This window comes from Rossellomorea orangium (genome assembly GCF_019334305.1).
Classification (GTDB): Bacteria; Bacillota; Bacilli; order Bacillales; family Bacillaceae_B; genus Rossellomorea.
Window position 1 is genome coordinate 1 of sequence record NZ_JAHWGH010000001.1, and the last position, 57,671, is coordinate 57,671.

Here is a 57,671-nt window from a genome sequence, read left to right on the forward strand (position 1 = left end):
CCTCTGATTAAAAGTCAGATGCTCTACCAACTGAGCTAATGGCTCATCTTATAAAAAACCAAATGGTGCCGGCAAGAGGACTTGAACCCCCAACCTACTGATTACAAGTCAGTTGCTCTACCAGTTGAGCTACACCGGCAAGGTGAAAAGGATAGATATTTTGCTGATGCAAAACAATGAAGTTTATTTTACTTTCGTAAAAAAACATGGTGGAGGATGACGGGATCGAACCGCCGACCCTCTGCTTGTAAGGCAGATGCTCTCCCAGCTGAGCTAATCCTCCGTGTTTTGGTGACCCATACGGGATTCGAACCCGTGTTACCGCCGTGAAAGGGCGGTGTCTTAACCGCTTGACCAATGGGCCGTTTATTACATTGTCCTCTCGAGGACATTTATTACTATATCAGTTAATTTCGCAGAAGTCAACTTCTATTTAACACTTTTTATTATCGCAAACGAAATACCTCAAACAATATTCATCACAGAATTTAAAGATATCACAGAACCTACTTTCATAGCAATATTTTTTAGATTCTCTAATTCATTAAGTTTTTTTCCTATTAATACAATGAGCACGTGATTAAAACTATCTATGATTGTTCATCATTTTGCCTACCCCTCTTACCTTTTAAGTATATAAAAAACCGAGGAATTAATCCCCGGAATTTAAGATTATTAAAGTGCTTTGTACTTATATAGTAGATGATTAAGCTTGGACGTTGGAGACTGGAATGAAAAATATAGTTCATATCCTGCCTCTAATCTATAGTACATCAGCCAAGAATCGTCGGCTTCACTATAACCTTGAAAGAGGGGGTTGCCAATTCGATCCTTTATTTCAGCAGGGGTTTTACCGATCTTTCCACCATCCATAATGATTGCTCCAATGGGAGAATCTATATTACTATCTCCACCAAAGTAGGTACACCCATTAAAGTCCCTTCCATAACCGCCTTCGTAATATCCCTTCCATTCAGGGTCATACGGATAAAAATTCATGACGTCCCTGGATCGCACATCGTCTACTGAGAATTCACATCCATTTAAATAGCCGTTATTTGCGAGATCCATAAAATGTTTATTTAATATGGAAGCTGAAATGTCCTCTTTTGCACCTATAAGTACCTTGTAAGTATAAGCTTTTTTTCGATCGTTTTCCCCTGGCATTATGGTGATAGTCCCTATTCCGGTTTTTATAGGTACTATAGTCTGTTCGTTTTCAAATCTTAATACATCGTTATCTACTATTACCCTACTTTTTTCATTTGTTAATTTTTTTAGAGAGATGAATTGGAAAGGTTTCAGCACAAAAAGCTTTCCATTATGGTGATTAGATTCTATTTCCCCCTCGATGATATGATAATTTATCTGTACAGGTTTCACGACAGGCATCGTTACTTTGAATTTGCCATTCAGGGCTCTAGCAAGAAAAGCGGAAAATTGTTCCCTTGAAAGCTCTTCCTGTGGCCGAAACGTTCCATCATCATACCCCTGAGTTACTCCTTCAGCCACTATTTTTCCTATCGAAGAAAAGGCATTCATGTTTGGAGAGATATCATAGAAGAGGATATCCTTAGATATTTCTAAGTGAAACGCACGAGCGATAATGATCGCCATCTGCCCCCGAGTTACGATGGCATCCGGTCTAAACGTTCCATCAGGAAACCCCTTTATGACTCCTTTATTCACAGCTTCAGCAATATAACCAGAAGCATAGCTCTCCCTTGAAACATCCGGAAAAGGCACTTCTCTCTCTTCTCCATCGAACTCCAAGGTTCTACCGATCATTGCGGCAGCTGCTGCTCTGGTCACCTTTTCCTGAGGACGAAAGGTACCGTCTTTATACCCTGTGATGATGTCTTTATCTATAAGATAAGTAATTTCCGGATAAAAACGTTGTCCTTCATTAATATCATTGAATGTTGCAGCATAAGTAGCAGGTGTCAGAAGTAAAAGAGTAACAAGTAAAGCAGGCAAACAAGTAATAAATTTTTTCATTTTCGCACCCCCATTATGTAGATATATTGTGAACGGGAAAAGTATATACCTTTTTATTCCATTCTTCATAAAGAACGCCAATACCTCCTTAAACGGAAAACATATATATCTATTAGACTTAAGTGAATGTGAATATTCATCATTATTAGTAGACTTACATTATTTAGTCTTGTTTGACTGAGGAAGTTGTAAAGGTAGAGGTGGGCAGCTTTACCCACTTACATTCCATTTGTGGTTATTAATACCATTGTGACATAACATTAACATTTGTTACAATTTTGTTGTAATTTATTTCAATAGGGAATTAGGGGGAATGACGGTGCATTACATAAGGACTGGATTGGTTATTTTACTTTCATTTCTGTTAGGGGTTGGAGCTTTTTCCAATAATGCCAGCGCAAATGAAAATTCGTTACAAAGCTACTACATTTCTGATATGGATGTCAGCGACTTCGGGTTTGGTGAAGTTAACGACTTTGTTTCAGCAGATATTATTGATGGATTTCTAGATTCTAAGACCGGTGATATGCTTTTTCAACCGAATAAGAATATTACCAGAGCTGAGTTTACTAAAATATTAATAAATGCCATGGGAATTGAAACGAACTCATCTTCCCAAATTTTTAAAGATGTGTCCCCTAATAAGTGGTATTTCGATTATATTAATACTGCTAGTTCACTTGGGATCGTGAACGGGTTTTCGCCAGACCAATTCCAACCAGGAAGTTTCATTACACGTGGGCAAATGGCAGCTATGATTGTCAGAGCTTTTGAAGATACCATCCCGTTTCCAGCTTCAGTAGGGCAAATCTTTCCTGATGTACCCTCTCACGTCAGATTCGCAGATGAAATCAACAAAGCCGCTTCATTAGGTATCATTCAGGGTCATCGTGATAACACGTTCAAACCAGGGACTCTTGCTGATCGTGTGCAGGCCGTAGTCATTATGTACCGCGCGCTTTCAAATGAGACTGAAAGTTCAGTAGAGGAAAATGACGTAGCAAGTTTTGTACAGGAATTTCTAACAAATGAATCCGAAGCATTTTCAAAGAACATTTCAATAGAAGTGTACAATAAATACACAACTGGCTTTTACAATGCTTATGCCACAGATATCGTTAGGCGTAACAACGAATTAATAGATCAGGGGTACGAGGTTACGTTGTCTTCTGATTTAACTAATATGAAAACATCCGTAGAATTTCTGACGAATCGTTTTGCTGAAGTAAAAGTTACGGGAACAACCAATTATGGGAAATACGTTTCTCCTGAGGGTAAGATCAAAGAAATCAATTCTACAATGAATAATGGTTACTACTTCCTCAAAAAGACTGAAAAAGATGGATGGAAGATTTACGATCAGTATCCTGAAGAAAGTAAATAGGTATTTGAGAAATTAACAACAAAAAAACGAGCAAGGAATCTCTTGATTCCTTGCTCGTTTTTTTAATAACGTTTTCTTAAATGCCAATTATCTGAACTAAGGTCGTCATCTGTATCCGTTCACTTTTACTGAAAGTTTCTTATTGTTGTATTTAGGTTATTCACTTTCGTTTCGTGATAACTTACTTTTTTTTGTAACTTCACTTTAATTTTGGAGTCGATACAACTATCAAGTAAGATCTGGTGATAATGTAATCTCACAAAATGCCACTTGTGTTTTATTTTCACAATACGCTTTTTATACATTCTTAACATATCCTCCCTCTGTTTCATAAATCGCAGGAGTCCGTTTTCGGCAGCTGGCAGGCATCGCCCATAAGACATTAGCCCCTTTAGCATTGCGTCACCATTTTTCAATGGATTTGCCCTTGTCGTACGAGTTATGAAAAGAATAAAACCACACGTCATCTATGAATATTTAACCACAAATAATAACATAAAAATGAATCATATTGCCCACTTTTAGAATCTTACCACATAAATCAGAAAGGTGAACGAAATATTCTTAAAAGAATATCTCGGGACGAATGGAACATATCCCTTGATCCTATTGCCATCCCTTCTTCTCAATCACAATAAAACACGTACTATCCGGAAGACATACTGGAATTCCCTCTTCGTCTGTAAGCTCGATTTTGGGTAACAGATGCCCCTCATACCCTTCCTGCAGGTAATGTTCAAATATCAGAATATCCACTTGATCTCCAAGAGTCCTGTGGATGAATTCCCGAAAGGCAGATGGAGTGAAGTAGCCGAATTGCTCCTGCACTTCGTGAGGGTATGCCTCCTCTCCCCATGTATACGTATAGAGGAATTCCATCGCATCGTTTACATTCAATAGGACCGCATCTTCTCCTGCTGAACTATAGGTGATCGCTCTCCCTTTGAAATCTCCGACGTATCTCTTGAAGAAAGCGAGACCATGTGGATCTTTAAAGCGAATGATACGCTTCTGCTCTAAAGGCTCTGTCATGATACCGTCCCGGATGATGATTCTGCCTTTTGGCCTCAGGGCTTTAAGGGCGCTCCTTAAGGTTTGGGCGATGACTTCATGATTGAACTTTTTGCCCTCGTAAGGGATATAGGAAAACATCTCATGAAGGATGGAAGAGAATACAATTGTGTCGGCCCCTTCCTTCCCGATGTAGTCTTCGAGCTTGAGAGCATCTCCCTGCATGACGTCCCATGGGGCATTTTCCCGTTGCTTCTTCCGCTTCAGTTCCTCTACCACATTGACGGCAATGTCGATTCCTATGACTGCGGCCCCCGTATGGTGACGGGTCAACAAATTCAGCATGACTCCACCGCCCGGACCAATATCAATCATGGTCTTCCCAACGGCGTAGTCAGAAATCTTCTTCTTGAAGTCCTGGGAGCTATTCATATCACTCAGGTAGGTTTGCTCATTGTTCAGTCGGTCGTAGGCATCCTTCCTGAAGTTGAATAGGTCATATAATAGAACGATTGCCCGGTCATATAGAGGTGATTTCTCAGCTTCCTGACAGAATTCAATTAACTTCTCCCCTGCCCGTGAAAAAGAAAACCCGACTCCCGCCATCTCTTCATGTCCATGAAGGGGAGCAGCCTTCAGTGAGACATGCTCATTTCCAGGAAGCTTTCCATTGAGGATCTCCCTGATCGTGTACTCGCCAAGATACGATTCTATGATTCTTTTTTTGTAGATATTGACGGTCTTTCGGCCTTTATAATCGTAGTAGAGTTCCTTCATCATTGGCTCAAAGGAGAGTTGTTCCAATGAAGAATACCGCTTCTTTTGTTCAATGAGCAGAAAAATCTTCATACACTCTTCAAACGTAAAATCGGTAAGGGCAGCCTCCACATACCACATATCCATTCGTTGAAAGAACCGGTCCAGAAGGCTTTCCGCCTCGGGGTTAGCCAGTATCCACTCATTATAGACAGCGTCAAAGTCTTCACCTCGTAAAGCAGCTTGGCTTCTGAGCCTTCGCAATCTTTCGGGTAAGGTCTGTTCCCGGTCCATATCCCCGTTACAGATCCAGCGGTTCACCTCTTCCATTTCCTCACGTACCGAATCCCAGACTTCAGGGGATACCCCCGCTACAATACATTGATTCAGTACATATAGGTGTGGAAACATTTCTGGTTTGACGATACGTATCAGGGGCTCCATGGATGAGTACCGGACTTCCCCCCTGATGTATTGCCCCGAGAGTCCGTGAGTCTGGATCAATACGAACAGAAGCTCCTCCCGTTCACGATTCCGTTCTTCTTCAGATCGTTTTTCCATTTCTGCGGCATAAATTTGGGCCGACCCTATGTTGTGAATGGCAAGTTGAAAACCCTTGTCAATCCACTCTTTTCTTTGATGAGGAAGTCCGCACTTAGCCGTTTCACTCCACTTCAGAACTTCTTCCACGCATTCTTTCTGATCATCGGGTAAACTCAATCCATCCAGCACATGAAGGGTTCTTTCCACGTAATCCAATACCGGATTCTTTGCCATCTGTTCAAGTGATTCGACTTGCTCCAGGTTCACATTTTTCTCTTTTGTTAATGAAAGGTATTTTAACCATGTATGTTCCCGCAGGATAAGGGTATTCCCAGATTTCAGCTCTTCTATTGCGCGTAAGGATGAAAGCATCGTCATCGCTCCCTCTTTTGATTTCATTACCATTCCATTTTACCCCACCTCTCTCCCATTCTGGTAAGGAATGTATAAACTCCCCTCGTCATAGACTTAAAGTAGAAAGAAGGGAGCTGGTCTCAATGCTTGAGTGGAGTGCTGCCATAGCAGCCGTCGCATTTACGATCCTCGTTGTATATCTGATTTTGACATTAAGAAGGGTCATGAACACACTGGACGAAACAAAGAAGACCCTCGCTGATACGAGGAGCGCCGTAAATGGCATTACAGAGGAAGCAGAAGAACTGATTCATACGGCCAATCAAATTTCCGTTGATGTGAAAGGGAAAATGAAAGCCGTGGATCCATTGGTGGAATCCGCACATGACGTCGGGGACATGATCCAGAGTGTGACAAGCTCGGTGAAACGGGCAGCTTCGCAAAATCGCACACCTAAAACGATTCATACTCATGAAAGCAAGCCGGTGCAAATTAAATTGAAATAAACGACAAAGAGGCCGGAACTGGGCCTCTTTATTTCTAGTCTACGCCAGTCCCGTCCCGCTGCCGGCGACCTCCCATAACCAATAACCGTGCATCAGGCAAATAACACTATAGGATACTGCTGCGGTGATAGACACAAGAAGTAACGCTTTTGAAGATCGTTTCAGAGGGTTGAGGTGATAAAGAAGGATGAGAAGAAACACGGACAAACCTCCCTTGAAGAGAAGAAACAGCCATGGATTTGTGTGATAAAGGGTATTCATGAGAGGGTTGGATTCGGTTATATGTCCGTAATGCAATCCAACCATGGTCAGGAATGCGTCTAAGAGGTTGAGGAGTAAGATATATAGAAGCAGGTATCTCATAAACTGATTTCTCCCATCCATTATAAACTGCAGGAACGTTCATTATAATGAATTACCCTACTTTCAATTAAGAACAAACCTCTTCTATAAAAAAAATGAGGCTAATCACTTTTAAACAAACGTTTAATGAGTTCTATTATCGTTAGTATGTATAAGAAAGAACAAGCTATTCAAACGTTTGTTTAAATAGCTTCATAAAAAAATCTCAACCTTACGAATAAGGTTGAGATCATATTCGACGGGAGCATCCCGACAAACCGATTAATGCTTCTTTTTATTCTTCTCTTTCTTCCCCTTCTCATCCACTTTAATCACCACAGTGGTCAACGGATCCAGCGTCAATGTACCTTTCGTAAATGAGAAACCGGACTTCTTCGAGACAGGTTTTGTACCCGCTTCATCGTTATCCACGACTACTTTTCCTTTCGAGAAGTCATATTCTCCGATTGACAGAGTACGAGCTTTGTTATCTGCGTTCACAAATACATAGTACTCACCTGTTCCATCGGTGGAAACATTCTTATACGCAAGGAGCAAATCGGTATCACCCATTTCAGGAATATCCATCAGTGATACATTCTGATCCACCAGCTCTTTGTCCCCTAATCGGAACGCATTGGTCGATCTTCTCAGCTTGATCAATCCTTCAGTGTATTCCCTTGTGGTTGTGTTTATCTCGTATTTCTTTTTGTTCGTTGCTTTTTCCCAGTCAAACATGTTGATGGCGTCGGATGAATCGTAGGAATCGTGGATGAAGTAGCCGAATGGGTCTCCATTTTCGTCCTCTAATTCATGGTATTTCTGTTCAGGTACTCCTTCACCGAGCCACTGCTTGGTTCTTCCGTATTCCTGGCCGGCGTGGAGAAAGGCCGTTCCCTGGGATGTCAGGATCATGGAGTTGCCGACTCTGATCCGCTTATGGATTTCCAGGTTGTTCTCCGGAATAGCTGGATCTTTCTTAATCGATTGGGCAATCACATCGTACAGCGGCAGATTATCATGGGCTGCGATGTATTGGACCATGTCGCCCGGGTCGTCGTCAGCCGTGTTGCCCGGCTGGCCTTTGATGTTGTTGAAAATCGTGTTAATGTCGCGCGCCCCTCCTGTCAGGAATCGCGGCTCACCTTCTGAACCAAATCCGGATTTCAGTTCGTTACGGATTTCGTCTGAGAACACGCCCACGTCGTCCGTTTTATCCATCCAATCCTGATCGGCTCCCATCCCTTTTAAGGAAGGATCTGAAAGGTGACCGGCGAATGTTCTCCAGCCTTCCCCTATGAAGAGGGCGTCCGGGTTGATTTCAGCCGCTGCGTCATATGCTTTCTGGACTGCTGGATAGCTAGCGTCCCCCATCATATCAAAGCGCATACCATCGATCTTGTATTCGTCGAACCAGTATTTCACCGAGTCCACCATCAGCTTCTCAGCCATTACATGGTTGGTAGCGAGGTTATTCCCGAAGCCTCCAAGGAAATTCCCCTGCTCATCCTGGAACGCATAATAGTTTGGAACAATGTCATTCAGTGTACTTGTTTTCGCCATATGGGTGTAAACGACGTCGAGGACGACTCCCATACCCTTGTCATGGATGGCATCAATCAAACGCTTTGTTTCTTCAATTCGTAATTGCGGATCAGTAGCATCCTCTGAATACGCACCGTCCGGGGAGAAGTAGCTGTGAGGATCATAGCCCCAGTTGTACTCATTGCCCCCTGCGGAATATTCAAGCTCCCGTTCACCCATCTTCGTTTCATCGCCGTAATACCAGGCCATGATCGGAAGCAGCTGGACGTGGGTCACACCCATTGATTTGATGTAATCAAGCTTCTTGATGAAGGCATCATACGTGCCCCATCGTTCTTTTTTCAAATCCTTCTCAATGGACGGATCAGACGTGAAGTCACGGACATGGATTTCATAGATGACCGCATCCTCCCGTTTTTCATAACCGTCGATGGAGGCATGACTGAATTTCTTAGGGTCCGTCCCTTTCAAATCAACGATCGCCGCTTTTCCAACGTTGTCGCCGTCAGGGCCTGCTTCACCTTCTGTGTTCACGGTGAAGGCGGCCATGGATTTGGCGTACGGATCCAGTACTTTTTTCGTTACGCCGTCATTCGTGACTTCGTATTGATAGTAGTAGCCTTTCAGGTCTTTCACTTTTAAGTCTTTCGCTTTGACCTCTGTCGACCAGACGCCTTTTTCACCAAGCGTCAATTCGATGCTGCCGATTTTCGTCGCCGCATCTTTTTTATCATAGAAGTTTGCGACCACTTTGCTTGCTTTCGGAGCCCATAGTTTTAAGGTTGCATCGCCCTTCTTGTATGTCGCCCCTAGGTCGTCTCCATCATAGGCATACTTATTATCAAGGAGCCTCCATCCAGCTGCTGCTGAAACGGTCCTGCCTGAGTAAGTGATGGAAAGTGGCAGTTTCTTCAGGTCAAAGTCAGCCTTCACTTCCACTGTTTTATCTCCCGTGATCTTGACGCTGTTGACCGTTATGTCCGCTCCGTCCTTGTCCTTGAGTGTTAATCCGGACATGAGCGCTTCCTCTGTCAAACCATCTGTCATCGTAAAATTCAAACGGATTGTGTCATCGGAAATGACTTCAGATGATACAAGTCCCGTTGCCACGTCACCATGTGGGGAAATGAAGACGTTATCTTCGCCGTGCTTCACCCATAGCTGATCATACTTATCGAGAAGGTTGAAGGTTTTGTCTCCTCCGTCTTTCTCACCGGTTTCCTCATTCAATACAAGGAAGCCGATTTGTTTGGCGTCTTCATTCAACTCAACGTCCACATAAGCACCGTATCGATCCTTTTTAGAAAAATCCAGTGCGCCTGTCGGCCAGTTCTCTGTCGGGGATTTCACATCGCCCCACGTCCATAGACCGAAGTTTTCATAATTCCCGTCTTCACGGTCATAGTGGATGCGGACCGTATTCGCAGGCAAATCAACCGGCTCATACGTGTACACTTTGTCCGATCCCTGCTCGATCCAGATTTCATTGACGTCAGGTGATGTGATGGAGAAGGCTTTGTCTCCTCCGTCTTTTCCTGCATCACCTTTTGTCACATCCATGACAAGGAATCCGATGTTTTTCGCTCCTTCTGCAAGTGGAACGTCAATGTATGCACCGTAGCTGTCCGTTTTCTCGAACATCGTGGCGCCTGTCGGCCAGTTGGCAGATGGAGATGCCACATCATTCCATAGCCACGCACCAAAGTTTTCGTAGTTGCCGTCAGTGCGGTTGTAGTGGATACGGATGTTGTTTTCCGGTACGGGTTCCGCTTCTGGATCTTCTCCGCCACCGGAACCTGCCACTGCACCTGTGATGTTTCCACCTTCAACGGTGAGTAGTGCCGTACCGCCGTCTGCTTTCTTCGGCAGGGTCAACGTTACTTCACCCGCACCAGTCGTCGTGTAGGTTTCCCCAGAATAAGCGTTCGTCACGACCGCATCGGGAGAATCCACTGTCAACGTGATCTCTTTCGCTTCGTCAGCCACGTTCAATCCGACGTATACCGAGTCGTCTTTATAATCGCGGGAGAATAAGAGAAACTTATCGCTGTTCGATCCTCCAACAGTATGTCTCTCACCCTTCGCGAACACATCCGAGTGCGCACCCCGGAAGTTCAGGATCTCCGTGTAGTGATCCAGCACATCGTTGTTCTCTACATCTTCCCAATTAAGGTCATAGCGGTTATCATACTGAGGATAATTATTCGCTCCGCTCTGCCCAAGCTCTTCACCGTAGTAGATGACTGGCTGCCCTTTAGAGGTTGCCTGAAGGGATGCCGCAAGCTTCAATTTACCCTCGTCCCCGCCAAGTGAATACAGGAATCCGTCTTCATCATGGCTTCCAAGGAACTGACCGAGTGTGGCCGTGTTATCGATCTTTCCGTTCCGGGCCGTCAATTTATCATTGGCCGCTTTCAGGTTGCCGTTCACAAATTCACGGGCGATGTCCTTGAATCCGAAGTCGAGGAGGGAATCCATCATGCCTGTATCCAGGTAGCCGTAATCATTGTCGGCACTTGCACCCCATGCTTCCCCGATCATTTTGTGCTTTGGCATTTTTTCCGTGATGGCGTTTTTGAAAGCCATCCATGTCGCGTCTTCCACATGCTTCACCGTATCGACACGGAAATAGTCGATGGTATTGCCTTTATCTGTCTTCGCTTTCTCGATCCAGTCGGTCTGCCAGTCGATGATCTGCTGGCGCACTTCAGGATTTTCGGTCATCACGTCAGGAAGTCCGGCTAGTTCACCGACCACTTCGTCTGTTCCGACATTGCCCTGACGAAGGATATCGCTGTACTTATCACGCTCGGCGTCCGTAGGATATCCGGCTGGACGCTGATCCGCAGGCAGCTCGCCGTCGATTTCTTTCAAGCCGTAACCAGTGTGGTTCAACACGACATCCACCATGATCTTGATGCCGCGGTCGTGGGCCTCATCAATCAGATTATGGAAATCGTCCATGCTTCCGAAGTGCGGGTTGAGTTCGCCGAAATTGCTCGCCCAGTAGCCGTGGTAGCCGAAATATGGCTCTCCTGCTTCCCCTTTTCGCACATCATACTTGATATTTTCCACAACCGGACTGATCCAGATTGTGTTTACGCCGAGCTTATCAAGGTAATCAAGCTTTTCCGTGATTCCTTTGAAATCACCGCCTTGATACGTTCCGCGTTTCGACTGGTCGTAATTCAGGTTGTAAGGATCATCGTTCGACGTATCCCCGTTGAAGAATCGGTCTGTCAGCATGAAATAGATGATGGATTCATCCCAGTCAAGGTCGGAATCCCCGACAGACTGCCTTGCTTTCACTTCGATTTCAGTGCTTCCTTTGTAGACGTTCCCGTAAGAGTCCGTAACGGTTAACGGAATCGTTTTCGTCCCTGCCGTAATGTCGTCATCAACGGAAAGGGTCACTTCATTCAGCGAAGGATCGATTTCAAGCTTGTCGGATCCTCCTAATGAAGAAACGTCCGCCGTGATTTTTTGAATGTTCAGGCCGTCTGTCAGACCGTCAATTCCGACACTTAAGACAGCGTTTTTATTATAGTCCACAGCTGCAGGAGCCACGGACCCTGTCACACTTAGGTCGGCTTTTTGAAAATCAAGAACTGATTTTCCATCGACGGTATTGTACGGATCACTCACTTCCGTCGTCACGCCATCTTTTGTGACTAAAAAGCTGTACTCATTTTCCCCGTTAGGAATGTTTTCGTATGGGAGGATGAAGCGCTCATTCTCCGGCTCATACGTCATTTCCTTTGTTTCACCGTTGTATTTCAATTCGACTTTATCAATACTGTCCATTGCATCGTTTTTGAAAAGGTCTTTGTCACGATAGTAGAATGTCGCGTTACCTTGATCGATGACCGGAGCCGAACCATCGGGAACAATGCGGATCTTCTCAACACCGCTTGTTATGTATGCCTTGGTGAGGGTGTCGTTCTTGTTCACCTTGATGAAACGGTCTCCGAATTCCTTCTCCGCCGTATTCCAGTCCTCTGTACTGCGAAGGACGAATCCGAATTGCTCGGTTTCAGGTGCCACGGCGATGTTCGCGGTCGCCACTCCGTTTTCATAGGAGTCGAAGTTGATTTGATCATCCTTCACACCTGTGTTCCATGCCCATATGTTCCAACCATCATACGTTTCGTCTTCACGGTAATACGTGAAGCGAACCGTGCGGTCACCGGAATCCGCTGCTGTCGCCGTTTCATTTCCATCGGCAACGGCAGAAGCCGCCGGAGTAAATGGTGACCACAGACTGATCAGCATCATCAGTGTCATAATCATTGAGATGTGTCGCTTTTTTCCATTTCTCATTCATGTTTTCCCCCTTAATTGGATAAGTAATATAATAGAAGTGCTCGTGGTGATGCTTGTGGAAACGTTTGCACAATTGATTAAAAAAATGTGAGGTTAAATCCGGAGTAGTTATTTCGCACTAATGCAAACGATTGCAATTATCTGTCTTTTCCATTTTACAATAGATGAGATGGGGGTGGCTATATGACTATTGGGGGATTTTTTTCATATTGTACTTGTTCAGTAGAAGCTGGTTTTCTCGTTTCTATCGTTTAGAAATGAAGAATTTGAATACCTCTTACCCATCCATATATAAACCTATATTCACTCGCCCCAACATATAATAAAAGGAGGGATTTCAAGACAGGGGTGAGTTTTATGAAGAAAATGGTTTCACTTACTTACTTATTCGGAGTTGTCTTCATTTTAACCAGTGCACTTTATTTTTTCGCTTCAAACTGGCAAATGTTTTCGAGGCTTGAGAAAGTGGCTTTAGCGGGGATTTTGATTGTATTGTTCTATGGAGCCAGTTTTCTGTTGGACCGTGTTTTGAAGGGAGCCCATTTCCTTTCAAATTGGCTGCTGGTCAGCGGGGTGATCTCCTTCGGACTTTCCGTAGCGTTGCTCGGACAGCTGTACAATTCCCACGCGGACAGCTATTTATTGTTTCTAGTCTGGTCTATTCCCGCCTTGCTGTTCAGTGTTTACACAAGGTATGGCGGATTTTACGCATTGACCCACATCCTCATCCATTTGACGATCTATTTTTATCTGTTCCCTTCCACTCCATTCGGGCACTGGACCTTCGCCCATACGTGGATTGCATTCGGAGTCGGCATAGCGAATATGCTCTTATTTTTGATTATCAGAAAAGGATACATCCATTCAAAACCATTGCTTTACTTGAGTCTTGTCTCTGCCAACCTCCTCCTTATCGTTACGGCTTTCGATAACCCGTATTCCGCTTTGTTTACCCTGTTTTATGTAGGTATCCTTGGATTTGGGGTGTACTGGTATTTTCATAAGGAAACATCCATCTTTATCATTCTATCGATGTTCGGAACAGGCTTTATCATCATCAAAATGTTTGAGCTGATGGCAAGATATGTGTCCAGTTTGTTCTTCTTCGGTCTTTTACTGGCCGCCATTCTGTTATTAGTGGGAAGTGTTTTCATTGTGAACTACTTACGAAAACATTCCGCTTCCCGTCACTGGACAAAGACGATCTTCGTAGCAAGTGTCACGACCATCGCTTCTGTTTTCATCGTGGCGTCTGTATTCGGTCTGCTTTCACTGTTCATGGTGGATGTCTCCATGATCACTCTATTTGTATTGGCGACGGTATTCCTCGTGATTCCCAGTACAGTAACGAACTGGCCGTCTCCGGTAAAATATTCGCTTATGATGACCGGCATCGTGATCGGGATGATAGCAAGTGTGTTTGATGAATTTTCATTTGTGATGTTCTTCGTTTTCGCCTTTGTGTTCTACTTTGAAAAACGGACTTCTGCAAGATTTATCTTTTACCTGCTGTTTCAATTGAATACAGCTATTTTCTTGGGGCAAACGATGGAACTGGGCGCACATGCCCTTCTTGTGGTAATGGTGTGTTTAAACATGATCGCCTACCTTGGGCTGAAGAATAAACAGATCCTTCAATATGGAGCGTTTCTCAGTGGGTTCATAGCCCTTTTCTCGTTAACGACAATCGATTTATCGTTTATTCTTCATATTATCTACTGCACCCTGTTTTTCTTTATAGCAACCTTATGCGTGTATTTTTTCAGAAAGCAGGGGCTTCATCTTTATTGGGTTTCATCCCTTGTATTCTGGTTCATGCTTATCGTCCAGTTGTATTACGATCTTGCCTGGAAGCTCGTTCATAAATCCGTGCTCTTTGCTATGTTGGGCATCGTCTTCCTACTGGTGGCCGGCCACCTGGATAGGAAAAGTGGGCCAGGACGGAAATCGCACTCGATCCTGGCAGAGAAAAAGCTCGGTATCCTCTTCATCATATGCCTTCAAGTCGGGTGGATCGGGTATCAGGTGTATTCAAACGAGACCCTTTTACAAAACGGGGAAACGGTCATTTTAGAACTTGAACCAGTCGATCCAAGATCTCTCCTGCAGGGGGATTATGTGGAATTGAATTATAGTATTTCACAACTGAAGGATATCTCTATAGATGACACCCGCTCCGTCACCATTGTGTTACGTAAAAACACTGAGGGCATCCATGAATATTCAGGGATTTACCGCTTTCACGGAAAATGGAATACACCTTATAAAAAGAAATCCGGTGACGTCCTCCTAAACGGAAAGGTTACAAGCTCGTGGGACAACAATGCCCAGATCTCATATGGAATCGAGCATTTCTTCATCCCAGAAGGAACCGGCCTCAATGTGCAGGAGAAGATGAAGACTGCGGTGGTGAACGTGAGTAATAAAGGGGATGGGATATTGGTGCGTTTAGGTAGATAGAATGTGATAGGAATACTATTAATTTATAGGAGGATGCTGCAGTGGGGATTGTTAAAGCCTCCTATTGAAACTTTTTCAATTGCCACCTATTTTTCATTCATCATTAGAATGTATCTTAGAAATGAAAGTAAATTGAACAGTTTTGAAAGTTGATTAAGAGGCTGGGACAAATGTACTTTAATTATATCCCAGCCTCTTTGCCTTTTCACGATCAGCTTTTCTAGTTTTTCTATCCCAATACTTCATATCTTATGGATCCCGTTTTCTAGTAATGATTTGATATCTTGCTTTTTAAAAAATTGTCATAATTTAGCAAATAATGAAGTGAGTTATCTCTGCTCCTATTCCCTGTTTCATTCAAATTTTACGGCTTCAAGATGGTATTCATTATCTACATTAGGCGGACCAGCATAATGTATTTGGACTTTTTGGCCTGGTTTCAGCTTTTTAACTTGAGGTCGCAAATCTAAACTCACTTGAAATCTCATAATGACGCCCTCTACTTGGAACTCCCAACTATGGAGATTCTCATTTTCCCCTATATACTCTGCTTCTTTAGAGAACCTCTCTATCACAGCAGGTTCTTCGGTCCCTTCATTCCCAAATAGGGATGATGTACACCCGGTCAAACAGATGCACCAACTGACGGCTAAAAATATGGTACTGACTTTTGATACCTTCATGATTCCTCCTTGACAGTGGATTTTTCATGGCTTCCCCTGTCCCACTGGTGATACATTAGACGATGGGGATTGAAATGCGTTACACACAGAGCAAAAGGATCTCAAGAAATCGATCTTTTGAAATGATTTGATGTGTTTTTAGTACGTCTTCCTTGGAACAGACTCTCTGCCCACCCTGATAAAATCCCGTTCATGGAGATCGTGTTCATGAGTCTCAGGAAGAGTCTCGTCTGACATCCCTTCATCAGCTGCTTCTCCATAACCGGCCTCATACACACTCTCCACCCCATTCAGAATCAGATTGATGGATACAATCGTCAATGCAAAGAACGTAATCGGGACCAGTACAATAAAAGGATGAATATATAGCATCTCGAAATAATCCCCGATCAATCCTGACCACTCAAAGGACAACGTCTTAGGTGGATCTTGCATCGGCGAGAAATCAATGACGGTCCCTCCGAAGAACATTTTTAACAGGCCGAGATGGGCAAGTATAATTAATACCTGATTAAGCTGTTGGATAAAGAGGATGACCAGCTTTTGAATCAAGTGTTTTGTTACATGGAAGACAAGTATTCTGAATGTGCTTGCGCCTAGCGTTCTAGAAGCGATGACATATTCCGTTTGAAAAATCTTTTGAGTTTCTTTGCTCACATATAACACCACACTTGGTAATGGGAGCAATATCAATATGACCGCTTCAAAAAGAGCGCGCTTATAAAAAGGTTCTGCAAAGCCATCAATGGGCATGGATAACACATTGATTAAAATAAAATAAGAAATCAATGTGATAGGTATGACAGAAAATGTGCCGAGAAAGTTCTCTAATACGTTAAATGTTCTTTTGAAGTATCCGCTTAAAATGGTTCCAATGAGTGCCCCTAATATGATTTGGACAAACGCTATGCAAATGGAGATACCAATTGTATATTTTGCCCCCTCTACTATGACATGTAGCAAATCGTTTCCATTTGCATCCGTTCCCAGTGGAAATTTGAATGATGGTTTAAATGGAGCTGTTTCAACGATTTGCCCATTTTCATACAAAGCATCCATATCCCTAATATTACCTTGATTGAGAATCGTGTTGGAAATGCTCGCCGACAGTAGCAACGTGATAAAAAGGAATCCAACCAGAAAGCGTTTATTAGTGAACAATGATTTAACCACTCAGACTCCTCCCTTCTTGATGACAGCAGGAACGAATAGTTCGTAACATTGAAAAAGGATGGAAATCGGGTAATAGATAAACAATAGACCGATAAAGAACACTTCTGGATATGGATATTGTAAGATGAAGGACATAATTCCGGGTACATTGAATAGATACTCCACGATTAATAAATTGGTTAAGAAGAATAGAATGATGGTTTTAGAGTAATGAAAGCAGGAATAAATCGTATTCCTCAGGACATGCACGAAGATGACCCTTCTGAAAGTTAGACCTTTAGCAATGGCCAGATTTGCATAGCTTTTAGAGAGTTCATCGAGCATTTGAGAGATGAGTAATTTCGTGATAATCATGGTTGGAGTTATGCTCAACGAAAGGATTGGAAGAATAATAGCCTTCTCTTCCCCATAAGAAGCAAAGTTCAAGAACTGCAGATTTGTTCTCTGATAAAACCAAACGACCAACACTTGAAGTACGATTATGTAAAAAATATCCGGAACTGCTTGTACATAGGTGAAAACTTCTTGAAATACGTCAATGACTTTTTTCTTGAAATTCACGATGATAAAAGCAACGATAAGGGAAATCACTATTGAAAGCATCAATGATCCCCCCATCAGTACCAATGAATCCTTTAATGGAGAAATGATCGTTGGAAAAATTGGTCGGAATACATTTCTTCCTGTACTGAATTCTAAATCCTTTATGGACGTTAAACTCATAAGGACCTTCCCTATGCTTTGAAAATACACGTGGATAGTTGGTTTGAATCCTTCGAACAAATATGGAATACAACTAATGAGGAGTATGGCTGTAAAGGAAGATACCATCTTCCAAATGAAAGACAATAGTGCGTTAACGATAGTCAAATGTCATCCTCTCCCTATAATTTGGCGCTGGTTATATGTTCAAATGCTTAATTTTGCTTTGAAGATGATTGTTAGCGAGGCGTTCACTGTCACTAGCATGTTCTTCATACTCATTTGTCACTCTATTTCCCTGTAATAACTTCATCAGCAACTCTTTGGATAACTCATAATAACCGGCAGCCTTCTTATATTTTAATTGGTGCTTATAATATTCACCCAAGTCATCACAGAATCCTGAAAGAATTAAATACTTATTTTGGCTCAAGAGTTCTGGGATAATGCTTTTCTCCATAGCCCGGTCCAGCTCCTCCATTTCTTCTCTCATCTTTAGATGAAAGTATATGTACTCAGCTTTCAGGGAAGATAATGATGGATTTTCCATTACCTTAGAATAAACATTCCCAAGACATTGCAAGGCTTCGCGTTTCATGTCCACCATTGCATATTCTCTAATGAGGGAGAGGGTAATTCGTGCGCTATGGAAAGAACTAAAGTCAGATAGCTCTTTATATATTTCCTCTAACAATTTTAGCGAATCGTCATGCTGTCCTAATAGGTTATACAGACTGCTAAGGTTGTGTTTAATTGGTGCTATTATTTCCTCATAATCTATTTCCTTCGCAAGGTTCAAGGCAGAATCATAGTGTTTAAGGGAAAGCGTGTACTGAAAGTTCCGTTTCTGGCATATCCCTAAAAGAGTGTGACAATCGACACACCTTTTTAACATATACATCGTTTGAAAGTATGCCAAAGCCTTTTCGGCGTGATGAACAGCGATGTTTGAAAGATGATTATTGGCCGTTATTAAAGAGAATACATAATGAAACTCCGCAAGCTCCAACGTGGTCAGCTCCAGAAATGAAAGAAACGTTTGAGCCTCTTGAATATTCTGTAATGCGCCGTGGAATTGACCGATGGAGTAATAGTAATTTGCACTAAATGTATAGTAATAGAACTTTGTTTTTAACGGCATATCAATCACTTTATCTTTCAATTCCTGTATTTCCGAGGGGATAGATGTCATATTATTATTCCACTGAAGATGATATTGTATCAAAAGGACTCGATACTCAAGATGTATGATCTCATTCGTAAATTCCCTATCTTGAAAGTAGCGATACAATTCATGAGATTCTTCTCTTTTTAATAATAATGTTCTCCACTGCGATAAACGTTCTTGTATTTGAGACAGAGTATTGTCATCTGTTACATATGCCAGCCGACTTAATAGCATATGGAGAGTTTGATCGCTTGGCTGAATCATTTCATTTTCAATCTTAGATAAATAAGAAACAGAGCAAATTCCTTTGGACAAATCCAATTGGTTCATTTGTTTCTTCTTACGCAAGTGACGTATTTTATGGCCAATCGACATGTTCGTCATTTCAATCACCCCTTTGAACAGCTTCAATTCCAATTTTAACTTAAAATTCCAACATTTTCTCTTTTACATCTACTCACTTTCCTCTTATTTCTGACCTTTCACCTTCCTTTTCAGTTCAAGAATTTGAACTGTCTACACAAGTTTGGGTTATTAAGATGTCTTGATGATAAAATAATATAGGATTAATTGAAAATTCCTACGTGATTGATACAAAAATCATAACCTTGAGGCAAAAGGTAAGTCGCTCTGTCACAGCAACCCCTTCCAATTTTCTTCCAACTCTATTAGACTAGTACTGAGGAGGGGAATAATTTTGAGAAAATTATTTTGTATTTTGCTAATGGGTACATTATTCTCTGGATTAGGTTTTTCATCTGTCAGTGCCGAAGGGTTCACAGATATACATAAGGGAAGCTCATTCTATGAAGAAATGATGTACCTATATAACGAGGAAATCATTAAAGGCTTTGAAGACGGGGAATTTAAGCCGGATAGAGCAGTTAGTCGCGCCCAGGCTGCCATCATGATTGGCAGGATTCTTGATTACAGCGATGAGCCCCGAGAATCAACTTTTTCAGATGTGGGAAAAACCACTACAGGATCGGGGTTTATCCAAACAGCCTATGAAAATGGGATCATTTCAGGTTTTGGAGATAATACGTTCCGTCCAGATGAACCTGTCACACGAGGTCAAATGGCGATTATGATTGCCCGTGCTTTCGAGATTAAAGATGAAGCGATTGTTCCATTTAATGATGTATCGATCCACATGAAAGCGTACCGTTCCATCCGCCAAATTATTTCATTTGGCGTAACGGAAGGATATCCGGATGGGAGTTTCAAGCCTGACGCCGAACTGAGTCGCTCGCAATTCTCCGCTTTCTTAGCTCGTGCTGTCAGCGATGATTTCAGGTTGAAGGTCGATGCTTGCGGATATGACCCGGAGTCACGAGTGAATCCCGATCGTCAAACCGTCAATTGCTTAATTACGAAAGCTGCACTTGAATTTGACGACGTGGTACCGCCTGAAGTGGTAAAAAGTATCGCTTCGGTCGAAAGCAGTGGATGGAAGCAATTTGATTCTAACGGAGAACCTATTATTAGCGATGATGGCGGCATTGGGATCATGCAGCTCACTTCCCCCTATGAAGTCGACGTTAACGAAGAAAGGTTAAAGTATGACCTTACGTATAACATTGAAGCAGGAATCAGAACGCTTGCTTCCAAATATAAGAGTTCTTCTCTGCCTACGATAGGAAATCAAAACCCTATGAACCTGGAAAACTGGTATTTCGCTATCATGGGTTACAATGGCGCTGTGGCAGTGAATAGTCCTTTCTATAAAGAGACGGGTAATCACAACTTTAATTCTTATCAGATGAAGGTGTACCGGGACATGGAGGACAATGGAGTGGTCACTCCCCAGATCTTCCAGATTCCCATGACTGTGGATGATTTCCACTACGGCGATGATACGGATTGGGATATTGTATTTAAGAAAGATCATTACAATTTCTATGCCGACTATACACCGTCAAGGCACTACTTTAAACCAGATGATCTGGTTGTTCACGTCGGAGACACTCTACGCAATGACGCGACAACCAAGTCGACGGGAACGAAACTTCAATCAGCAGAAAAGCTGAAGATTATAGCAGCGCCTGAATATGACTTAACTCCAAACTCAACAAATGAATTTGTTTGGTATCCTGTTGAAGTTGTAAGAACTGGACAAAAAGGTTATGTAGCTTCTTATAATGTGCGTGAGCTTCCATAATAAAAGGTCAAGTAAAAGACGAGGGGGATATCCCCTCGTCTTTATGATATTTGGGACATGGCACCTGTTCCCTTATCATTATTCGGTTTCCATTTCTTTATCCATAATCCTACTAGAATAAGAGCAATGCCTATTATGGTAAGAAAAATCAGTGACATAGTACTTCCTTTTTGATGCGGTAGGTTGGTGTAATATCCATGCGATTCCCCAGATAACCCTCTTATCCACTGCGTTTCCATTTTCGACTTGGTCTTAAGTGTGAAATCACTTTTCTTTATGACTCCATTTTCATTAATGCTATACGTCCGATACTTTGCAGGAGCTGAGCCTGGTGAATTCATCTGCATGGCAACGATAAATGACTCTTTACCTGTCTGATTATCTACCATTGTTTTATACTGAATCATGTCAGCAAAGACGCTCATTCCTTCTTCCTTGGAGTGGAGTTCTCTTCCTTTAAGAGCAACCACTTGTTCATCCTTCACCTCAAAAATCAGATCAGGCTTTTTCTGGCTGTTTTCCTTCAGATCTTCCATGAAAGTATTCAATTTCACCCCATGAAACACTTGAACCGGATCGATTATGCCGTCTTCTTCTAATGAAATGAACTCATACCGTTTATCAAAATGACTCTGATAAAATGATTCTCTAATCGTCTGGATGAGAAAATAAGCTACCAGAGTGATAGACAGTACCCCTGCGATAATGAATATAATACTCATATATTGAAACCGTTTCTTATTACTATGTGTCATTTTCTCCTCACTCAAATCATTTAATTTAATGGGGGGTAATTGAGTAGTCTATGTATCTCCCATTTAAATCATCTTAATAAAAGTAGAACAAAAAGTTTGTATTTATTTGTTGATGAACGCTGAAAACTTTTCGACAGTTTGGGACAATGACATGGGCCCTAGTCATCCCCCTTCAAGATTCCATTATTTCCATTTTTTTCTGATAGCTAATTTAACATAAATGAAATATTATCAATCTGTTAGTAATATTAATTTGAGAGGGGAAACACCACTTGAAAGCATTAAAAATGTTAATTTGTTTGGGGTTGGCACTTATTGCAATGCCTCTGCAGTCAGCTCTTGCCGCTGGCGGAAAGACGATTGATCACTACATCCCGATGGACATCGATGGGGATCACTGGGCATGGGATGAAATCAATGACTTTGTCAATGCCGATATCATCGAGGGATACATGGATGAAGACATGAATATGTATGTAAAGCCAGGAGATAACGTAACACGTGCACAATTCACAAAAATCCTTGTAAAAGCACTATCTCTGGAAAACAGCGGCACCCCTAAAACGTTTAAGGACGTTAAACCATCTGCCTGGTATTATGATTATGTAAATACCGCAAGCAGTTTAGGCATTATCAACGGAAAACAGAACGGAACTTTTGCACCTGATGCATACATAACGCGTGATCAGATGACAAAGATGATTGTACTGGCATTCGAAAAAACCGTAAAATTCCCTTCCGTGACGACTCAAAAATTCCCAGATGTCAATAAAGATTACTGGGCATATGATTATATTAATAAAGCCGCAGCTAAAGAAATTGTACAAGGCTACGGAACAAGCTTCAAGCCGCTCAATCTTGCTACAAGAGCACAGGCAATCGTCATGGTTCGCCGCGGGCTTGCTCAAGAGCAAGCCAATTTACCTGATGCTGAAGGAGTAAAGTCCTTCCTTAAAGGTCATATTCTAAAAGAGAATAGCCTGGTGGAAGCCAATGCTTATGACAAATTGATGGCATTGTACGAAGAGAACGGCACCGGGTATTACTTAACGGAAGCAAGGGAATTGGGAGGAATCTATTTCCCTGCCGAAGACGGGTACACTGTAGAGATTAACGATACCAATCTTTCATTAAACATTCTATCAATCTCTGACAGATTCCTTACAATTGAAGCAACGGGGATGATTGGCAGATTCATATATAAGAGTGATGACTTCAACATGGACTTCACTTCTAAAATGGATGGTGCTTATAACCTGAAGCTTGATTCTGAAAGTGGAAAGTGGAAGATTTATAATTATCTTCCTTATTTCGATGAAGAGGCATTTGAAGAATAGGACTTCCAGTTGCTTTCATTCAAACAACCCGCCATTCCATGGCGGGTTGTTTCCGTCACTAATGCCTAATTTTCTCTCCACTATTTCCTCCATCATGTACCCCTCTACTTCTTTATTTCATAGCTTAGACGTTTAACAGGGGTAAGTTGTCTCAATGTTTTTGAATAAAATGGAAAAGGGTCTGATCCCTTGTTCCATCAGTTCTTTAATAATGGATATACCCTTATTCATACTTTCAAAAAATATTATTAAGGATTTAATAATTCACATGAAATTCGAATGGCCATAAGAAGATCTAATTGGAACCTTGCTACTCTGCTTTGTATTAAGATAATTACTTGAAGGGCTATTGGCAAACCACTTCACTTCCATAATAGAAAAATCTGTTAAACTATACCTACGAGGAATTTCCAGGAGGTACAACAATGGACTACTCTGTAATCGGAACAAAGATTAAAGAAATGAGGAAGGTTGTCGGACTCACTCAAGGTGATTTGGCAGAGGGTATCTGTACTCAGGCACTCATCAGCCGGATTGAAAAAGGAGACATATATCCAAATGCCACTGCTCTGTACCAAATTTCCGTGAAACTAGGGGTCGACATCAATTACTTCTTTGAAATAGGGACCACTCCCAGGCTCGATTATATTCGGGAAGTGGAAAGGCAATTGAAATCGTTAAGAGACACATGGGATTATAAAGGGATGATCGAACTGGTTAAAGCAGAGGAGAAGAATCCACTATTTTATAAAGATAATGAAAAGCTACAGTTGCTCTATTGGCATAAAGCGATTTACCTGCATGAAGACAGGAAAGAATCCGAAGCCGCTTTAACTCTCTTACATAAAGCCTATCAGATGACCGCCCATCACAAAAAGGCCATGTCTGAACGAGAAATGCAAATCCTTTCCGCCATAGGAACCATTCATGCCGCACTAAATAACCATGAGGATGCACTTGACTATTATGATCAAGTCGAAACAGCCATGAAAACGACAGACCATTTACATGAGAAGGCGATCAAAACCAAGTTATTCTATAATACAGCCAGGGCCCTGACACGCAGTGGAAGGCTTAATGAATCCACGGATTATTGCCTTAGGGCAATCAAGTGGTGTTTCGAGGAAGAACTATTATGGGGATTGGGTGAACTTTATTATCAAATCGGATACAACTATGAGCTCACCGGCGATTTAGAGAAGGCCCTCTCTTATATGCAACCCGCCTTTCATATGTTTGAACTGAAGAATGACAGAGTACATATAGAGTTTCTTGAGAAGAAGATGAATGAGATGAGGAAGCGAAGTAAAGGGACAGGTGCCTTTCCCCACAACTGAACCACGGATAAAGTACCTAATGAATCGGGACAGAGGACCTGTCCCTATGTCTCATTTACCTTCCCCTACTTACATAAGCTTTCACTCCATCAAAAGACCTCAAAATAAAATATCTACTTACAAACATACTCCGCATCAGTTTGTTCATACCCCTACCATACCTGCGATTCTGAATAAGTCCGACGGCTTCATGGAAAGTATCCCTGGCCTGTACGTACTTTACCCTTTCAGCATCATGGGCATTGCTGTCAGTCCATTTGGTAATCGTAGAAGCCATTTTAGAAAAGTCTTCTAATTTGTTTTCCTTGTACAAAGAAACCAATTGCCGTGAAATCATGAATTGTTCCAGCATATAGCGCTTGGAAATACTATTGTCCCTTAGACGGTATTTTAATACGTTCTCTTTCATTTTCCCTATTTTTACGTTCCTGCTGACCGCCCTCAGAATGAAATCATAATCTTCACAATAGGGAACTTCCCTGTAGCCATTGAGCATTTCATAGACTTCCCTTTTTAAGAACCAAGTAGGGTGGGTTGATACATTTGTATACTTCAGCCTTCTTTTGATTTCATCTCCAGCAAGCTCCAGACCTTCCTCGTCAACTAGAATATTTCCCTTTTCATCCATGAGGATCATCTCAGAGAAAACAAAATCAAAATGGTTGTTTTCTAAATATTTCTTCTGTAATTCTAATCGATTGGGCAGCGAACGATCATCTGCATCCATTCTGGCAATATAGTGACCACGACAGTGTTCCAGAGCCCGGTTAAGACTGCTAACCAATCCTAGATTTTTTTCGTTTATCAGAACCTTCACACGGCTGTCGGTTTGCTCATGATTTGAAAGCAGTTCCCTAAGCTCATCATGATCCGGATTGTCTAAGACGACGATCAATTCAATATTTTCATAGGTTTGATTTAATATGGATTGCATGCTTTCTTCCACCCAGTTTAGCTCTTCATTGTATGAACTCATGATGACTGTAATTAACTCGTTCATCGATCGTTTCTCCCCTATCCCTCATTAAATACATAATCAGTCATTTGCCTTGATATTGCTATCACAGGAAGCTTCTTACCAAGTTTCATGTCATCTTTATGAGCGATTGGATAGCAGTAGTAGATGTAACGATAACCTACATTATTGTTAAATAGTCTCTGTTCCCAGGAATGTTCTTAATAAAGAACAAAAAGACCCTCTACTTCCTGCTAATCTAAGAATATACCCATACGTATTATTTTACTACAGAAAATTAAATATTCTAAATTTTTTAGAGGCAATACCGCATGGCATTTTAATATTTCCGTTCCCACTTAGTTACATAAAAAGGCTTATAATGGATATAAACCTTGCCTGCAGGAGGGCGATTTATTTGAAAAAGATGCTAATCAGCTTTCCAATCTTCCTTACTTTATTAGGAGGCTGGTACTGGCTTGAGAAAAACGAGCCTTATGATGAAGTTTTTATGATCCCAAGGGATTATAAGGGGTGTGTGAATGTAGTATATGAAATACACGGAGTTCCACCACTGGAAGTGAAGGATCATTCTATTCAATACAAAATGGATCATGACGGAATACTGCTTACCTCCTCTCCTCCTGATTTTGGATGGGAAGGAAAAGAGAGCTCCGGGCTACACGATATCGATTCCTTCTATATTGATGAGGAGGGAATGAAAATAAACGAAATCCCCAAGACGAGATCGGGCCCATCGTCTTGGGAGAACATAGTGAAAACGGGAAAATCCTTTCCAAACGATTAACCTTTTCGGTCAACAATGAAGGAGTATCCTGCGATCAAAACTTTGAAGAATTAGAAAAGAAGGTAAATGAAAAGTTGAAAGTTGAGTGATGGTATCAGAGGTTTTCTCCTGATCGGGGTACACTTTATCTTATAACGAACATGTACATTGTTTAAACACCTGTATAATGGTTTCATACCTTATGCAATCAGCAGTAAATTTCCCTCATTAAACGTTTGATTAAAAAGGATAGCTTCCGGTTGCTGTTAAACGCGAACCACTCTCCTCTCGTAAAAACAACTAGTCTAATAAACTACATTTATATGTTATAATAAACAGGTAATTTTTACTATAAAAAGGAGGTAATTCCGATATCAACTTCAAGAATTTTAAAATGGACAACAGGTGCTTTTGAAGCGATTTTAGGTGTTCCAATACTGGGGGCAGCCATCATCATCGGTTTTTTATGGTTTCCACTGGTCATTATGCTTGTCTTACATATTACAACTCTAATTCTTACAATCAAAGATAAAGGCGCCACTACCGGAAGTATACTGGGAATCGTCACGTCCTGCATCGGCTGGATTCCATTTGTGGGCATGGTTATGCACGTCGTTTCCGCCATCTTCCTCATGATTGATGCCGCTAAAACAGATAAGACTTCCAGGGAATATCTTTAAATGGGACGGAGGGACAGGTCCCTTGTCCCACTTCATTCATATGATGGGCGATTCATTATCTCATTTAAAGCATCCGATTGAATATAGAGTATCAACACGATAGAAACCAATAAGAGCAAGAGGCCATAAAGTGTACGATTTCTTCTTTTCAACGTAGCATTAAATTTATACAGAGCGGATGATAAAGGTATCGCAATTAAGCAGCAGACACCTATCATCAAGACAAGTGATGGATCCATATATATGTTCACGTATAATCCTGGAGAAAGATCTTGAACGGACTGAGCCAAGAATGGCAGGGATAAAAACGTCAAAGCCAGCAGATTTAAGACTGTCATGATATAAATCAATATTTTCATAGGACATCTTTCCTTTCTTTTAACAGCTACAGGAAGACACAGTCCCCCATGTTTAAGAGTAATGATACCGTAAGCAAACCCTTCCTTCCCGGGTATAGGAGTCGATATTCTTTATATAAGGACCATATCTACTTTTCAAATGATCGTAAAACACCTTCTGAATCTCCTTCCCTTTTTGCATTACCCATTCTCCATAATACCACTTTTTAACATAAATGAGGTGGTGGGATGGAGGCACCTACCCATTGCCCCAAAGAACTTTCTGTAAAAAATAGGCCGGAAGATCATTGGAATGTATGTAAGATTGCTTACCATAGGAGGGATTTTACTGAGAAACTTACTTGGTCTTATTATTTTAATCCTGTTTGTTTTGGCTGGATGTGGTTTGAAGACACAAACCTTTTCAGAGTTTTACCCAAGAGACCTTGATGATGTAACAAAAATCACTTTAGTTGACGGGAGTACAGGAAATAAAAAAATCATGACAAATCAAGAAGTTATCAAAAAGTTTTTAAATCAAATAAAGGACATTACGTTCACCCCTGATGACAATCAAGAGGAAAGAACCGGCTGGCGGTATTCCATTACGCTGTACCAGGAGGGTGAACGTACTTTTCAATTTACTCTAACAGAGATAGAAGAGCATTATTATCACTCCAAGCCGGATATTTTTCCAATTGTAGATGATTTTTATGAGAAGATTGAAATGACAGAAGAGTAGATGTTTTTTGATATACAAAAGGAGACAAGGGGGTGTGGCCCTTCGTCTCCCTTCGGGACAGTGTGACTGCCCTCATGATCCGCTTATTTAATCGTTGACTTAAATTCATAGGTACCTTGTCCTGATTGGACCGTATAGACTACATAGACTCCGTTGGACGCTAACAGCCCTCCAAAGTTATAAGTGATCCCTAATGAAAACTTCTCGTAAGAGCCAATTTCTGTATTTATGCCTGCATTATTCAGCTCAGTTTCAGTATACTGGGATTTCCATGTGTCTCCTTCATAAACTTCAACTTTTTTAACGGTTACGTTGTTCGAGCTATAATTATAAAAGGACATGCTCAAGCCTTTAATGACATTGTTAATTTGACTAGTTCCGTGGCTAAACATAAGTTGTGGTCGGTCTGTGACTTCAATCACACTCTCAGCTGATTGACCATTTCCCAGTAGAACGGTAATAACGGCAGTACCCTCTGCGTGGGAAGTGACAAGTCCATTTTCATCCACAGCGGCAACGGTCGGATTATCAGAAGTCCAGGTCATATCTACCTTGTCGGAGACTTCCTCAGGTGTAACCGATGCAGTCAGCTGATATGTTTTATTCGTATTCATCGTCTTTTGGCTCGTGTTTAGGTTTACTTTTGCCGATTCGATTAACAAATCTTGAATCCGGGCCTCTGCCGCTTCAAGTTTGTTTAATCCTTCGATGGTCATGTTCTGATCAAGTTGTAATGCAGCGTTCACCTGTTCACGTGCTGCTTGTACCTCAGAGCGATCTTCTAATGTAATCGTATCCGGGAGAGCCGCTATACGTTCCTCTGCCTTGCGATCTGCTTTTAGTATTTCCACATCAGATTCCGCTTGTTTCAGGATATCGATTCCTTTAATATCTGCGTTTGCATCCACTTTTAATACTTCATTTACTTTAGCCCGGGCTGTTTCAATAGTATTTGCAGCATCCAACGTAACCGGACTCGGAATCAATTCGATTGCGCCCTCTGCTTCGTTTGTAAGTGCAATCAACTGAATGGTATGCTCGGCATTCTCCAACTTTTTAATGGATGGAATCACAGCTTCAGCTTCCATCCCATAAATCGAATCTACTTTTTCTCGCGCAGCTTCCACTTCTTGTTGATCATCCAGGGTGATGGTTTCAGGCAATGATCCAATGAGTTCTTCAGCATCCTTGATTGCGTAAAGAAGTTCGATGGTGTCTTCTGCTTTTTCAAGGGTTGCAAGGCCTTTGATCATATCTTCGCTGCCTCTTTGAAGCACTTCATCGACGAGCATCCGGGCTTCTTTGATCTTCTCTTCATCTTCCAGAGTAATCGTTTCTGGTAATGAGGCAATGATTTCATCTGCTTTTTGAGCATTCACGTCTTCAGGAGTCGCTTCAATGATGATTTTTAGAGATGTTTTTAATTCGGTTCCAAGAATTTCACCTTGAATAACATGCTCTCCAGGGGAACTGAAATCAACCATTTCCCAGCTCACCATTTTTTCTTCCAGGTTATTTCCCCGCATAAGAAGGTTGACTGTAGTCGGAAGGGTAACGTCCATATAGGTATGGGCATGGATATCTTCAGGCTGAATGACCTTCAACAATACTGGATCATACGGCGACTCTGATCGATAAACGAATAGAGCAAACTCACCACGTGTAATCTGCTGACTTGTTCCAAATAAGGTGTCTGTTTTCCCTTGAGTGATACTATTCGCAATAAGAGCTTTTACATATTCCATGTAACGGCTGTTAACATCCGTAAACGGCACATCCGCATCGCCATTAAGCTGATAAGCTCTGGCCATGATGATCGCCATTTCCCCACGGGTTAATGGATCCTCCGAACCGAAACTGGTTGCGGTTTTACCATTGATAATCCCATGTTTCTTAAGGATGTTTACCGCATGTTGTGCCCGTTTAGGGACATCTTTGAATCCGGCATCCGGTGCTTCCTCCCCGACCAAATCCAGTGCTCGGGCAATCATGACTGCTGCATCTGCACGCTTGATTTGTTGAGTTATGCCAAAGCTTGATTCAGAAAGACCATTTGTAATGTTCTCCTTGACTAAATAATCGACAGCGAGTTCATACCTCACTGATACATCTTTAAATGTAAAGGCCGAGGCAGTCGTTGCTGTTGCAGAGATCACTGCGGTTGCTGCAGCTGCTGCAAGGACCTTACGAATTCTTGTTGAATAATGACCCAATTTCAAAACTCCTTTTATGTAATGTTCTAGATGTGAGATTAGTAGTTTCTATATAATTTTCTTGAACAATAATAATTTTACTAATCTGGTACGAAACACCATGGGTAATTTTATCATAAAAACAGGAGGAAATTACCGCATTGTTATTGGTAATTTCCTCCTGTTTGACTGGGATGGGAGGGGAAGCATGGGGACGGTTCTTCTGCTTCAAAAATACAACGTTGTTTATTAAAATGAAGCAAGAGAACCGTCCCCTCGCTTCTACAAAAATATATTTTGACAAATTGTAGAAAAACCTCACTCTATGTAATATACTGAATAAAAATGACTCATTGAGGAGTTTACTAGGATTCCTATTCTTACAAAGGAGCACCCATTTAAATGATCACATTATCCTTGATAATCGTCGTCTTAACATCTCTCATTACGTACATAGGGGTCAAGTTCATTATCCCCTTCGCCATCAAGATCAATTTCGTCGATAACCCCAACAATCGAAAAGTACATAAGAAACCTCTTCCGATGCTTGCAGGGGCCGTGTTTACTGTCGTTACCCTCATCGGCATTCTGGTATTAAAGTGGTTCGATTATTTACCAACGAATCTGACCATCGCCTTACTACTGGCGGTCGTGATGCTAAGCACCATCGGATTCATCGACGACTACTATAAAACAAAATCTAAAGAATTCTCTCCGTTCCCAAGGCTGCTGGTCCAGATCATCGCTGCGTTCCTGATCGTCCAATTCGGGGACTACGTATCGCAGATCGATATTCCTGTAGTAGGCTATATGGAGCTTTCACCTGTACTTGGTAAGCTGTTCACCATGGTATGGATTATCTTCATCATCAATGTCATCAATTTCATGGATGGGCTGGACGGATTGGCAGGAGGAATGGCCGGGATCTTCGCATTCACGTTCCTGATCACGTCTTTCTTAATGAACCAACCGGTTTCCGCACTCCTATCCGCACTCATGTTAGGGGTGGCGATAGGCTACCTGCCTCATAACTTTTTCCCTGCGAAAATCATTATGGGAGATACGGGGTCTACATTATTTGGATTCATGATTGGAGCCATTTCCATTATCGGGGCCATGAAGACTATCACGGTCATCACCATCAACATTCCTTTGTTAATATTGGCGATACCGATCTTTGATACGCTATTTGTTTTCTTGAAAAGAATCCAACAGGGCCGGTCGATCTTTCATGCGGACAAGCTCCATTTGCATCACCGACTGCTGAGCTACGGATTGTCGCAAGTTCAGGCCGTGATGATTATCTATTTGTTGTGTATTACAACCAGTGCTTCTGCTATTTTCATTTTAATGTCTATTCATTTTTAAAAGCCGGAGATATACGAAAGACGAGGGAAATCATCCCTCGTCTTTTTCGTTTTTGGGACAGTGTACCTGTCACTCTTTCCCGCTACAGCATCTTCAACCGCCAATTAATCTCTTTGATATTAAATTCCTCGTACCCCTGCATTTCTCCCCATTCTTTCATTTCCAAATGGTCAGGATGTGAGGAATCCTTAATGATGGATAGGAATTGATCATAGCCCGGTTCCGCGCCGACATCTTCAGGAGGAGCACTCCCTTCCCCGTCTACACAGATGGGGTAATTGACAGTGGCGTCGTCGAGGACTTGCTCCAGTTCGATGATATGCACCCAGTTATCTCCAAAGTCATAGGTATATTCGATTTTCCCCGATAGGAACGGTTTAACCTGATAGTCCGTTTCCATTTTCACCGGAACACCACCTTCATGAGTCAGGGCTTCTTCCTCACAGACCAATTCCAGGCTCCGCTTAAGAGATCCGTCTTCCCCTTTTTCATAGATGGTGAATTCATGGAGATGGCTGTCATGCCACGCGAAAGCGGTTTGCAGGACTTCATGCAACTCAGGAAACGTGAGGTTTGCCGGAATCCTGATCCTCCTCCAAACAGAATGACCGTCAAGGTCCAATGTCACCTTTAAAACAAACGCTTCCCTGTCGAAAACAGTCTGCCCGGACATTTTCTCCAAGTCCTTATACATTGCCTCATTCGGTTGAAAATAATCATTCTTCCCATCGCCGACCAGTGTCGAACTGATCCACTTACTCATCTTCACCTGAACAATCGCGTCGGGCTCCCAATAATCTTCAGCAAAATGAACGGCTTCACAGGCTTTATTTAACCTGGAAACGAGTTTTCGGTCCTTGGTTTTTGCAAACGTAAATCCAGAAGACGACTCCAGGTAGTCTTCAATGATCTCTTCTTTGATAGATTCAGCTCGAAACACTTCACGAATCGCTTTCACAATCAGCCCATCAATCTTTTTCTTATCCTTCGCTTTCAACCCATAAAGAACAATGGCGTAACGATTCTGATCATTCACAAGCACCGTGAACTTGTGCCTGCCAATCTTTAGAACATTGGCGTGCCATGCCAGTAATGGATTCCGTTCTTCCACCTCATTGACCGGTGCAACCTTCAGTTCTTCAAAAAGCTTCTTGGTACATTGGATCAGCATTGGAACCCTCCTTTTTTATTGATTTGAAGTACCTGTCGCCTCTGATGTCCTATCTACTAATTAAACACTTGTTTATCTATCTTATAAGCATAGTAGCAACAATTCACAGGGTTAATCAAACGCTTGTATAATTTATTGGTGAAAGCACTTGGATTTCCCAGTCATATAGAGTGACTGCAAACACGTATAATTTTAAATATTATGATAATAGAATTTCTGCATTTTTAAAAAGAAAACCTCTTAGTGAAGATAAAGAAAAAGGATTCTGTTTTCGATAAAGAAATGGTGGAATACCACAAGAAATAAAGGAGTTGAAGAATTGAGTTTTTTAAAGATAAGGAGTAAATGAGAGCATGTTCTGAATCTCATCCTATCATATTTAAAAAGGAAGCTTCGGATCTGACCCTTCGCTTACTAAAAGTCCTTTCTTCTATAAACTGTATTTGATGTCAGAGCTGACTCCAGGGAAGCAGGAGAACCGTCCCCCTGCCCTTTTCTAAGATATGATATCTTCCTATTGTTTACAATATTCATTATATCAGTAACAGCTACTTCAGCTACACAATTCATCATAAGAACCAAGGGACTCTGTTCCCTGACAAACCCTCAGTGTTATAAAAGTCAAGTCATGAGACGAATAGGTCCCCCCCTCATCTCTATCACTACCGGGATAGTGTACCTGTCCCCCTGTCCCATTTAGAGAAAACGTCTTCTACTCCGCCAAGATATCTGTTTAAATAAATAATAGGCATATCGTAATGCTATTTTGGTAGAAGAGGTGGTTTTTTGTATTGTGATAAATGTGGGAGTCCTTTAGGAGAAGATGCTTCCATTTGTTCAAAATGTGGAAAAGAATTAAACAAAGATCATTCAGCGAATAAGGAAATGGATGATATAGATACAGCGAGGGCTATCGATCTTGAAGAAGAATTAAGAATATCATTTGTACATAAGAATGTGGATTACTATCAGCAAAAATGGGATAAGATGAAACAGCTTAATAAGACTATCAGTTGGAATTGGGTGACCTTTTTCTTTGCACCTTTTTGGTTTGGCTATAGAAAAATGTACGTTCATGTAGCAGGAATTGCCCTTGTCTATTTCCTTATGGATTTAGTTTTATTTTTAATGGATGATATGATTTCCCTTAATTCCGGGGTGAATTTCTTCACAATCCCTTTTGCAACTGTTTTGGGTTTATATGGAAATGATCTTTATTTAAAACATACAAATAGATTTATCGATAAAGCTAATATTCATCTAACGAATCATGAACAAAAGATGACCTGGTTAAAAAGGAAAGGTGGCACTAGTTGGTTAGGTGTTTTTATCGCTGCAGCCATTTTAATCATCTATACCATCATCTCAATGATTGTTTTCCCAACGAATACTGATCAAATTTCGTATGTGAAGGATGGAGCATTTTATGACTATCCATCACAAACCATTGGTGAAGGTTTTGAACATTACTTTGATGAACGAGAGTGGGAATATATCTCTAATGACAACCCAAATGATGTTGTTCGTTTTTCAGGATTAGTCACTTTAGACTCAGAAGACATTCCCGTAACGATGGATTTCCTTTTAACGGATGACTCCTTTGAGATCAATACTGTAACGATTGATGAAGAATTGATTTCTGATGAAGAGATTAATAAGTTCATTGATACCATTTTTACTGAAGAGTAAATCATATTTATTTTGTTAAAAACATCTATTTTAGATGGATGTTTTTTAATTAGGCGAGGTAAAGACGGTGATGGATGTAATTGTCTATTACTTCTTTCCATCAATTATTATATACCCTCATGAACAACCTACCGTTGAACAACATCTTTTACTTTATCTCTATAAAAGTAAACATCATACAAAGGGTATTTCGCTTGTTTATGGGCTAAATCCAGGGACATATTGTGATACATAGCCCAAACCCTGACTTTATTTTCCGATCTGGTATATTCATAGTCGTAGGTGATTTCAGGATCATCACTAAATACAACTCTTTGATACCAGCACCCTCTTTTATAATCATACACATCTACAAGTACGTTTCTACCTTCAGACGCTTCTTGCAACTCCATTACTTGTTTTATTCTTTCATTAGCCCTGTTTTTATAATCAGCTGAATTAAACTTAAGTCCACCCCAGAAAAGTAAAATGATTAAACCTATAGTGCCTAACGTCCTCAAAATCCTTTTCATTTTCCACCCGCCTTTATAGTGTAATTTTACACTATAAGTGTAAAGCATATGTTGTATAAATACAACTGATATTTTCCGAGAAGCAAGGGGACGGTTCTTCTGCTTCCTCCAATATACCTTTGGAAGCAAACAAAACCGAACCTCTTCACCGTTGAAAAGAAGATGCCCTTTGAACGATATTTGTTCAAAGGGCATCTTTTTATATTTCTATTAATGGTAGAAATTAGTCTCTCATATAAAGGATGTTTTTATGCTTCGACAACCACAATACCAGCAGAACCAGGACCAAAGTAAATGAGACGGCGAATTCAGCTTTCAACATCAGTATCACTTCTAGTTTTTTCTTTATTAAAAGAGCCAATCAAAGACTTCCGGATATCAAATTCAAATCCTCTTGCACTGTTCCTACTTCCCTCTTATGGAAGCAAGAGAACCGTCCCCCTGCTCCCCTTTCCATCAATTATTATATCCCCTCGTGAACAACCAACCGTTGGGAATAAACTGACCCAGCCTGAGCAGCTGGCTAATGCGGTTTATCTTCTTTCATTGGAGGAAGCGGATGCGATTAATGGTAGTGTCGTGATGGCGGATGAGGGGTATGCTTCGTTTAAATAATGAGTGGGACATAGGGACATGCACCTTGTCCCTCTTCCCAATCAAAGATATTAGATATAATCACCCAATCAGTTCTCACCCAATATAAAAGAAAAAGAAATGGATTTCAACAAAGAAATGGACTCATGGTCCCGTGCCACAACTAACTTCATAATGATTCTCACCAGTTTCTTTGGCATAGCATGTAGAAGGACTCATACCCGTTTCACTCTTCCATGCGTTCCAGATAACACTGAATCTTTCACCATACTGCTGATCTTTGTAATCATCATCCGAAATAAATGAGAAGAAACTTTGATAAGTATATCCCTCATTGTAAATATAATTTCTTATGGCACTTCGTGGTGAATCATCATTCCGGACTACTGGAGCAAGTAGTGGAAGAGATATAGCTAAGGTTAATATTGCAATAACTATGATAAGTACGCCTTTTTTCGAAAAGAACTTTTTCATATAACACCAACCTTTTATGGTTAATTATTCCACTTATAATATAACTGAAAGGCCAATGAAACACATTGGCCTTTCGTACTACTTATTACTTAATATCAGAAAGGTATCGAACTCCGCCTTCTACTGAAGTGAAGAATTCCCTTGTTACATTTAATCTGTTTGTCGAATGATAGCTTACCAAAATTTTAGGATTCGCAAATGCTGTAACGATGGCAGTATGATCCATCCAACCGTCTGGACTATTCAGAAAATATTTATTTCTATAGTCATAGTGATACACATCCCCTAGGAAAGCATGAGCATAATCGTCTGTCACTGTGCTCATTAAAATTCCACCTGATTGACGAATATAATCTCTAAATGCTCCTGCGTTGACCCACGCATCTGTATAAGCCTTCCATTCTGTGAAGTTAGGCATTCCACCAGCCTTTATGGATTGAGAAACAAAGTTTGTACAATCTTCACCACTATAATATTTATAGCTGGCTGTATTTGGACTCAAAGCATATTTTCTAGCATATGCGGCTGCATCAGTACCATAATAACTGTATGAAGCTGCAGCTAACGCAGGACTACTTTGAAGTTCCATCTTTAGATCTTCCTTATTGTTGACCATTGAAATGGGTTCTTTATCTACTTCTTGTTGGTATCTTTCTAAAAATGTGTCTAAAGTTAATGTATTATCTTTATTTTTTGCTTCTGCAGTACTGGAAGTTAATTGTATAGCCTCTGGAGATTCCGCAATATTCTGAATACTCTTTTCACTCATTTTACTCGTTTTATTTAATTGTGATGGAGTAACCTTAATTTCTAACTTAATATCATCTCCAAGTTGCGTTAATACATCCTGTCCTTCAAATTTGAAGCTTCTAATAACATATGCTTCAACATAAGATTTTCCCTGTTCATCTGTATATACATCAAAATTTTGAATGTCATAAGTGAACTCTTGTAGTTTGCGCTTATCCACTTCAGTAGTACCATAATATATTAATACAGCTTCATCAGTTTCTGTCAGCTTTGATACCTCTGAATTTTGAAGAGGAGAACTTCCTTCAAAATCCTTCTTTTGCTGTTTAAGCATTTTGTTTAAAGCTTTCTCACCAATTTTTTGTAAGTTTTCTAGATTGTCTGCTTTCTCTACTGGCTGACTGATTGATGTGGACGCCATAGAAATAGACGGAATCCCTGTAACGATTAGTGGAACTGATAGAACTAACCCCGCTATAAACTTTTTCATTTAAAAACTCCTTTTTGTCATTTTTTGTTAACGTTAACAACATTTACATCTTATCACAAAATATTACAAATAAAATATTCTTCTAGTTATATTTTACTAAGTAAAAAGTTTCATATATGTAGATACTATTGTTACTTAAAAATATCTTCTAAATCCCCTATAGGTTTAGCTCAATCCAAGTAAGATTGGCACTTTCTTTCGCAATTGTTAGCTATTTCTTGTTACAATACCAAAAAGGTGCTCTTAATAGAGATGTATTTCATGAAAGTTCTGCTATTTTCACTCACACCGATCACATTCATTTCCGATTTAACAGAATAAAAAATGTAAAAAGGAGAGATACACATGGCCAAGAACTTATTTGATTTAACTGGAAAAGTTGCAGCCATCACGGGAGCAACGCGTGGGATTGGACGTTCAATGGTATTGGCACTGGCAGAAGCCGGAGCAGATATTGCCCTACTTCAAAGGAATCCGGAGCATACTGAAGTGAAGGAAGAAATCGAACAGCTTGGAAGAAAATGCTCCATTGTTTCTTGTGACCTTGAAAAGGTAGAAGAAGTCAAAGCAGCCATTCCCAATGTGATTTCAACATTTGGAAAGATTGATATTTTAGTAAACAATGCAGGTATTCAACGCCGGTCGCCTTCTGTTGATTTTCCTGAATCCGACTGGGATGATGTTATGAATATTAACCTTAAAGTGGTTTGGTTATTATGTCAGGAGGCAGGGCGTCACATGGTTGCACAAGGAAAAGGCAAGATCATCAACACCGCTTCCCTCCTTTCCTACCAAGGTGGACTAACCGTTCCAGCGTATGCAGCAGCAAAAGGCGGTGTGGCACAACTCACGAAAGCACTTTCGAATGAATGGGCAAAAGATGGCGTCAACGTAAACGCCATCGTCCCTGGCTATATTGCTACAGACATGAATACCGCCTTACTAGACGACCCCGTCAGAAATAAACAAATTCTTGATCGCATTCCAGCCGATCGATGGGGAGAACCGGACGATTTCAAAGGAACCGTCATCTATTTAGCTTCAGACGCCTCCAACTATGTACATGGTCATTTAGTAGCCGTTGATGGGGGATGGCTTGGGAGATAACTGGGACAGAGGGACAGGTTCCTTGTCCCAGAAACACAAAAGAGACGAGGAGGTAAATTCCCCCTCGTCTCTTTTCATTTTTGGGACAGGGTACCTGTCCCCTCGTCCCACCACTAAACCTTCAGCATCCCCAACACCTTCTCAACCGACTGAACTGACTTATCCAAGTAGGATTTCTCCTCGCTTGTCAGCGAAATCTCGATGACGCTTTCAATTCCATTTCCGCCTAATACGGTAGGGACTCCTAAGTAGACGTTCGTATAGCCGTACTCTCCTTCCAGGTAGGCGATGGAAGGTAGGATTCTCTTTTTATCCATTAAGATGGCTTCGGCCATTTGAACCATTGAGGCTGCGGGGGCGTAATAGGCACTTCCCTGGCCAAGGAGGTTGACGATCTCCCCCCCTCCTTTTCGTGTTCTTTCAACGATGGCATCGATTCTTTCTTGTGGAAGGATTTTTTCGAGTGGAATGCCTCCTGCATAGGAATAGCGCACAAGTGGGACCATATCATCTCCGTGTCCACCGAGGACAAATCCTGTGACATCCTCGACGGAGACATTTAACTCCTGTGCGACAAAGGTATTGAATCGTGCTGTATCAAGGACGCCTGATTGTCCGATGACCCGGTTTTTGGGGAATCCGGTGGTTTTATAGCAGACATATGTCATGGCATCGACCGGATTGCTCAAGACGATGATATAGCTGTTCGGGGCGTATTTCTTTACGTTTTCAGAGACATCCGTCATGATTTTTTCATTGGTGGCAACCAGGTCGTCCCGGCTCATGCCCGGTTTTCTGGGCAATCCCGCTGTAATGAGGACGAGGTCGGCATCTTGAATGTCTTCATAGCTGGATGTACCTGAAATCTTGGCATTAAAGCGCTGTACAGGACCCGCTTCGAGCATATCCAGGGCTTTGCCTTTGGTCGGATTGGTTTGCGAAGGAATATCAACGATGACGATATCTCCAAGGTCTTTTTGAGCGAGCATCAGCGCTGCGGTGGTACCTGTGAATCCAGCTCCGATGACGACAATCTTTCTCCTTTTAAATGACATGCTTCTTTCCTCCGTTCTCTATCATCCTTGATTTTCTTCACCGTTACTACTTCGGTGATGGATTTTCACTATTGCTTTCTGCTTTTTTCGGATCGGCTTTTGAAGGTTGCCGAACTTCCTCCTTTTTCTTAGAAGGTCTTTTCCCTTTAGGCTGCGGACCCTTCTTATCAGGCTTTACCTCAGGTAATGTCTTATCTTTCAAAAGAACATTCCCAATCTCTTCATCCGGATGAGGAATAACCAATGCGGATACGAGTTCTCCAACCCGTTTGGCAGCTTCTTTCCCCGCATCGACGGCTGCCTGCACGGCACTGACATCTCCCTGGACCAAAACGGTCACGAGGGCGGCATCCACTTTTTCCTGTTTGACCAGCGTGACATCGGCTGATTTCAACATGGCGTCCGCCGCTTCAATGGAACCGATCAGTCCTCTTGTTTCAATTAATCCCAATGATCTGCTCATCGTTCTTCACCTCTTTCCTTTTCCACATCAATCGAGTCAATGATTCCTATAATGAGGGCATCGATGGGCAAATTAGGGTCCATGGACATATTGGCCGCTGCACTTCCCCGGGTTACCAGTACTTGATCCCCGACGCCTGCCCCGATCCGGTCCACAGCAACGAAGGGCACTTCCTTCGACTGGCCATCCGGGAGTTCAGGCTGAACGACGAGGAATTTCAAACCTTTCAGATCATCCTCTTTCCTTGTCGCCCATACGTTGCCAATTACCATCCCTAATTGCATGATCTTCTCTCCCCTTCTTTAGTCCATCACCTTGATCCTCTTCCCTAAATCCCTTGCTGTATCACGTGCCAGCGGGGTGATGATCGTCTGTTGATCGACTTTGATTTCATCTTCCTGATGATCTTGAACATCTCTTTGTGTGAGTAGTGGTTTCTTAGGCACAGACGCCGTCAATTCCTGTTTTCCATCTTCCCTCTTGTGATCGATGAAGGTACTCCATTCTTCTACCTTAACTCCAAATTTCAGCAACAGCTTTTTGTAGGAGAGTAACTGCTGAATATAGTCCGAGTCCTGTCTGCTGTGATCAAACAGAAACTGGCTAATATATTTCTTCGGAATGAGCGTGACGGGGACATACTCCAGGATACATCGTGACAGGAGTTCACTTTCGGGCGTATCCCCTATACCGAGTGCCCCTTTCACGAACAAATCCTGTGTTGCCTCTAAAAATACAACTCTCTCAGCTGTATGGAGTTCTGCGTGTTCAAGAGAGTCGCAGAATAATAGGTTCCACGATGATTCCATTTTCACTAATTGCTCTGGCTCTAAGCTTGCCGTATCCCCTATCACAAGGAGGTTGGGCTTTGATATATAAGTCGGCTGGATCTCTTGAGTATGGAGCTTCTTCAACACCTCTATGACGATTTGTTCAACTAATTCACGATCAATCATAGAATCTCCCCGTTTTCACCAGTGTCCCTTTCGTTTGCCCTGTGATTAAACCGGCATTTGCTTCGTCCGTATCGACATGCATTTCAAGCCTGTACCTGGAAGAGACACGAATCAGCACCTTGGCCAATGTAATAGGACGTTCGCCATCCACCTTTACTTCCACATATTCTCCGTTTTCCACTCCAAATCTCTGAGCGTCTTCCGGTGTCATGTGAATATGCGTCTGGGCAATGATCAGTCCCTCTTTCTTATAGAGACTTCCTTTTGGACCTACGAGCGTGATAGGAGCCGAGCCTTTTATGTCACCGGATTCCCGAAGAGGGGACTTAACCCCCAGTTTAATCGAATCGGTCCGGCTCACTTCTACTTGGGTCATGGTACGTGCAGGACCAAGAATACGCACTTTTTCAAGGCTTCCTCTTGGTCCGGCAATGGTGATTGATTCGTTTGCAGCGAATTGACCGGGTTGGGACAGATCGGCCTTCTTCGTCAGCTTATAGCCTTCTCCAAAGAGAGCTTCCAGGTCTGACTGACTTACATGGCAATGCCGAGCAGAAACCGCCATTGGAACAGAGTCCTTCTTTTCTGTTTCCTGAGATAATCGGGACATGACTTCTTCCACTATCGTTTGAATGGCTTGATTATTCATGTTTCATACTCCTCACTGTTTGACCGATTTAAACTTCAACCGCTTGCTTCGGCAGGATGCTTTCTAATTCGTTATGTGGGCGTGGGATTACGTGAACACTCATGATTTCGCCTACACGCTGTGCGGCTGCAGATCCTGCATCAGTTGCCGCTTTGACTGCACCAACATCCCCTCTTACTAATACTGTTACGATTCCGCCACCAACATGGACTTTTCCGACTAAATGTACATTTGCAGCCTTTACCATGGCGTCTGCTGCCTCAACGGATGCTACCAATCCTTTTGTCTCGATCATTCCTAGTGCCGTAAGTTCTCTACTCATTTTTCATTCCTCCAATTTAATGTAATTGATATTGTTTAATGACTTGATTCACCATTTCAGTAATCTTCTCAGGGTTCATCTCATTTTGAGGTACCTGCTTTAACACCTGTTCTACAATCTCTTCTACCTCTTGATTCTCTTTCGCATCTTTTGCCTTAGCCGGAACAGATGGAGATGCTTTCGGGATGGAAGGCTCCTTGATCCCATAAGCCATTCTTTTAATATTGATAAGATGACGGGCAGATACATTATCGGAGGTGATATTGCCACCGAAAGATCCGCATCCGAGCGTCAGGGAAGGCTTCAAGCCTGTTGTAGCCCCTACTGCACCTATGGATGACAAAGTATTGACCATCATCCGGGATACAGGCATCTCAATGGCCATTTCCTTCGCCACATCATCATTGCTCGTATGGAGGGATAAACTGTGACCCCTTCCACCTAAATTAAGTAGCTTTAAGCAATACTCCTTCGCTTCCTGGTAACTGTCTGCAGTATATAAGGCAAAAATCGGTGACAGTTTTTCAATGGAAAAAGGAATATGCTTTCCAATTCGGGTTTCTTCTGCGATTAATACTCTCGTGTCTTCCGGCACCGTGATCCCGGCCATCCCTGCGATTTTCACCGCATGCTGACCGACAATATGAGGATTTAATTTACCGGGTGCAGGGGAGATGATCTTCTCCATTACAGCCTTCTCCTCTTCATTGAGAATGTATCCCCCGTTATTCCGGAGCTCCCGCATCACCATTTGTTGAATATTTCGGTCGACCACGATGGCCTGCTCCGTCGCACAGATCGTTCCATTGTCGAAGGATTTGCTGTCTACAATCATGGACACAGCCTGACTTACTTTCGCTGACTTTTCGATATACACCGGAACATTTCCCGGTCCGACTCCATAGGCAGGCTTGCCGGAACTATAAGCTGCCCTGACCAAGCCGCCGCCACCCGTTGCCAGGATGACATCGATATCACGGTGCTTGATCAGCTCATTGGTCGCTGCCATGGACGGCTTTGAAATCCAGCCGACCAAGCCCTCAGGAGCCCCCGCTTGTATAGCGGCCTCATGGCATATTTTTAATGCTTCCACGGTACAGTTCACCGCCCGGGGATGGGGACTGACAACAATGGCGTTTCTCGTTTTTAACGAAATCAAGGTTTTGAAGATGGCTGTTGAAGTAGGATTGGTAGTCGGGATGATGCCTGCCACCACTCCGAATGGATAGGCAATTTCCGTTACTTTCTTTACCCGATCCTCACCTATGATCCCGACGGTCTTTTCATCCTTGATCGATTCATAGACGTCCCTGGATCCGACTTCATTTTTGATTTTCTTGTGTTCCACTAATCCCATGCCAGTCTCTTCTACAGCCATTCGAGCGAGCTCAAGTGATTTTGCGTAAGCGGCTTCTGCCACCTGCTTCACAATGTCATCTACTTGTTCCTGACTAAAGGACAAGTATTTCTGTTGCGCCTCTTTTGCCCGACTGACAGCATCCCTCATTTCCTGGATGGACTGGAGATCTTTATCAAGTTGCACGTTACCACTCTCCTTTCCTGTTCTTAGTGGTGATTAATATCTGGTTGGATTGTGTCTGATGTCTGTGATAGCTTCACGAAAGGCATCTGCCGCAGCCTGACAAGCCGACTGTGATCCTGTCAGGAGACCTCCTCCAAAGTTTGTCTCGGATGGAGGACCGAAGAATTTCACCAGTTCCACATCTGCAGCCTTTAACGCAGCATCCAGGCCATATACCGCTTCCAGCGGCGGGGCGATCAGATAAGCCAGAGGCTCTCCCTGTTGAATTCCCGCTTCTTTGGAAAGATACGTCCCGGTCCGCGAGACGACATGGGCATAGATAGCATGACACTTCTCATCATCCAAGGCTTCAAAGAAAGCTCCTGACTCTGAAGTTTGGATCACTGCTTCCATACCGCTTTTCACTTCATCAGGTGATGGACCTGCCATGATCCCGATCATCTCTCCGGATAGCGGACCTGATGCGTGGGCCGCGCCTCCGTAGAAGGAACGGGCATACACCACTTCCACTTCAGCCCGCTTTGTCGCTTCATCTAAAGCCGTATATCCAATGTCATCGACGGTTGAGGTGAAGATGGCCAGGCTCCTGTGATGAGGCTCAAGTTTAAACTGTTTGGCTAATTCGTTATCTACATTCGGAATTATCCGAATGGCCAGGATATCCGCATGGATCCGTTCTAATGCCATAGTCGTCCCCTCCTATTCTTCCTTCTTCACAAGTGACACACCGCTTGCTTCATACTTTAATATCTTCTGAATGACGGTTCCGAGATAAGCGCCTGCTTCGACAGGCGGGATACCACCTCTATGAATGTTGGAGATCACCATGCGATCCGCTTCGATGGTTCCCTTTCTCGGTTCGTAGCATAAATAGGCACTTAACGATTCTGCGCTGACAAGACCCGGCCTTTCGCCAATCAATAAAACGACGACCTTAGGCTTCAGCATCTCCCCGACATCATCCATGACAGCCACCCGACCCTTTTCGATGTAAAAAGGGGTCCCCATATCAAGATCGAGACTGGTAAGAGACTGTTTTAATGAGAAATAGACATCCTCCACATTTTCTTCGATCGCACTTGAACTCAGGCCGTCTGAGACAACGATTTGAACGGTAGGGGATGGTTTGCACCGCTCTGAAATGGTTTGTTTCGCTTCTTCCGAAAGCTTTCTCCCGTAATCGGGTCTACGGATATAGATCTCTTTATCCTCAACCATGGTGTTCACTTTAAATAATTCCAGGCGGGATAAAAGCGAAGAAGTGACATCTCCATATACGGCATCCACAGCCGCTGCATGATCATAGCGAAATTTCAACCAGTTGTCCGTTTTGGGCCGTACACCTGCCCGCCCCACTCCGATACGTGCCGGCGTCTTATCCCTCAGTTCTTGTAATTCATCAGAGACGGTTTTTTCTTCCTTGTCAGTCTCCTTTTTCTCCACACTCATTCGAGGGGGATCCGTGTAGGGAGTGAATGTAATGAACTCTCCCTGATCTCCGAAAGGCGACTCCTCTGGTCTGCGCTGATACGTCTCTTTATTTCCAGTGCCCTCGGAAGTATGATCCCAAAACGTAACCGGGGACGCCGTTGTTTCTGCTGTCTGCTGCTGGCTTTGCATTTTCTCCATGACCAGTTTTGTTACTTTTTCGATAAGTTCTGGATTCACTTCCTTCAACTCCTATCGTGAAAAAATGGTCGGGTCTCCGGCAATTTTACTAAGCTTACCGTTTTCGAAGATTCCCATTTCCTCAAGCCATTCTTCAAATACGGGGGATGGACGCTTCTGCATCGTTTGTCTGATGGCGGCCACGTCATGATAACTGAGGGATTGATAGTTCAGCATGCAATCATCCCCCATCGGAGTAGCAATGACAAAGTTGACACCCGAAGCGGTCAAGAGGACACCCAGATCCTCAATATCATTTTGATCCGCTTTAATATGATTCGTGTAGCACACATCCACTCCCATTGGAATGCCGTGCATTTTCCCCATGAAATGATCCTCGAGTCCCGCCCTGATAACCTGCTTATTGTTGTAGAGGTACTCAGGGCCGATGAAGCCCACTACCGTGTTCACAATGAACGGGTCATAACATGCCGCAAACCCGTAGTTTCGTGATTCAAGGGTCATTTGATCAATGTCGAAGTGGGCTTCAGCCGATAGCTCGGAACCTTGACCCGTTTCAAAATATAATCGCTGCGGTCCGGTTCCTGTACCGAGTGCTCTTGCCATTTCATTCGCTTCTTCTAATAAGGAAGCGGTGATTCCAAAGGAACGGTTTGCCGCTTCTGTTCCTGCAATGCTTTGAAAGATCATGTCTGCCGGTGCCCCCTGTTCGATCGCCTTCATTTGCGCCGTCACATGGGCAAGGACGCAGTTTTGAGTAGGGATCCCCCAATCGTCCATGAAACTCTTGGTAGCATGAAGGAGACGTTTGACACTTTCAACTGAGTCATCCACAGGGTTGATGCCTATGACGGCATCCCCCATTCCGTAAGAGAGCCCTTCTTTAAGGGAGGCGATCATCCCGTCCACATTATCGGTCGGATGGTTTGGCTGCAGCCGGGAAGCGAGGGTTCCTTTATAACCGATCGTAATGTTACAGGTTGATAGGACTTCCATTTTATTCGCTGCATGGACAAGATCCAGATTCGACATGATCTTTGCCGCCGCCGCGATCATTTCACTGTTCAGTCCTCTACTGATTCTCTTTAAATCTCTTCCGGAAGTGGTGTCAGCGAGAATATACTCTCTCAACTCTGCCACGGACCAATTCTTAATCGATTCATAGACAGGCTTATTCACCTGATCCTCAATCATTCTGGATACTTCGTCTTGTTCCGGCGAAAGCAGGGGGTTCTCCCTGATATCTGAAAGAGTCAACTGACTCAATACTTCCTTCGCCGCGATGCGCTCCTGAACTGTTTCGGCAGCAATACCTGCCAGCCGGTCACCTGATTTTTCTTCGTTTGCTTTAGCAAATAATTCTTTCAAGGTTGAAAATGAATACACTGTTCCTGCGTATGTGGTTTTAAGCTTCACACCCATGCCTCCTTTCTCAATGATGGAAGGTTAATGTTTTGATGACGACCGGAACGACGCTTGTCTGCAAGAGGTGACCAATATCGATATAATCCCCGTGCTCTACATTGATTTGATCGATACAAAGGATCGTCTGTCCTGGATTCATGACCTTGAGTGTCTGTCCAAGAACTTTCGCATGGTCACTTTCAAGGACAATGACAAGCGGCTGATCAGGCTTGGGCTTGGTTTCAACAGCCGAGAGTAATGCTTTCGCCATCCTCTGGACATCCCGAAATCCCAGATACGGAATCTGAGTCAGATATAAGGTGAAATTGATCCCCTCTCTCTGCGAATCATACACCTCCACAGCTTTCTCAATCGCTTGGGGTATACGGCTTAGACCCTCTTCCAGATCGTATCCGAATGGGATTTGATAGACCGGTAGATTCCTCAAAGGAAGATCCCTGCTTTCGACATGGATGGTAGCTCCGCTGATTTCAGTCGTTTGCGTCCCGGCTCCAAGGACCGTTGCCCGGACCGTTTCTTCAGGATTCACCCACTTCCAACGGGACAGCTCTTTGTTTTCTCTAAGAGAGGCTGCGAGCATTTCTCCCAAGTCTTCATAGTGTGCTACTGAGGCTGATGAACTTTCATATCGATAGATACACTCGCTGATTCCACCGGAAAACATGATTTCATCTATACTTTCCGTCCAGTTCGGCTGATGTCCCAGTAAAAGGGGGAGATCGGAATCCAGCAACTCCCGATTGAGCATTCTCGCAATGACATCTGCCATAAGGGCTGTGATACCCTTTAATTCTGACGAAGGGGGTGTATCCCCTTCTCGGAAGGAGTACCCTAAGTGTTCCATGATTCTCCCAACCGGAGGGGAGATCCGTTGAATGCGATCTCCCTTAAATTCAATCAACCTTCCCCCTATATGAAGCGTGCAGGTTCCACATAGCCTTCCGGATTGATAAACAGCCACGTTCGCCGTGCCACCACCGATATCAATATTGGCAACGACCTTCCCCGTCTTCTTTGAATATTCGTATGCGCCGGATCCCTTGGCTGCAATGATTCCCTCTAAATCAGGGCCTGCAGTCGCCACAAGAAATTCGCCGGCATGATCGGATAAATGGTGGACCATTTCCTGTGCATTTTTCTTTGTTGCTGTCTCACCCGTGATGATCACGGCACCCGTCTTAATATCCCTTGGGCTGATACCCGCTTTTTGATATTCCTCATTCACTAATCGTTCTACTGCTCCTATATCGATGGTCGTGCTGGACTGAAGTGGAGTCCTGAAAATGGGGCTTCTGTAAACAATCTCTTTGTCTATGATTTCAATGCGGGGCATATGGGTCCCACCCGCCATATTCATAAGAGAAAATCGACTGATCACCATCTTGGTCGTACTGGTCCCGATATCGATCCCGGCACTCAGGATCACCTCTTTTTGAGGTTCGTAACGTTTCAAAGCATCCACCTCCCAGCTGACATATCCATAAAAAAAGACGCCCAACACAAACCGTCATGAAACATGACGATTGTATTGAGCGCCTTTGCCCGAATATCTTATTATAATTAGAATATAGTCTATTTTTAGAATTTTGTAAAGGTTTTCATATAAAGAATACGCTCTCTTTATCCAACGTCGACACATACTCTCTCATCTCATCCAGAGAATGACAGTTTACCAGATTACGAATTTCCTTCATGCCCTTTCCATCAAAAGATGACGTAAGCACGATCGGACCAGATGGAATCACCCGTTTCAATTGCCTCACAGCTTCTTCCACATCGGCCTCCCGATGATCACATTTCGTCACCACACCGATGGGAAGCTTATTGATACCGGTACTGAAATTAGGGGGGAAAATCGTCTTCTTCCTGGTCGCATCCTGTAAGTATAAAACATGAGTCACTTCCAATGAAGTTGCCATGATGTTTTTATAATAAAAAGGGTTTTCGGTATATTCTCCTGGAGTGTCGACGATCCAGTCGGAATAGCTCAGAGACTGTGTCTTTACGGCTGTTTGCTTTCTTCCCAGAAGAGCATTCGTCAAAGTCGATTTCCCAGCACCGATCGATCCGATCAGCATAGCCCGGTTTTTTCTCGTCATCCTTCATCCCCCCTTTATGATTTCGTGATTCGTGAAGGGGTGTACTGCAAGGTTTCTGATAAAAATCGATTGATTTCTTCCATAGCCATTTCAACGGAAGAAACACTTCCGACAATCACCAGACTCCCGGTAAAACGATCAAGAAACCCTATCTTCACGTCGGCTGCCTTCGTTGCCAAGTCTCCTGCGATGATGACCGTCTCACTTGGCGTCAGGGTCAGTATCCCCAACGCCCCCGCCTGCTGTATCCCTAAGTTCTCAAACATGCCTTCGTCAGGGTTGGCGATGACATGGCTTAATGTAACCTGCTTCCCCGGTACAAACTCCTGAATAAACCGCTTTTTCTCATCCATGATGATACCTACTCCCTCCGCTGTTGCAGCATGCTTTTACACTGCTTTCGCTTTATCCTCTTCATGCTCTTCTAGATATTCATCCTTCCCAATAATTCCGGCAGCACGATCTTTCTTCTCGAGCTCAAGGGCTTTCGGTACGGATAGCCAATAGGCAAGGCCAATTCCGATGATCCCTGCTGAGAATTTCCCGACAATGATCGGGAGGATGAGGGTTGGCTGAAAGTTGGCTGTAAAGGATAAGTGATCCCCGAGTAGAAAGGCCGAACAAACGGCAAAGGAAATATTGATGACTTTATCCTTTGGAGGCATCGTTTTGACCAGCTTGAACATAGCCAGAATGTTAGCAATGGTCGCGACGATTCCGGCACTCCCTTCTTTACTCAATCCCACTTTTCTTCCCATGGCTTCAAGTGGTCCACCAGCATATTTCTGCAGTAAATACACCATCGGGAAAGCACCTGCAAGCATAATCCCGATGTAACCTGCCGTCTCCAACGCACGGAATTGATCTTCTTGATCTGCCATAATCGGATGAAATCCCCAGCCCCCCAAAACGGTGGAAAAGACACCTGTGAAAATTTCAACGATTGAAAAGACAAGAACGAGTTTAATGGCGGCATCCATAATCCGTCCAAACCACATGAATCCATTGATCATTAAATCTGGAAGGAAGTAAAGTCCTACGGCAATCAAGATCACAAACAGAAGGAGCGGACTTAAATTCAGTAAAATCTGCCCGTACCCCAGCGCAAACTGGTATTTGGCTTCTCCTGAAGTTGAAATGAAATCCCGGACATATGAATTGGATAATAGAATGATTGTACTTGAAATAAGAGCACCAATCGGAATGGTCAATACGCCCGACATGACTCCAAGGGCCATATATTTATGATCGCGCTTATCGAGCATCGCAAGTCCCATTGGGATCGAGAACACAATAGTTGCCCCCGCCATGAAACCGACGATCATCGCCATGATCCACCCTTCCTGTGTCTCTTTTAACACTTCGGCTAATTGATAGCCCCCCATATCCGTCGCCAGGATGGCTGTCGCAGCAACGGCAGGATCAGCCCCGATGGATGCGAAGAATGGACCACATACCTTGTTAATGAACCATGAAAGATACGGAATCGAAGCCATGATTCCGGCAGCAGGTACGAAAATATGCCCAATCGCGTGCAGCCCTTCCATAAACTGTGCCCCGAGACCTTCATCACTATTACGAATCGCGGCGAATGCCCCCAATACAGCACATGTCATAATGATATAAATCACAATATTCCCGATCATTTCCATACAATTACCCCCTTGTTTGATCTCAACACTAGAGTCGAATTTTTTCTTAAAAAAGGCATAAAGGTGCCTAACGGTCATGAAAAGCACTAACCGCTTAAGCACCTTTGCCTGGTTTTATTCACTTGTATTGAAGTTACTAGTCTTTATATTTTAGGAGTACCTTTTTGGCTACGATTTCAAGAGATAGTTGCTTGTCCATGCTGATTTTTCTCATTTTATTGTAGGCCGTGTTTTCCGGCACATGAAATTTTTCCATGATAAGTCCTTTTGCCTTTTCTATCATTTTCCGACCTGTCAGTTCACCCTTCATATCTTCTACTTCTTGTCTGAATGCTTTCGCATTTTCCGCTTGCTGAAGGGCAATTTCAACGGCAGGAATCAGGCTTGATTCCTTCACCGGCTTCACCAGATACCCCATGATATTCGCCTGTTTCGCTTTATCGATGTATTCCCGCTGGCTGTAAGCCGTCAGGAGGAGGATGGGGATATTCGTGCGTTTTGAAATGATTTCACTTGCCTTCAGGCCGTTTAATTTCGGCATCTTGATGTCCATGACAATTAAATCCGGGTTGGTTGAGAATGCTTTTTCCACAGCGCTTTCTCCATCTCCGACCTGAGCAATGACCTCATAACCCGCATCCTCGAGCATCATGGACACATCCAGCCGTACAAGTGATTCATCTTCCACCACCATGATCCGTTTACTCATACAAGAGCCGCCTCCTCTTCTAACGGAAATCTCACCAGAGCCACAGTACCAGCGCTTTGAGCAGGTTCAATTAGGAATTCACCCGACAGATCATGCTCAATCATCATCTTGACAATATCCAATCCAAGTGAAGGCTTATACTCTGATGAAAGACCTTCGCCATTATCCATGACCCTGACCTCTAACTGGTCTTCAACGCGCATAAACACGACTTGAATCTCACCTTCCAGCATCCGTTTAAAGGCATGCTTCATGCAGTTTTGAATCAATTCATTCAGAACCAAAGCCACGGATACAGCCTTATTCGATTTAATCAGCAACTGAGGGCCGGTGTATGAGATGGTGATCCTCTTATGCCCCTCTGCTTCAGATACGAGCATATTCCCGATTTTCTCCATCAATTGATACAGATCGACCTCATCCACACTTGAAGTGGCCAAGATGATTTCATAAACCGACGCAATGCTCGAAATGCGATTAAGACTTTCAACAAAATATACCTTGCTTTCTTCCGGTAACCCTCTTCTCATTTGTAATCGCAATAAGCTCGCGACCGTCTGAAGATTATTTTTCACACGATGATGAATCTCCCGGATTGCGACCGACTTTACGATCAGCTCCCGTTCTTTTTCCCTAAGTTCCGTGATGTTTTTAAAAATAATGAAGGTTCCATTGGGCTTAATCGAACTGCCAAGCTGGATTTTCTTTACTTTAAAAACGTGTTGATAAAATTTGATTTCCTTTACAAGCAGCTCTTCAGGAGTATCAAGGATTTCTTTGATCTCCGGAAAGTAGTGAGTCAGGTAATCCCCCGGGAGACACTCTCCCATGCCCAAATTCTGAATCATACTCGCTGCTGCCGAATTGCTATACAAAATCTTGCTGTCACCTTCGATAAAGAATAATGACTCTTCGATCACTTCCGGTATAATAGGGTGACTCTCACTCGCACCAATCAAAATTTCGCTCAGTGCTTCTGTTGCTTCTGACAGAGCATCCAGCTTTTGTTGGCGCTGCAGCTGTTCGCTGATGTCCTTCTCCATAATCAACGTTCCGATAACGCTTTCATTTTCACCTTTTATCGGAACAACACTTTGCTCTACGGTCTTCCCTTCTTGTGTAATCGCCCGATTATGAAACACGTGCTGACCTGTTCTCAACGTATATAAAACAGAAGGCTCAAATGGTTCATAAACAAATTTCCCTGCAACAACATTCTTGTAAATCGCTTTGGATGTCGTCGGTGCAGCTTCTGCTACCACAATCGCCTGCGTTCCTTCCTTGGTCAGACAATCCACAAACACATGCGCTTTATTCAAGTCGGCCATTAAGGGAAGATTCATGGCTACTTCTTTAATTTTTCCTATCTCTTCTACGGATAGATCGGTATGAATACCGCATAAATATTCTACTGTGTTATGTTCCATTGACGAAAAACCCCTGTTCAGTACAGAAAATTCTGAATATAGAACATTATATTTCTCCTTTTAAAAGGTTGTCAATGGTAATATCTATAAACCCTGCAAATAGGGAACAATCTATTTCAGCTTAGCATACTTCACTCCACTGGCTTTATTCTTCAGAACGTCCTCCAGTAAATCTGCGAGATATGCACCTGCTTCAACAGGAGGGATCCCCCCATCATGAATATTGGAAATGACGGTCCGATCCGCTTCAACCGTCTCCTTTCCAGGCTGATAAATCAAGTAGGCACTGATACTCTTTGAAGTAGCAAGCCCCGGCCTCTCTCCTATCAATGATATCACCACATCACACTTTGTGATCTCAGCGATTTCATCCTGTATCCATACACGGCTTCTTTTAATAAAGACCGTTTCTCCCAGAGATATTTTTTTCCCCTCCAAGCCCTGAATCAAAGCCGGAAGCAGATCAGAGATATTCTCTTCAACCCCCGTGGAGCTCAGTCCATCCGACACAATGATTTGGACCTGTTTGTTTTTTGAAAGATTGTCTTGCGCCCATTTTCTAGATTCTTCATTCAGTTTACGTCCGCTATCCAGATTCATTAAATATTCGTCCATTGATTCGGACTTTGACTGAAGGAAAGGGAGATTCATCTTTTCCAGGAATTCTTCTGAAACCCCTTTGAATACAGCATCCTGTGCAGCTGCATGGTCAATGCGAAAATCCAGGTATTCCTTGGTTTTCATCCTTGTTCCTGTTCGACCGATGCCGATTCTTGCCGGTGTGATGCTACGTGCTTTTTCAATGACTTCCCGGTCAACCGGTTGATCGACTCGCACAACCTTTTGCTTTTCGTAAGTGTAGTTGGTAATCCCTTGTTTTTCTTCAGATGGTTGAGTATCCGGACTCTTTGTTTCTCCTTTTTTCAACTCATCCAGTACCTGTTGAACGATTGTTTGAATATCCATTTCCGTTTCCTCCCTTCTTATTTAAATATGGAAAGATCTCCTGCCCTTTCTGTCAGTCGGCCATTTTCCATAATGCCCATTTTTTCAAGCCATCCTTCGAACTCCGCCAGTGGACGCAGCCCCAGCATCTCCCTTAAGCTGGCATCATCATGATAGCTTGTATCCTGGTAGCTTAGCATGACGTCATCCCCCCCTGGCACCCCCATATAGAAGTTGGCGCCTGCGAGAGCCGTTAACATCCCACCGATTTCCTGATCATTTTGATCCATTTGCATATGGTTCGTATACGTTGGAGCTATTCCCATCGGCAATCCATGAAGTTTTCCCATAAACAGATCCTCAAGATCGGCACGAATCACTTGTCGGCCATCATAGAGGGTCTCTGGACCGATGAATCCAGAAACATTGTTCACCATGAACGGCTTCCAGTGACGGGCATATCCATACGTTCGTGCCTCCAATGTCTGCATATCAACACCCATATGAGCATCAAGAGACACTTCTGACCCTTGTCCGGTTTCAAAATAAAGCTGATTCGGTCCGGTAGAAGAACCTAATGTCGCCATCATCTCAAAGGCCTCATCCAATAGTTCTTTCGAGACCCCGAAATCATCATTCGCTTCCTGGGTACCTGCTAAACTTTGAAACATCAATGCCAGGGGAGCTCCCCTTTCCAATGACTTCATTTGAGTCGTAATATGTGCCAGTACGCAGTTTTGAGTGGGAACCTCCCACTTTTGCATAAAGTCATGAGTCATGTGTAGAATTTTCGAGACTGACTCCACAGAATCGTTATTGGGGTTGACGCCGATCACGGCATCCCCGGATCCATAGGACAGCCCTTCCTTCATCGACGCAAGGATTCCCTCCAAGTTATCTGTTGGGTGGTTCGGCTGACAGCGGAAGGCCAGGCGTCCTGCTTCCCCAATCGTCGTATTGCAATGAGCCGTCGGCCTGATTTTCTGCGACGCCATCACCAGATCAATACTCGACATCAGCTTGGCGACACCTGAAATCATCTCACTCGTTAATCCTTTACTGATCCTGAATAAATCCGAGGTATTCGTTTGGTGAGATAACACATAATCCCGAAGATCCCCCACTGTCCAACCTGAAATTTCTTTATAAATAAATTGATTGATGTCATCATAAATGATTCTCGTAATCTCATCTTTTTCGTACGGGATGACCGGATTTTCAAAGATATCCTTCAAGCTCATCTCACTTAGCACAATCTTTGCGGCCATCCTCTCTAGATAAGATTCAGCCGCAACCTTCGCCATGATGTCACCAGACTTCTCTTCACTCGCCTTCGCCAGCACATCCCTCACGGAACGAAACTGAAACCTGACATTCTTCACTGTACATGTGTACATATGTTCCTCCCACCTTTCATTCTTAACCCTCTGATAAAACGCTTACAAAGAGGATGAAATCAAAAAGACGCCATAATAGATCAACCAAGAAATGGCTCATCTATTATGGCGTCTTCACCAACTATTTTCACTTGTATGTCCATTATAGCAAGTTGTTTTCTGAAAAAAAAGATATTTCGAGAAGAAAGGGGGACATGGGGACAGGTTCCTTGTCCCATTTTTTAAATAAAGACACGAAGACATTACCCCTCGTCAATTTAATATTTTGGGACAGAGTACCTGTCCCCATGTCCCCGACCCCTACCTATACATATCTGTTAAAATATAAAAATACCCAGGAGGTGACCCCATGGACTATTCAGTAATCGGAACTAAAATCAGAGAATTAAGGAAGGCTGTCGGAATCACGCAAGGAGACCTTGCAGAAGGAATCTGTACCCAGGCGCTGATCAGCCGAATAGAAAAGGGGGACATCTATCCAAGTGCCACCGCTTTATACCAGATCTCGGTCAAACTGGGAGTGGACGTCAACTATTTCTTTGAAATCGGGACCACGCCCCGTCTTGATTACATCATGGAAGTGGAGAAACAACTGAGGTATTTGAGAGTGTATCGAAAATATGAAGAGATGATGGATTTAGTCAGGATAGAAGAGAAGAACCCGCTCTTTTATAAAGACAATGACCATTTACAACTTCTTTATTGGCACAAAGGAATCTATCAGTTTGAGGTCAAGCGGGATGCCGAAGCCGCCTTTGCCCTCTTCGATCAGGCATACCGACTGACCGCCAATCAGAAAAAAGCCATGTCCGAAAGAGAAATGGAAATCCTTTCAAGCAATGGAGCTATTCTTTACAATATGCAACAATATGAAGAGGCCCTTCATTACTATAAAAAAGTCATACAAGCCATGAATACAACCGGCCAACTGCAGGATAAATCAATCAAAACCAAGATATTTTACAGTACAGCCAGAGTTCTGACACGTTTAGGAGAACTTGAAGAGTCAACAGACTACTGTCTCAAAGCCATTAAATGGTGCTTTGAAGAAGAACTTCTTTGGGGACTCGGTGAGCTTCATTATCAAATCGGCTACAACTTCGAGTTGAAAAAGGAATATGCCCAGGCCCTTCCTTACTTTCGACATGCCTTGCATATGTTTGAAATACGGAAAGATGAGCCTTATGTTTCCTTTCTCGTGCCAAAGATTGAGGAAATAGCCAGGCTAATAGACCCTGCCTGACCCCATAGCATTACCTATTCATCATCAACAAAAAAGCTGATGGTGAGGGCAGCCTGAGTGAAGAAACAGACCCCTAAAGCTATACCAGCTATAGCAGAATCTTCAAACAGAAAAAAAATGCCTACACATAAAAGGATGATTAAACTACACGTATATGTAAATATCTTTTTCATTACTTCCACTCTTTCAGGATAAATTTTAACTGGGTGGTCAGGCTGCTGAATGGGACACGGGGACAGGTACCCTGTCCCAGACAACCAAGAATGTGGGACAAGAGACCTGTCCCCGTGTCCCACCTCACATACCTATATCCCTCTCCACTCTCATATAATAAAATATAAACTAAAAAAGGGGTGAAATGTATGAAAAAGGTGATTTCACTGACGTATTTATTCGGGGTTGTGTTTCTGCTGGCAAGTGCACTTTATTTTTTTGCTTCTAACTGGCAGGTGTTTTCGCGGCTAGAGAAGGTAGCGTTGGCGGGATTGTTGATTGTGTTGTTTTATGGTGCCGCTTTTGTAGTGGACCGTGTGGTAAAGGGTGCTCATTTCATTTCGAACTGGCTGTTGGTCAGTGGGGTGATTTTAGGGAGGAGCAGTGAATAGGACACCCTGGTGAGGAAATTATTTTTAAAAATGAAAACAAAAAAAGCCAGGGTGCTCTACCCTCGCTTTGTCATCAAGCTCGTTCCAATAAATTTGTATTCTTCGCTACTTCAATAATTTTCTTAATTTCGTTTAGGTCGATCCCTTCTCTGTGTAACTGATCGGGATCCAAATCGAGCTCTCCTGGCCAAGTGATGGTTTTCAACTCATCATCCACATACACCTTACTGAAAAATTCAGGGTCTCTCAGTTTTTCAAGAATACCCTTCATATGAGGTTTGATGTCTACGAACCTTTTCGACCCATCTGTGAAATCAATCAGTAACCACCCGTCCATTTCAGGAATTGTAGATACGTTATCTATAAGAATCATTGAAACACCTCCTAATTTAGGGGTGGTATCCTGCAAGTTGCTTCATTACGCCTGCAGTCATTCCACGCCTTCATCATATGTTTGTATTACAACGATCATGATCCTCCTCACTTTCATGTAATTTATGCTGGATTTATGACAAGAATAGAAATAATGACAGGTGAATATGTAAGGGGAGACGACGCTTTACCCTCAAGCAAAGAGAAGATTGTTATGAAATGGCTTCAGCTTAATAAAGGTCCCCCCAAATTTGCTGATCATTGGCATACGATTGTTCCACCTTCTTTCTTTATGTCATTAAGTTAAAGATTCACCAATCACTCCCGCACCATGATGTTTCTCACTTTGCGGTCTCCTATGCAGCTTGACCGCTTCCCACATATGCTGTTCCGTTACCTTTACTGAAACATCCATATCAGCGATCGTTCTCGCAAGGCGCAAAACCTTCACCTGCATCCGGTTGCTCCAGTGCTGTTTGGATGACAGCTTATGTAGGAAAGGAAGGTGATCTTCAAGGTCCGGACTGCTCTTCAGTAACCTTTGATAATCCACTCTTCCATTACATACCTCTTCACTGTAACGGTCGTATTGCCTTTCTCTAGCCTCTTTCACGCGTCGTTGAACAGATAGAGAACCTTCTTTTTCATTTACACGATCTTTCAAATGGACGGGAGTAAGACTTAGAAAAATATCAAACCGGTCACGAATGGGCCCGGATAATCTATTTTGATAAGCGATGATTTGCTTAGTGGTACAGGTGCAATAATGAGTGAGGGAACCAAAGTATCCGCA

51 protein-coding genes, 3 tRNA genes, 1 pseudogene and 1 riboswitch (1 of these 56 running past the window's edge) are annotated in these 57,671 nt (G+C 42.8%); of the genes and pseudogenes, 15 read left to right on the forward strand and 40 right to left on the reverse strand.

Annotation, left to right across the window (positions count from 1 at the left end):
* Window positions 1-63: 63 nt before the first annotated feature.
* From KYJ26_RS00005 to KYJ26_RS00020, 4 genes are all read right to left on the reverse strand, one after another.
* Window positions 64-139, reverse strand: a tRNA-Thr gene (locus tag KYJ26_RS00005).
* Window positions 140-207: 68 nt separating this feature from the next.
* Window positions 208-283 (reverse strand) — tRNA-Val (locus tag KYJ26_RS00010).
* Between the two features lie 6 nt (window positions 284-289).
* Window positions 290-364 (reverse strand) — tRNA-Glu (locus KYJ26_RS00015).
* 311 nt (window positions 365-675) lie between these two features.
* The gene (locus KYJ26_RS00020; protein WP_219165319.1) at window positions 676-1,998 is read right to left on the reverse strand and encodes an S-layer homology domain-containing protein; all 1,323 of its coding nucleotides are present in this window, start codon (window positions 1,996-1,998) and stop codon (window positions 676-678) included.
* Window positions 1,999-2,317: 319 nt separating this feature from the next.
* Between KYJ26_RS00020 and KYJ26_RS00025 the strand changes: the two genes are divergently transcribed.
* Window positions 2,318-3,382 carry an S-layer homology domain-containing protein gene (locus KYJ26_RS00025; RefSeq protein WP_219165321.1) on the forward strand — a complete coding sequence of 355 codons (1,065 nt, stop codon included), beginning with the start codon at window positions 2,318-2,320 and terminating at the stop codon, window positions 3,380-3,382.
* Window positions 3,383-3,732: 350 nt separating this feature from the next.
* Window positions 3,733-3,818, reverse strand: a riboswitch (cyclic di-GMP riboswitch).
* A gap of 170 nt (window positions 3,819-3,988) precedes the next feature.
* On the opposite strand, the gene KYJ26_RS00030 is transcribed toward KYJ26_RS00025, so the two are convergent.
* The gene (locus KYJ26_RS00030) at window positions 3,989-6,097 is read right to left on the reverse strand and encodes a class I SAM-dependent methyltransferase (protein ID WP_307513330.1); all 2,109 of its coding nucleotides are present in this window, start codon (window positions 6,095-6,097) and stop codon (window positions 3,989-3,991) included.
* 92 nt (window positions 6,098-6,189) lie between these two features.
* Here KYJ26_RS00030 and KYJ26_RS00035 point away from each other — a divergent pair, with 92 nt between their 5' ends.
* The gene (locus KYJ26_RS00035) at window positions 6,190-6,552 is read left to right on the forward strand and encodes a DUF948 domain-containing protein (RefSeq protein ID WP_219165323.1); all 363 of its coding nucleotides are present in this window, start codon (window positions 6,190-6,192) and stop codon (window positions 6,550-6,552) included.
* 39 nt (window positions 6,553-6,591) lie between these two features.
* Here KYJ26_RS00035 and KYJ26_RS00040 read toward each other — a convergent pair whose 3' ends face one another.
* Together KYJ26_RS00040 and KYJ26_RS00045 are read right to left on the reverse strand one after the other, a co-directional pair.
* A complete protein-coding gene (locus KYJ26_RS00040; RefSeq protein WP_219165325.1) occupies window positions 6,592-6,915 on the reverse strand; it encodes a DUF5658 family protein in 324 nt (107 codons plus the stop codon).
* Between the two features lie 261 nt (window positions 6,916-7,176).
* Complete coding sequence (locus tag KYJ26_RS00045) at window positions 7,177-12,759, reverse strand: pullulanase (RefSeq protein ID WP_219165327.1); 5,583 nt, start codon at window positions 12,757-12,759, stop codon at window positions 7,177-7,179.
* Window positions 12,760-13,119: 360 nt separating this feature from the next.
* Between KYJ26_RS00045 and KYJ26_RS00050 the strand changes: the two genes are divergently transcribed.
* Window positions 13,120-15,222, forward strand: a complete 2,103-nt coding sequence (locus KYJ26_RS00050) for a GDYXXLXY domain-containing protein (protein WP_219165329.1) — start codon at window positions 13,120-13,122, stop codon at window positions 15,220-15,222.
* A 353-nt stretch (window positions 15,223-15,575) separates the two neighbouring features.
* Here the strand turns inward: KYJ26_RS00050 and KYJ26_RS00055 are convergent, their stop codons facing one another.
* From KYJ26_RS00055 to KYJ26_RS00070, 4 genes are all read right to left on the reverse strand, one after another.
* Window positions 15,576-15,905 carry a hypothetical protein gene (locus tag KYJ26_RS00055; RefSeq protein ID WP_219165331.1) on the reverse strand — a complete coding sequence of 110 codons (330 nt, stop codon included), beginning with the start codon at window positions 15,903-15,905 and terminating at the stop codon, window positions 15,576-15,578.
* A 138-nt stretch (window positions 15,906-16,043) separates the two neighbouring features.
* Entirely contained in the window at window positions 16,044-17,078 is a 1,035-nt protein-coding gene (locus tag KYJ26_RS00060; RefSeq protein ID WP_219165333.1) for an ABC transporter permease, read from the reverse strand.
* Window positions 17,079-17,948, reverse strand: a complete 870-nt coding sequence (locus KYJ26_RS00065; protein WP_219165335.1) for an ABC transporter permease subunit — start codon at window positions 17,946-17,948, stop codon at window positions 17,079-17,081. It abuts the gene before it with no gap.
* Window positions 17,949-17,979: 31 nt separating this feature from the next.
* Window positions 17,980-19,332, reverse strand: a complete 1,353-nt coding sequence (locus KYJ26_RS00070) for a helix-turn-helix domain-containing protein (protein WP_219165337.1) — start codon at window positions 19,330-19,332, stop codon at window positions 17,980-17,982.
* A gap of 313 nt (window positions 19,333-19,645) precedes the next feature.
* On the opposite strand from KYJ26_RS00070, the gene KYJ26_RS00075 reads away from it, so the two are divergent.
* Entirely contained in the window at window positions 19,646-21,109 is a 1,464-nt protein-coding gene (locus KYJ26_RS00075) for an S-layer homology domain-containing protein (protein ID WP_219165338.1), read from the forward strand.
* Window positions 21,110-21,150: 41 nt separating this feature from the next.
* On the opposite strand, the gene KYJ26_RS00080 is transcribed toward KYJ26_RS00075, so the two are convergent.
* Window positions 21,151-21,864 carry a hypothetical protein gene (locus KYJ26_RS00080; RefSeq protein WP_219165339.1) on the reverse strand — a complete coding sequence of 238 codons (714 nt, stop codon included), beginning with the start codon at window positions 21,862-21,864 and terminating at the stop codon, window positions 21,151-21,153.
* Window positions 21,865-22,136: 272 nt separating this feature from the next.
* Here KYJ26_RS00080 and KYJ26_RS00085 point away from each other — a divergent pair, with 272 nt between their 5' ends.
* A complete protein-coding gene (locus KYJ26_RS00085; RefSeq protein WP_219165340.1) occupies window positions 22,137-23,201 on the forward strand; it encodes an S-layer homology domain-containing protein in 1,065 nt (354 codons plus the stop codon).
* Window positions 23,202-23,626: 425 nt separating this feature from the next.
* Complete coding sequence (locus tag KYJ26_RS00090; RefSeq protein ID WP_219165341.1) at window positions 23,627-24,538, forward strand: helix-turn-helix domain-containing protein; 912 nt, start codon at window positions 23,627-23,629, stop codon at window positions 24,536-24,538.
* Between the two features lie 55 nt (window positions 24,539-24,593).
* Here the strand turns inward: KYJ26_RS00090 and KYJ26_RS00095 are convergent, their stop codons facing one another.
* Entirely contained in the window at window positions 24,594-25,538 is a 945-nt protein-coding gene (locus tag KYJ26_RS00095) for a glycosyltransferase family 2 protein (protein WP_219165343.1), read from the reverse strand.
* Between the two features lie 337 nt (window positions 25,539-25,875).
* Between KYJ26_RS00095 and KYJ26_RS00100 the strand changes: the two genes are divergently transcribed.
* A complete protein-coding gene (locus KYJ26_RS00100) occupies window positions 25,876-26,301 on the forward strand; it encodes a DUF6843 domain-containing protein (protein WP_219165344.1) in 426 nt (141 codons plus the stop codon).
* A 328-nt stretch (window positions 26,302-26,629) separates the two neighbouring features.
* On the opposite strand, the gene KYJ26_RS24155 is transcribed toward KYJ26_RS00100, so the two are convergent.
* Window positions 26,630-26,914 carry a hypothetical protein gene (locus KYJ26_RS24155; protein ID WP_219165346.1) on the reverse strand — a complete coding sequence of 95 codons (285 nt, stop codon included), beginning with the start codon at window positions 26,912-26,914 and terminating at the stop codon, window positions 26,630-26,632.
* 78 nt (window positions 26,915-26,992) lie between these two features.
* A complete protein-coding gene (locus tag KYJ26_RS00110; protein WP_219165348.1) occupies window positions 26,993-27,319 on the reverse strand; it encodes a hypothetical protein in 327 nt (108 codons plus the stop codon).
* A gap of 292 nt (window positions 27,320-27,611) precedes the next feature.
* Here KYJ26_RS00110 and KYJ26_RS00115 point away from each other — a divergent pair, with 292 nt between their 5' ends.
* Complete coding sequence (locus KYJ26_RS00115; protein ID WP_257474803.1) at window positions 27,612-28,040, forward strand: hypothetical protein; 429 nt, start codon at window positions 27,612-27,614, stop codon at window positions 28,038-28,040.
* Window positions 28,041-28,123: 83 nt separating this feature from the next.
* Here KYJ26_RS00115 and KYJ26_RS00120 read toward each other — a convergent pair whose 3' ends face one another.
* Window positions 28,124-30,253 carry an S-layer homology domain-containing protein gene (locus KYJ26_RS00120; RefSeq protein ID WP_219165350.1) on the reverse strand — a complete coding sequence of 710 codons (2,130 nt, stop codon included), beginning with the start codon at window positions 30,251-30,253 and terminating at the stop codon, window positions 28,124-28,126.
* A 381-nt stretch (window positions 30,254-30,634) separates the two neighbouring features.
* Between KYJ26_RS00120 and KYJ26_RS00125 the strand changes: the two genes are divergently transcribed.
* Complete coding sequence (locus KYJ26_RS00125) at window positions 30,635-31,600, forward strand: glycosyltransferase family 4 protein (protein WP_219165352.1); 966 nt, start codon at window positions 30,635-30,637, stop codon at window positions 31,598-31,600.
* An 82-nt stretch (window positions 31,601-31,682) separates the two neighbouring features.
* Here KYJ26_RS00125 and KYJ26_RS00130 read toward each other — a convergent pair whose 3' ends face one another.
* Window positions 31,683-32,771, reverse strand: a complete 1,089-nt coding sequence (locus KYJ26_RS00130) for a plasmid pRiA4b ORF-3 family protein (protein WP_219165354.1) — start codon at window positions 32,769-32,771, stop codon at window positions 31,683-31,685.
* Between the two features lie 786 nt (window positions 32,772-33,557).
* On the opposite strand from KYJ26_RS00130, the gene KYJ26_RS00135 reads away from it, so the two are divergent.
* Complete coding sequence (locus KYJ26_RS00135) at window positions 33,558-34,460, forward strand: DUF2628 domain-containing protein (protein ID WP_219165356.1); 903 nt, start codon at window positions 33,558-33,560, stop codon at window positions 34,458-34,460.
* Between the two features lie 128 nt (window positions 34,461-34,588).
* On the opposite strand, the gene KYJ26_RS00140 is transcribed toward KYJ26_RS00135, so the two are convergent.
* Window positions 34,589-34,972 (reverse strand): DUF3139 domain-containing protein, encoded by a 384-nt coding sequence (locus KYJ26_RS00140; RefSeq protein ID WP_219165357.1) that lies wholly within the window; start codon window positions 34,970-34,972, stop codon window positions 34,589-34,591.
* Between the two features lie 498 nt (window positions 34,973-35,470).
* Here KYJ26_RS00140 and KYJ26_RS00145 point away from each other — a divergent pair.
* Window positions 35,471-35,587: pseudogene (locus tag KYJ26_RS00145) on the forward strand (SDR family NAD(P)-dependent oxidoreductase); the annotation flags it as partial.
* 123 nt (window positions 35,588-35,710) lie between these two features.
* Here the strand turns inward: KYJ26_RS00145 and KYJ26_RS00150 are convergent.
* Together KYJ26_RS00150 and KYJ26_RS00155 are read right to left on the reverse strand one after the other, a co-directional pair.
* Window positions 35,711-36,040, reverse strand: a complete 330-nt coding sequence (locus tag KYJ26_RS00150; RefSeq protein WP_219165358.1) for a hypothetical protein — start codon at window positions 36,038-36,040, stop codon at window positions 35,711-35,713.
* A gap of 85 nt (window positions 36,041-36,125) precedes the next feature.
* The gene (locus KYJ26_RS00155) at window positions 36,126-37,280 is read right to left on the reverse strand and encodes an amidase domain-containing protein (protein ID WP_219165359.1); all 1,155 of its coding nucleotides are present in this window, start codon (window positions 37,278-37,280) and stop codon (window positions 36,126-36,128) included.
* 345 nt (window positions 37,281-37,625) lie between these two features.
* Here KYJ26_RS00155 and kduD point away from each other — a divergent pair, with 345 nt between their 5' ends.
* The gene (gene kduD, locus KYJ26_RS00160) at window positions 37,626-38,387 is read left to right on the forward strand and encodes a 2-dehydro-3-deoxy-D-gluconate 5-dehydrogenase KduD (RefSeq protein ID WP_219165360.1); all 762 of its coding nucleotides are present in this window, start codon (window positions 37,626-37,628) and stop codon (window positions 38,385-38,387) included.
* Between the two features lie 113 nt (window positions 38,388-38,500).
* On the opposite strand, the gene mdh is transcribed toward kduD, so the two are convergent.
* The 18 genes from mdh to KYJ26_RS00250 form a co-directional block, all read right to left on the reverse strand.
* A complete protein-coding gene (gene mdh / locus KYJ26_RS00165) occupies window positions 38,501-39,442 on the reverse strand; it encodes a malate dehydrogenase (protein WP_219165362.1) in 942 nt (313 codons plus the stop codon).
* Between the two features lie 46 nt (window positions 39,443-39,488).
* Entirely contained in the window at window positions 39,489-39,905 is a 417-nt protein-coding gene (locus KYJ26_RS00170) for a BMC domain-containing protein (RefSeq protein ID WP_219165364.1), read from the reverse strand.
* Window positions 39,902-40,189, reverse strand: a complete 288-nt coding sequence (locus KYJ26_RS00175; protein WP_219165366.1) for a EutN/CcmL family microcompartment protein — start codon at window positions 40,187-40,189, stop codon at window positions 39,902-39,904. The genes KYJ26_RS00170 and KYJ26_RS00175 overlap by 4 nt, the downstream gene beginning before the upstream one ends.
* Before the next feature lie 18 nt (window positions 40,190-40,207).
* The gene (locus KYJ26_RS00180; protein WP_219165368.1) at window positions 40,208-40,861 is read right to left on the reverse strand and encodes a hypothetical protein; all 654 of its coding nucleotides are present in this window, start codon (window positions 40,859-40,861) and stop codon (window positions 40,208-40,210) included.
* On the reverse strand, window positions 40,854-41,510 hold the full coding sequence (gene pduL, locus KYJ26_RS00185; RefSeq protein WP_219165370.1) for a phosphate propanoyltransferase: 657 nt from the start codon (window positions 41,508-41,510) through the stop codon (window positions 40,854-40,856). The genes KYJ26_RS00180 and pduL overlap by 8 nt, the downstream gene beginning before the upstream one ends.
* A 28-nt stretch (window positions 41,511-41,538) precedes the next feature.
* Entirely contained in the window at window positions 41,539-41,832 is a 294-nt protein-coding gene (locus KYJ26_RS00190) for a BMC domain-containing protein (protein ID WP_219165372.1), read from the reverse strand.
* Between the two features lie 16 nt (window positions 41,833-41,848).
* Window positions 41,849-43,375, reverse strand: a complete 1,527-nt coding sequence (locus KYJ26_RS00195) for an acetaldehyde dehydrogenase (acetylating) (RefSeq protein WP_219165374.1) — start codon at window positions 43,373-43,375, stop codon at window positions 41,849-41,851.
* Window positions 43,376-43,408: 33 nt separating this feature from the next.
* Window positions 43,409-44,062: an ethanolamine utilization microcompartment protein EutL gene (eutL, locus tag KYJ26_RS00200; protein WP_219165375.1), complete on the reverse strand. Its 654-nt coding sequence runs from the start codon at window positions 44,060-44,062 to the stop codon at window positions 43,409-43,411.
* 12 nt (window positions 44,063-44,074) lie between these two features.
* Window positions 44,075-45,043: an ethanolamine ammonia-lyase subunit EutC gene (eutC, locus tag KYJ26_RS00205; protein WP_219165376.1), complete on the reverse strand. Its 969-nt coding sequence runs from the start codon at window positions 45,041-45,043 to the stop codon at window positions 44,075-44,077.
* Window positions 45,044-45,055: 12 nt separating this feature from the next.
* Window positions 45,056-46,426, reverse strand: a complete 1,371-nt coding sequence (locus KYJ26_RS00210) for an ethanolamine ammonia-lyase subunit EutB (RefSeq protein ID WP_374939743.1) — start codon at window positions 46,424-46,426, stop codon at window positions 45,056-45,058.
* 10 nt (window positions 46,427-46,436) lie between these two features.
* Window positions 46,437-47,882, reverse strand: a complete 1,446-nt coding sequence (locus KYJ26_RS00215; protein ID WP_219165378.1) for an ethanolamine ammonia-lyase reactivating factor EutA — start codon at window positions 47,880-47,882, stop codon at window positions 46,437-46,439.
* A 145-nt stretch (window positions 47,883-48,027) separates the two neighbouring features.
* Window positions 48,028-48,528: a EutP/PduV family microcompartment system protein gene (locus KYJ26_RS00220; RefSeq protein WP_219165379.1), complete on the reverse strand. Its 501-nt coding sequence runs from the start codon at window positions 48,526-48,528 to the stop codon at window positions 48,028-48,030.
* A 14-nt stretch (window positions 48,529-48,542) separates the two neighbouring features.
* Window positions 48,543-48,884, reverse strand: a complete 342-nt coding sequence (locus tag KYJ26_RS00225; RefSeq protein WP_308807534.1) for an ethanolamine utilization microcompartment protein EutS — start codon at window positions 48,882-48,884, stop codon at window positions 48,543-48,545.
* 33 nt (window positions 48,885-48,917) lie between these two features.
* A complete protein-coding gene (gene eutH, locus KYJ26_RS00230) occupies window positions 48,918-50,180 on the reverse strand; it encodes an ethanolamine utilization protein EutH (RefSeq protein ID WP_219165381.1) in 1,263 nt (420 codons plus the stop codon).
* A gap of 136 nt (window positions 50,181-50,316) precedes the next feature.
* Complete coding sequence (locus tag KYJ26_RS00235; protein WP_219165382.1) at window positions 50,317-50,889, reverse strand: ANTAR domain-containing response regulator; 573 nt, start codon at window positions 50,887-50,889, stop codon at window positions 50,317-50,319.
* Window positions 50,886-52,316 carry a histidine kinase N-terminal domain-containing protein gene (locus KYJ26_RS00240; protein ID WP_219165383.1) on the reverse strand — a complete coding sequence of 477 codons (1,431 nt, stop codon included), beginning with the start codon at window positions 52,314-52,316 and terminating at the stop codon, window positions 50,886-50,888. Before KYJ26_RS00240 ends, KYJ26_RS00235 begins: the two co-directional genes overlap by 4 nt.
* A gap of 111 nt (window positions 52,317-52,427) precedes the next feature.
* Window positions 52,428-53,282 carry an ethanolamine ammonia-lyase subunit EutC gene (eutC, locus tag KYJ26_RS00245; RefSeq protein WP_219165384.1) on the reverse strand — a complete coding sequence of 285 codons (855 nt, stop codon included), beginning with the start codon at window positions 53,280-53,282 and terminating at the stop codon, window positions 52,428-52,430.
* A 17-nt stretch (window positions 53,283-53,299) separates the two neighbouring features.
* On the reverse strand, window positions 53,300-54,658 hold the full coding sequence (locus KYJ26_RS00250; RefSeq protein ID WP_219165385.1) for an ethanolamine ammonia-lyase subunit EutB: 1,359 nt from the start codon (window positions 54,656-54,658) through the stop codon (window positions 53,300-53,302).
* Between the two features lie 349 nt (window positions 54,659-55,007).
* Between KYJ26_RS00250 and KYJ26_RS00255 the strand changes: the two genes are divergently transcribed.
* Both KYJ26_RS00255 and KYJ26_RS00260 read left to right on the forward strand, forming a co-directional pair.
* Complete coding sequence (locus KYJ26_RS00255) at window positions 55,008-55,901, forward strand: helix-turn-helix domain-containing protein (RefSeq protein ID WP_219165386.1); 894 nt, start codon at window positions 55,008-55,010, stop codon at window positions 55,899-55,901.
* Window positions 55,902-56,263: 362 nt separating this feature from the next.
* Window positions 56,264-56,506 carry a DUF2157 domain-containing protein gene (locus tag KYJ26_RS00260; protein WP_219165387.1) on the forward strand — a complete coding sequence of 81 codons (243 nt, stop codon included), beginning with the start codon at window positions 56,264-56,266 and terminating at the stop codon, window positions 56,504-56,506.
* A 73-nt stretch (window positions 56,507-56,579) separates the two neighbouring features.
* On the opposite strand, the gene KYJ26_RS00265 is transcribed toward KYJ26_RS00260, so the two are convergent.
* Entirely contained in the window at window positions 56,580-56,879 is a 300-nt protein-coding gene (locus tag KYJ26_RS00265; RefSeq protein ID WP_219165388.1) for a DUF2442 domain-containing protein, read from the reverse strand.
* A gap of 81 nt (window positions 56,880-56,960) precedes the next feature.
* On the opposite strand from KYJ26_RS00265, the gene KYJ26_RS24310 reads away from it, so the two are divergent.
* On the forward strand, window positions 56,961-57,185 hold the full coding sequence (locus KYJ26_RS24310) for a DUF4160 domain-containing protein (protein ID WP_219165389.1): 225 nt from the start codon (window positions 56,961-56,963) through the stop codon (window positions 57,183-57,185).
* Here KYJ26_RS24310 and KYJ26_RS00275 read toward each other — a convergent pair.
* Window positions 57,177-57,671: the 3' portion of an ATP-binding protein gene (locus KYJ26_RS00275; RefSeq protein ID WP_308807533.1), read on the reverse strand. Its footprint extends 219 nt past the window's final position; the window shows 495 of its 714 coding nt (coding positions 220-714); the start codon falls outside the window, past its right edge; its stop codon occupies window positions 57,177-57,179. The two genes, KYJ26_RS24310 and KYJ26_RS00275, sit on opposite strands and share 9 nt — an antisense overlap.

What these genes read in the sequence shown, in the direction of transcription:
- KYJ26_RS00020 (WP_219165319.1), bottom strand. Translation starts at nt 1,998, where the DNA reads ATGAAAAAATTTATTACTTGTTTGCCTGCTTTACTTGTTACTCTTTTA.
- KYJ26_RS00030 (WP_307513330.1), bottom strand. Translation starts at nt 6,097, where the DNA reads ATGGTAATGAAATCAAAAGAGGGAGCGATGACGATGCTTTCATCCTTA.
- KYJ26_RS00035 (WP_219165323.1), top strand. Translation starts at nt 6,190, where the DNA reads ATGCTTGAGTGGAGTGCTGCCATAGCAGCCGTCGCATTTACGATCCTC.
- KYJ26_RS00040 (WP_219165325.1), bottom strand. Translation starts at nt 6,915, where the DNA reads ATGAGATACCTGCTTCTATATATCTTACTCCTCAACCTCTTAGACGCA.
- KYJ26_RS00045 (WP_219165327.1), bottom strand. Translation starts at nt 12,759, where the DNA reads ATGAGAAATGGAAAAAAGCGACACATCTCAATGATTATGACACTGATG.
- KYJ26_RS00050 (WP_219165329.1), top strand. Translation starts at nt 13,120, where the DNA reads ATGAAGAAAATGGTTTCACTTACTTACTTATTCGGAGTTGTCTTCATT.
- KYJ26_RS00055 (WP_219165331.1), bottom strand. Translation starts at nt 15,905, where the DNA reads ATGAAGGTATCAAAAGTCAGTACCATATTTTTAGCCGTCAGTTGGTGC.
- KYJ26_RS00070 (WP_219165337.1), bottom strand. Translation starts at nt 19,332, where the DNA reads ATGACGAACATGTCGATTGGCCATAAAATACGTCACTTGCGTAAGAAG.
- KYJ26_RS00080 (WP_219165339.1), bottom strand. Translation starts at nt 21,864, where the DNA reads ATGACACATAGTAATAAGAAACGGTTTCAATATATGAGTATTATATTC.
- KYJ26_RS00090 (WP_219165341.1), top strand. Translation starts at nt 23,627, where the DNA reads ATGGACTACTCTGTAATCGGAACAAAGATTAAAGAAATGAGGAAGGTT.
- KYJ26_RS00095 (WP_219165343.1), bottom strand. Translation starts at nt 25,538, where the DNA reads ATGAACGAGTTAATTACAGTCATCATGAGTTCATACAATGAAGAGCTA.
- KYJ26_RS00100 (WP_219165344.1), top strand. Translation starts at nt 25,876, where the DNA reads ATGGATATAAACCTTGCCTGCAGGAGGGCGATTTATTTGAAAAAGATG.
- KYJ26_RS24155 (WP_219165346.1), bottom strand. Translation starts at nt 26,914, where the DNA reads ATGAGGAAGATGGCGGAAACGACGTGCATAACCATGCCCACAAATGGA.
- KYJ26_RS00110 (WP_219165348.1), bottom strand. Translation starts at nt 27,319, where the DNA reads ATGAAAATATTGATTTATATCATGACAGTCTTAAATCTGCTGGCTTTG.
- KYJ26_RS00115 (WP_257474803.1), top strand. Translation starts at nt 27,612, where the DNA reads ATGTATGTAAGATTGCTTACCATAGGAGGGATTTTACTGAGAAACTTA.
- KYJ26_RS00125 (WP_219165352.1), top strand. Translation starts at nt 30,635, where the DNA reads ATGATCACATTATCCTTGATAATCGTCGTCTTAACATCTCTCATTACG.
- KYJ26_RS00130 (WP_219165354.1), bottom strand. Translation starts at nt 32,771, where the DNA reads ATGCTGATCCAATGTACCAAGAAGCTTTTTGAAGAACTGAAGGTTGCA.
- KYJ26_RS00140 (WP_219165357.1), bottom strand. Translation starts at nt 34,972, where the DNA reads ATGAAAAGGATTTTGAGGACGTTAGGCACTATAGGTTTAATCATTTTA.
- KYJ26_RS00150 (WP_219165358.1), bottom strand. Translation starts at nt 36,040, where the DNA reads ATGAAAAAGTTCTTTTCGAAAAAAGGCGTACTTATCATAGTTATTGCA.
- KYJ26_RS00155 (WP_219165359.1), bottom strand. Translation starts at nt 37,280, where the DNA reads ATGAAAAAGTTTATAGCGGGGTTAGTTCTATCAGTTCCACTAATCGTT.
- kduD (WP_219165360.1), top strand. Translation starts at nt 37,626, where the DNA reads ATGGCCAAGAACTTATTTGATTTAACTGGAAAAGTTGCAGCCATCACG.
- mdh (WP_219165362.1), bottom strand. Translation starts at nt 39,442, where the DNA reads ATGTCATTTAAAAGGAGAAAGATTGTCGTCATCGGAGCTGGATTCACA.
- KYJ26_RS00170 (WP_219165364.1), bottom strand. Translation starts at nt 39,905, where the DNA reads ATGAGCAGATCATTGGGATTAATTGAAACAAGAGGACTGATCGGTTCC.
- KYJ26_RS00175 (WP_219165366.1), bottom strand. Translation starts at nt 40,189, where the DNA reads ATGCAATTAGGGATGGTAATTGGCAACGTATGGGCGACAAGGAAAGAG.
- KYJ26_RS00180 (WP_219165368.1), bottom strand. Translation starts at nt 40,861, where the DNA reads ATGATTGATCGTGAATTAGTTGAACAAATCGTCATAGAGGTGTTGAAG.
- pduL (WP_219165370.1), bottom strand. Translation starts at nt 41,510, where the DNA reads ATGAATAATCAAGCCATTCAAACGATAGTGGAAGAAGTCATGTCCCGA.
- KYJ26_RS00190 (WP_219165372.1), bottom strand. Translation starts at nt 41,832, where the DNA reads ATGAGTAGAGAACTTACGGCACTAGGAATGATCGAGACAAAAGGATTG.
- eutL (WP_219165375.1), bottom strand. Translation starts at nt 44,062, where the DNA reads ATGGCATTAGAACGGATCCATGCGGATATCCTGGCCATTCGGATAATT.
- KYJ26_RS00210 (WP_374939743.1), bottom strand. Translation starts at nt 46,426, where the DNA reads ATGGGTGTGAAGCTTAAAACCACATACGCAGGAACAGTGTATTCATTT.
- KYJ26_RS00220 (WP_219165379.1), bottom strand. Translation starts at nt 48,528, where the DNA reads ATGACGAGAAAAAACCGGGCTATGCTGATCGGATCGATCGGTGCTGGG.
- eutH (WP_219165381.1), bottom strand. Translation starts at nt 50,180, where the DNA reads ATGGAAATGATCGGGAATATTGTGATTTATATCATTATGACATGTGCT.
- KYJ26_RS00235 (WP_219165382.1), bottom strand. Translation starts at nt 50,889, where the DNA reads ATGAGTAAACGGATCATGGTGGTGGAAGATGAATCACTTGTACGGCTG.
- KYJ26_RS00240 (WP_219165383.1), bottom strand. Translation starts at nt 52,316, where the DNA reads ATGGAACATAACACAGTAGAATATTTATGCGGTATTCATACCGATCTA.
- eutC (WP_219165384.1), bottom strand. Translation starts at nt 53,282, where the DNA reads ATGGATATTCAAACAATCGTTCAACAGGTACTGGATGAGTTGAAAAAA.
- KYJ26_RS00250 (WP_219165385.1), bottom strand. Translation starts at nt 54,658, where the DNA reads ATGTACACATGTACAGTGAAGAATGTCAGGTTTCAGTTTCGTTCCGTG.
- KYJ26_RS00255 (WP_219165386.1), top strand. Translation starts at nt 55,008, where the DNA reads ATGGACTATTCAGTAATCGGAACTAAAATCAGAGAATTAAGGAAGGCT.
- KYJ26_RS00260 (WP_219165387.1), top strand. Translation starts at nt 56,264, where the DNA reads ATGAAAAAGGTGATTTCACTGACGTATTTATTCGGGGTTGTGTTTCTG.
- KYJ26_RS00265 (WP_219165388.1), bottom strand. Translation starts at nt 56,879, where the DNA reads ATGATTCTTATAGATAACGTATCTACAATTCCTGAAATGGACGGGTGG.